Source organism: Cupriavidus sp. 8B (genome assembly GCF_054589115.1).
The window spans coordinates 145,362-195,990 of record NZ_BAAILO010000317.1 but is presented as its reverse complement, the minus strand read 5'-3'; the positions used below and the strand labels follow the sequence as shown (position 1 = coordinate 195,990).

General features: G+C 65.8%; 41 protein-coding genes and 2 pseudogenes. 21 read left to right on the top strand and 22 right to left on the bottom strand.

The window, feature by feature from the left end; genetic code table 11:
• The coding region (locus tag ACYP5B_RS32050) for a hypothetical protein (RefSeq protein ID WP_459572322.1) at nucleotides 1-199 on the top strand (199 nt) is incomplete at its 5' end.
• A 312-nt stretch (nucleotides 200-511) separates the two neighbouring features.
• On the opposite strand, the gene ACYP5B_RS32045 is transcribed toward ACYP5B_RS32050, so the two are convergent.
• From ACYP5B_RS32045 to ACYP5B_RS32030, 4 genes and pseudogenes are all read right to left on the bottom strand, one after another.
• On the bottom strand, nucleotides 512-637 hold the full coding sequence (locus tag ACYP5B_RS32045; RefSeq protein ID WP_400093388.1) for a hypothetical protein: 126 nt from the start codon (nucleotides 635-637) through the stop codon (nucleotides 512-514).
• A gap of 141 nt (nucleotides 638-778) precedes the next feature.
• The gene (locus ACYP5B_RS32040; RefSeq protein ID WP_400093390.1) at nucleotides 779-1,495 is read right to left on the bottom strand and encodes a GntR family transcriptional regulator; all 717 of its coding nucleotides are present in this window, start codon (nucleotides 1,493-1,495) and stop codon (nucleotides 779-781) included.
• 303 nt (nucleotides 1,496-1,798) lie between these two features.
• Nucleotides 1,799-2,773: a 2-dehydropantoate 2-reductase gene (locus ACYP5B_RS32035; RefSeq protein ID WP_400093392.1), complete on the bottom strand. Its 975-nt coding sequence runs from the start codon at nucleotides 2,771-2,773 to the stop codon at nucleotides 1,799-1,801.
• A gap of 436 nt (nucleotides 2,774-3,209) precedes the next feature.
• Nucleotides 3,210-3,380: pseudogene (locus tag ACYP5B_RS32030) on the bottom strand (DDE-type integrase/transposase/recombinase); the annotation flags it as partial.
• Nucleotides 3,381-3,850: 470 nt separating this feature from the next.
• On the opposite strand from ACYP5B_RS32030, the gene ACYP5B_RS32025 reads away from it, so the two are divergent.
• The 3 genes from ACYP5B_RS32025 (at nucleotide 3,851) to ACYP5B_RS32015 (ending at nucleotide 9,445) form a co-directional block, all read left to right on the top strand.
• Entirely contained in the window at nucleotides 3,851-7,276 is a 3,426-nt protein-coding gene (locus tag ACYP5B_RS32025; RefSeq protein ID WP_459572321.1) for an adenylate/guanylate cyclase domain-containing protein, read from the top strand.
• A gap of 533 nt (nucleotides 7,277-7,809) precedes the next feature.
• Nucleotides 7,810-8,121, top strand: a complete 312-nt coding sequence (locus ACYP5B_RS32020; RefSeq protein ID WP_318236126.1) for a helix-turn-helix domain-containing protein — start codon at nucleotides 7,810-7,812, stop codon at nucleotides 8,119-8,121.
• A complete protein-coding gene (locus ACYP5B_RS32015) occupies nucleotides 8,030-9,445 on the top strand; it encodes a type II toxin-antitoxin system HipA family toxin (protein ID WP_459572320.1) in 1,416 nt (471 codons plus the stop codon). The genes ACYP5B_RS32020 and ACYP5B_RS32015 overlap by 92 nt, the downstream gene beginning before the upstream one ends.
• A 264-nt stretch (nucleotides 9,446-9,709) precedes the next feature.
• On the opposite strand, the gene ACYP5B_RS32010 is transcribed toward ACYP5B_RS32015, so the two are convergent.
• Nucleotides 9,710-10,363 carry a glutathione S-transferase family protein gene (locus tag ACYP5B_RS32010; protein WP_459572319.1) on the bottom strand — a complete coding sequence of 218 codons (654 nt, stop codon included), beginning with the start codon at nucleotides 10,361-10,363 and terminating at the stop codon, nucleotides 9,710-9,712.
• Nucleotides 10,364-10,460: 97 nt separating this feature from the next.
• Here ACYP5B_RS32010 and phaZ point away from each other — a divergent pair, with 97 nt between their 5' ends.
• Nucleotides 10,461-11,723, top strand: coding sequence for a polyhydroxyalkanoate depolymerase (gene phaZ, locus ACYP5B_RS32005; protein WP_459572318.1), 1,263 nt, complete (start codon nucleotides 10,461-10,463; stop codon nucleotides 11,721-11,723).
• 193 nt (nucleotides 11,724-11,916) lie between these two features.
• Here phaZ and ACYP5B_RS32000 read toward each other — a convergent pair whose 3' ends face one another.
• Complete coding sequence (locus tag ACYP5B_RS32000; RefSeq protein WP_459572328.1) at nucleotides 11,917-12,483, bottom strand: phasin family protein; 567 nt, start codon at nucleotides 12,481-12,483, stop codon at nucleotides 11,917-11,919.
• Between the two features lie 319 nt (nucleotides 12,484-12,802).
• Between ACYP5B_RS32000 and ACYP5B_RS31995 the strand changes: the two genes are divergently transcribed.
• Entirely contained in the window at nucleotides 12,803-13,483 is a 681-nt protein-coding gene (locus ACYP5B_RS31995; RefSeq protein WP_459572317.1) for a DUF1294 domain-containing protein, read from the top strand.
• A gap of 94 nt (nucleotides 13,484-13,577) precedes the next feature.
• Here ACYP5B_RS31995 and rpoD read toward each other — a convergent pair whose 3' ends face one another.
• Nucleotides 13,578-15,539, bottom strand: coding sequence for an RNA polymerase sigma factor RpoD (rpoD, locus tag ACYP5B_RS31990; protein ID WP_318236123.1), 1,962 nt, complete (start codon nucleotides 15,537-15,539; stop codon nucleotides 13,578-13,580).
• A 766-nt stretch (nucleotides 15,540-16,305) separates the two neighbouring features.
• On the opposite strand from rpoD, the gene ACYP5B_RS31985 reads away from it, so the two are divergent.
• A complete protein-coding gene (locus ACYP5B_RS31985; protein WP_459572316.1) occupies nucleotides 16,306-17,091 on the top strand; it encodes a TatD family hydrolase in 786 nt (261 codons plus the stop codon).
• 188 nt (nucleotides 17,092-17,279) lie between these two features.
• The gene (gene speG, locus ACYP5B_RS31980; protein ID WP_459572314.1) at nucleotides 17,280-17,822 is read left to right on the top strand and encodes a spermidine N1-acetyltransferase; all 543 of its coding nucleotides are present in this window, start codon (nucleotides 17,280-17,282) and stop codon (nucleotides 17,820-17,822) included.
• 24 nt (nucleotides 17,823-17,846) lie between these two features.
• Here speG and ACYP5B_RS31975 read toward each other — a convergent pair whose 3' ends face one another.
• From ACYP5B_RS31975 to ACYP5B_RS31965, 3 genes are all read right to left on the bottom strand, one after another.
• On the bottom strand, nucleotides 17,847-19,697 hold the full coding sequence (locus ACYP5B_RS31975) for a flavin monoamine oxidase family protein (protein WP_459572313.1): 1,851 nt from the start codon (nucleotides 19,695-19,697) through the stop codon (nucleotides 17,847-17,849).
• Between the two features lie 37 nt (nucleotides 19,698-19,734).
• The gene (locus ACYP5B_RS31970; RefSeq protein WP_459572312.1) at nucleotides 19,735-21,039 is read right to left on the bottom strand and encodes a c-type cytochrome; all 1,305 of its coding nucleotides are present in this window, start codon (nucleotides 21,037-21,039) and stop codon (nucleotides 19,735-19,737) included.
• 137 nt (nucleotides 21,040-21,176) lie between these two features.
• Nucleotides 21,177-21,362: a DUF2970 domain-containing protein gene (locus ACYP5B_RS31965; RefSeq protein WP_150990214.1), complete on the bottom strand. Its 186-nt coding sequence runs from the start codon at nucleotides 21,360-21,362 to the stop codon at nucleotides 21,177-21,179.
• Between the two features lie 186 nt (nucleotides 21,363-21,548).
• Between ACYP5B_RS31965 and ACYP5B_RS31960 the strand changes: the two genes are divergently transcribed.
• The gene (locus ACYP5B_RS31960; protein ID WP_459572311.1) at nucleotides 21,549-22,964 is read left to right on the top strand and encodes an aminotransferase-like domain-containing protein; all 1,416 of its coding nucleotides are present in this window, start codon (nucleotides 21,549-21,551) and stop codon (nucleotides 22,962-22,964) included.
• Between the two features lie 6 nt (nucleotides 22,965-22,970).
• On the opposite strand, the gene ACYP5B_RS31955 is transcribed toward ACYP5B_RS31960, so the two are convergent.
• On the bottom strand, nucleotides 22,971-24,482 hold the full coding sequence (locus ACYP5B_RS31955; protein ID WP_459572327.1) for a glycine betaine ABC transporter substrate-binding protein: 1,512 nt from the start codon (nucleotides 24,480-24,482) through the stop codon (nucleotides 22,971-22,973).
• Between the two features lie 252 nt (nucleotides 24,483-24,734).
• Here ACYP5B_RS31955 and ACYP5B_RS31950 point away from each other — a divergent pair, with 252 nt between their 5' ends.
• The 9 genes and pseudogenes from ACYP5B_RS31950 to ACYP5B_RS31910 form a co-directional block, all read left to right on the top strand.
• Nucleotides 24,735-25,781: a LysR family transcriptional regulator gene (locus tag ACYP5B_RS31950; protein WP_459572310.1), complete on the top strand. Its 1,047-nt coding sequence runs from the start codon at nucleotides 24,735-24,737 to the stop codon at nucleotides 25,779-25,781.
• On the top strand, nucleotides 25,778-27,274 hold the full coding sequence (locus tag ACYP5B_RS31945; RefSeq protein WP_459572309.1) for an NAD(P)-binding domain-containing protein: 1,497 nt from the start codon (nucleotides 25,778-25,780) through the stop codon (nucleotides 27,272-27,274). Before ACYP5B_RS31950 ends, ACYP5B_RS31945 begins: the two co-directional genes overlap by 4 nt.
• Nucleotides 27,271-28,257 carry an ABC transporter permease gene (locus tag ACYP5B_RS31940; protein WP_318236116.1) on the top strand — a complete coding sequence of 329 codons (987 nt, stop codon included), beginning with the start codon at nucleotides 27,271-27,273 and terminating at the stop codon, nucleotides 28,255-28,257. Before ACYP5B_RS31945 ends, ACYP5B_RS31940 begins: the two co-directional genes overlap by 4 nt.
• On the top strand, nucleotides 28,254-29,186 hold the full coding sequence (locus tag ACYP5B_RS31935) for an ABC transporter permease (RefSeq protein ID WP_318236115.1): 933 nt from the start codon (nucleotides 28,254-28,256) through the stop codon (nucleotides 29,184-29,186). Before ACYP5B_RS31940 ends, ACYP5B_RS31935 begins: the two co-directional genes overlap by 4 nt.
• Nucleotides 29,183-30,193 (top strand): ABC transporter ATP-binding protein, encoded by a 1,011-nt coding sequence (locus ACYP5B_RS31930; protein WP_400093415.1) that lies wholly within the window; start codon nucleotides 29,183-29,185, stop codon nucleotides 30,191-30,193. The genes ACYP5B_RS31935 and ACYP5B_RS31930 overlap by 4 nt, the downstream gene beginning before the upstream one ends.
• Entirely contained in the window at nucleotides 30,190-31,227 is a 1,038-nt protein-coding gene (locus ACYP5B_RS31925; protein WP_459572308.1) for an ABC transporter ATP-binding protein, read from the top strand. The genes ACYP5B_RS31930 and ACYP5B_RS31925 overlap by 4 nt, the downstream gene beginning before the upstream one ends.
• 49 nt (nucleotides 31,228-31,276) lie before the next feature.
• Entirely contained in the window at nucleotides 31,277-32,851 is a 1,575-nt protein-coding gene (locus ACYP5B_RS31920) for an ABC transporter substrate-binding protein (protein ID WP_459572307.1), read from the top strand.
• A gap of 12 nt (nucleotides 32,852-32,863) precedes the next feature.
• Complete coding sequence (locus ACYP5B_RS31915; protein ID WP_459572306.1) at nucleotides 32,864-34,162, top strand: acyl-CoA thioester hydrolase/BAAT C-terminal domain-containing protein; 1,299 nt, start codon at nucleotides 32,864-32,866, stop codon at nucleotides 34,160-34,162.
• 116 nt (nucleotides 34,163-34,278) lie between these two features.
• Nucleotides 34,279-35,327, top strand: a pseudogene (locus ACYP5B_RS31910) (CMD domain-containing protein); the annotation flags it as partial.
• Between the two features lie 186 nt (nucleotides 35,328-35,513).
• Here the strand turns inward: ACYP5B_RS31910 and ACYP5B_RS31905 are convergent.
• The gene (locus ACYP5B_RS31905; protein ID WP_400103695.1) at nucleotides 35,514-35,888 is read right to left on the bottom strand and encodes a cupin domain-containing protein; all 375 of its coding nucleotides are present in this window, start codon (nucleotides 35,886-35,888) and stop codon (nucleotides 35,514-35,516) included.
• 34 nt (nucleotides 35,889-35,922) lie between these two features.
• Nucleotides 35,923-39,540 (bottom strand): FtsK/SpoIIIE family DNA translocase, encoded by a 3,618-nt coding sequence (locus ACYP5B_RS31900; protein WP_459572305.1) that lies wholly within the window; start codon nucleotides 39,538-39,540, stop codon nucleotides 35,923-35,925.
• 275 nt (nucleotides 39,541-39,815) lie between these two features.
• Here ACYP5B_RS31900 and ACYP5B_RS31895 point away from each other — a divergent pair, with 275 nt between their 5' ends.
• Nucleotides 39,816-41,033 carry an EAL domain-containing response regulator gene (locus tag ACYP5B_RS31895; protein WP_400092969.1) on the top strand — a complete coding sequence of 406 codons (1,218 nt, stop codon included), beginning with the start codon at nucleotides 39,816-39,818 and terminating at the stop codon, nucleotides 41,031-41,033.
• 30 nt (nucleotides 41,034-41,063) lie between these two features.
• Here ACYP5B_RS31895 and ACYP5B_RS31890 read toward each other — a convergent pair whose 3' ends face one another.
• A complete protein-coding gene (locus ACYP5B_RS31890) occupies nucleotides 41,064-41,477 on the bottom strand; it encodes a DoxX family protein (RefSeq protein ID WP_459572304.1) in 414 nt (137 codons plus the stop codon).
• Between the two features lie 143 nt (nucleotides 41,478-41,620).
• A complete protein-coding gene (locus tag ACYP5B_RS31885) occupies nucleotides 41,621-42,577 on the bottom strand; it encodes a LysR family transcriptional regulator (RefSeq protein WP_400092973.1) in 957 nt (318 codons plus the stop codon).
• Nucleotides 42,578-42,727: 150 nt separating this feature from the next.
• Between ACYP5B_RS31885 and ACYP5B_RS31880 the strand changes: the two genes are divergently transcribed.
• The gene (locus ACYP5B_RS31880; protein WP_318235376.1) at nucleotides 42,728-43,330 is read left to right on the top strand and encodes an FMN-dependent NADH-azoreductase; all 603 of its coding nucleotides are present in this window, start codon (nucleotides 42,728-42,730) and stop codon (nucleotides 43,328-43,330) included.
• 334 nt (nucleotides 43,331-43,664) lie between these two features.
• Nucleotides 43,665-44,954, top strand: a complete 1,290-nt coding sequence (gene egtB, locus ACYP5B_RS31875; RefSeq protein WP_318235377.1) for an ergothioneine biosynthesis protein EgtB — start codon at nucleotides 43,665-43,667, stop codon at nucleotides 44,952-44,954.
• A 77-nt stretch (nucleotides 44,955-45,031) separates the two neighbouring features.
• On the opposite strand, the gene ACYP5B_RS31870 is transcribed toward egtB, so the two are convergent.
• From ACYP5B_RS31870 to mltG, 7 genes are all read right to left on the bottom strand, one after another.
• On the bottom strand, nucleotides 45,032-45,721 hold the full coding sequence (locus tag ACYP5B_RS31870) for an ankyrin repeat domain-containing protein (protein ID WP_459572303.1): 690 nt from the start codon (nucleotides 45,719-45,721) through the stop codon (nucleotides 45,032-45,034).
• Nucleotide 45,722: 1 nt separating this feature from the next.
• Complete coding sequence (locus ACYP5B_RS31865) at nucleotides 45,723-46,517, bottom strand: TatD family hydrolase (RefSeq protein ID WP_459572302.1); 795 nt, start codon at nucleotides 46,515-46,517, stop codon at nucleotides 45,723-45,725.
• Between the two features lie 108 nt (nucleotides 46,518-46,625).
• Nucleotides 46,626-47,147, bottom strand: a complete 522-nt coding sequence (locus ACYP5B_RS31860; RefSeq protein ID WP_318235380.1) for a GNAT family N-acetyltransferase — start codon at nucleotides 47,145-47,147, stop codon at nucleotides 46,626-46,628.
• Nucleotides 47,148-47,232: 85 nt separating this feature from the next.
• A complete protein-coding gene (locus ACYP5B_RS31855; protein WP_267603067.1) occupies nucleotides 47,233-47,670 on the bottom strand; it encodes a PilZ domain-containing protein in 438 nt (145 codons plus the stop codon).
• Nucleotides 47,671-47,734: 64 nt separating this feature from the next.
• On the bottom strand, nucleotides 47,735-48,742 hold the full coding sequence (locus tag ACYP5B_RS31850; RefSeq protein WP_459572301.1) for a DNA polymerase III subunit delta': 1,008 nt from the start codon (nucleotides 48,740-48,742) through the stop codon (nucleotides 47,735-47,737).
• A gap of 117 nt (nucleotides 48,743-48,859) precedes the next feature.
• On the bottom strand, nucleotides 48,860-49,474 hold the full coding sequence (gene tmk, locus ACYP5B_RS31845) for a dTMP kinase (protein ID WP_400092979.1): 615 nt from the start codon (nucleotides 49,472-49,474) through the stop codon (nucleotides 48,860-48,862).
• A gap of 8 nt (nucleotides 49,475-49,482) precedes the next feature.
• Complete coding sequence (mltG, locus tag ACYP5B_RS31840) at nucleotides 49,483-50,478, bottom strand: endolytic transglycosylase MltG (RefSeq protein WP_400092980.1); 996 nt, start codon at nucleotides 50,476-50,478, stop codon at nucleotides 49,483-49,485.
• Nucleotides 50,479-50,629: the final 151 nt, after the last annotated feature.

Below are 50,629 nucleotides of genomic sequence, written 5' to 3'. Positions count from 1 at the left end.
CATCGCGCGTCTTCTGCTTGAGAGTGTCTTCGGCCGTGGTGGTCTCGGGCCGCGTGGATACGACTGCAGACATGTTTTGGTCTCCTCGTTGACTTTTGCGACTGGGGTGAACCAGCGTTACTGGTATCTCGATGCCCTTTCGCCCTTTGTTCGCCTACTGGCAATTGCTGCCGGTCTCGTGGCTTCGATCATCTGCTGACCGCCTTGTTGACATACAGTATGTGATATATCAAAAGGCCACAAGAAAAATTTGCATCTTTGATCTAAAAATTGACGATGCGGTGCAGCAGATAGCTGTTTTGTGCCGTGAACTGAGCGAAATCACTGAATTTGACCGATTCATTCCAGTTCCGCACAAGATTTCAGGTAACCAAATAAGCGTTTTTAAAATCACTTTATCCGCTTTATATATATTACATACAACATTTCACAAATTGTCCGGGTTATCCGGTTTCGCGGCTCGGCTGCGCCCGGCAGCACCAAAAGCGAGGAGACTGTGAACATTCACGGATCAGGACAAGGGGACCTGCGGACCTGCACCTGCACCTGCATCGGCGGCGATCCGGTCAGTGGCACGAATTTCATCGATCGCCTGAAGGTGTTCCAGGCCGACCACGGCACCGAGGGGCATCTTCATGCTCGGCAAGATCGGCGACTCGGCCGAGGAAGATGCGGCCCGGTCCCTGAACGACGCCCGCGCGAGCGGCAAGAAAGCCATCGCTAAGTAAGCAGAAGCGGCGGACAGGTCTGCCGCTTCTGCTTCAGCCCGCCCAGCTCATTACAGGAAATCGGCGTGCTTCTCGACGTATTCCGCCAGGTTGAGCGAGTGCTGCCGTACCAGTTTCTCGGCCAGCTCGGTATCGCGCTTTTCCAGCGCCTCGATGATGCGCAGGTGGTCCATGATCGAGCGCACTCCGCGTTCGCTCTGCGAGAGGGTCATCTTCCGGATCGCGCGCACGTGGATGAAGATGTTCTTGATCGCGTCCATGATGGCTTGGGACTTCGACAACTGCACGATCGCCTGATGGAAGACTATATTGGCGTCCGAGTATTCCTCGATATGCTCGGCCGGGGTGGCATCGCGGAAACGGTCGAACATATGCCGAAGCCAGGCGATCTCGTCGTCGGTGGCGCGCAGCGTGGCCAGGCGGGCCGCCATGCTCTCGAGCGCCGCCCACACCTGGATCATCTCGATGATTTCGCGCTTGGTCTTGCGCACAATGTAGATGCCGCGCCGCGGCACGGTACGCAGGAAGCCCGCCTGCTCCAGCAGCGTCATGGCTTCTCGAATCGGCGTGCGGCTCACGCCCAGTGCCTCGCTGAGGACCCGTTCGTCGAGCCGGATCTCCTCGTGTGACTGGTAGATGTCGGCGTCGGCAATGGCCTGCCGCAGCATCGCGTAGGCCCGGTCACGCAAGCTAGCCCCGGCATTGATGGGCTGCAGCGACAGGGTCAGGGCAGCGGGTTGAACCTCGATTTGGCTTTGCGCAGACATGAATGAACTTGTTTCGGACCGGGGCCGTGGCAATCGGAATGGCTGCCCCCGACGAGCCCGCACAACTTACCCAAGAACAACGCCTCATCAGCGCAAAGCACAGCGCAATCCGCCTTTGTCATGAATCACGAAGTCGGGGCATGGGCGAGTCTCAACATGGGAATATCACAACGACTGCAATGTCGGCCCGACGACGCGGCCCGCCGTGCCGCCGGGGTGATGCCGCGGCAGCCACTGCGCCGCATGAGTCACTCACTCGCGGCCGGCACAACGGCATCCGGCAGCTCGCTTGGCTCCCGCTTGCTAGGCCGCCTGCGCCATCCGCTCGCGCTGCTTGATCAGGGCAAGCACCGCGTCGATCATCGGCGTGCGCTGCCCGACCAGATGGCCCATTTCCTGCACCACCGTCAGGAGCGGATCGATCTCCATGGCCCGCCCCCCTTCCAGGTCCTGCAGCATCGAGGTCTTGTGTGCCCCTACAGCCCCTGCGCCATCGATACGCCGCTCCACGTCGACACGGAAGTGCACGCCAAAGCGTTCTGCAATCTGCTTGGCTTCCAGCATCATCTCGCGCGAAAGCGCTCGCGTGCCGGGGTCCGAGGTAATCACATCCAGGGTCGCATGGGTGAGCGCGCTGATCGGGTTGAAGCACAGATTGCCCCAAAGCTTGAGCCAGATCTCGTCGCGGATACTGTCTCGGATGGGTGCATCGAGGTCGGCGGCCACCATCATCTCGCTCAGGCGCCGCACCCGCTCGGACTTCGAGCCGTCCGGCTCCCCGAGCGGGAATTTCTTGCCGTAGACGTGGCGGATGACGCCGGGCGCGACGATTTCCGCAGCCGGATAGAGCACGCAGCCGATCGCCCGCTCCGGCCCCAGGCCCCGCCACTGGCGGCCACCCGGGTCAACGCTTTGCAGCGTGGTGCTGGCGTACTGGCCCCCGTGTTGATAGAAGTACCAGTAGGGAATGCCGTTGACGCCAGTTACCACCGCCGTATCCGGCCCCAGCAGAGGCTGCATCAGATCCACCACCCCCGGCACCGAATGTGCCTTCAGCGTGATGAAGACGTAATCCTGTGGCCCCAGTTCGCCTGGATCGCTGGTGCAGTTGACCTTCGCCACTCGCTGCTCACCGTCGATCTGCAGCGTGACACCGTTGGCCTGCATGGCCGCCAGGTGTGGACCCCGCGCCACGAAGCTCACCTCGGCCCCCGCGCGCGCCAGTTGTGCGCCGATATACCCGCCGATGGCGCCGGCACCATAGATGCACACTTTCATATTGCTGTCTCCCGCTGGTTCGTATTGATATATCACATACTATATTTCATCACGGGAGGCCACAACCACAATCTGAGGCGGCCGTCGTGCCATCGGCACCTCATGCGGGGCAAGGGCACGGTGAATGTACCAACGGCAGCTACAGGAGAGGGCCGTCGAGCTTGCTGTATGAATCTTGCTGTGTCGCCGGCGTGGCGCGTCGCCGCCTCGAGAGCATATTCAGTCCCTCGGCCTGGGCCGCGACTTGGTGTGGCATCCCGGTGTCGGCACAGAACCACCGCTCGGCGCCCATCTGTCACCCCGCGGCATGGCTACAGCCACCAAGGCATTTATTTTGGCGACAGCAATGTGGTGCATTACGCTGGACTCGCCGGATCGTCGCAATGCTGTTTGGCGAACCAAAAATAATGCCTGGCGCGGAGGGCTCTGCTGCAAATTACGGGCTCGTGCGAAGAACGGCGTTGAATTGACCTTTGCGAATGCGATGCATCAACTCGATGCCGGAGATCGTAACGGCTGCATTCCTGAAGCGTTTGCAACCGAGCATCGCATTGACCCTGGACTTGATGTTGCGATGATCCTGCTCGATCAAGTTGTTCAAGCACTTCGATGATCGCAACATCGTGTCCTCGGGCAGCAACGTCACGCGCGATGAGACGCCGCTTAACCGTCCAGTGTCATGGTTTTCGGAGCGCGCCCTTGACTCTTGATCGCCTTCGCGACGAAGGCCTTTTTCAAGACTATCTTTCGATCCACCTGATCGGCCTGTATCGAAGATAAAGCGGCCAGGTCATGCCCCGAGGACGCATTCAGATGGCCATGGTCACAAGCAGCAAGGCGAGATTGAAATTCTGAATGATCGCACGCTGTTCATCCTTGTCGAATCGGGCCGGCAGGGAGAACGAGAGCACTATTCTGTGTGTGCGCTGGTACTGTCGCCATAAGCAGTGGTACCGCGATGTGGTCAAAATGATGGCCGAGCTCGGACCGGGGTGCACGGCAAGCCGCCGATCTTGATGCGGAAATCGATAAGGCGTCTAATTGCTCAGAAGCAGGCCGAGGAAGTCGAGAGGCTATATGCGCTGTGCAAATTGCGGGTTCGAGAGTGCCATGAGAGCCAGATTCTGCGAGGCGTGCGGGACCAAGCTTGCACGGATCTGCCCGAATTGTGGCTACGAACTGAGTCCCACCGCCAAGTTCTGCAGCGAATGCGGCTCGCCCCTGAACGAGTCATCCCAAACGTCGTCCGCCCTCCCCCATCCCGCCGTTCCCGCGCCCATTCACTACACCCCTGCCTACTTGGCCGAGCGCATCCTGGCCGAGCAGGCGGCCCTGGAAGCCAGGGGCGCAACGGCCGGCGAGCGCAAGACCATCACGGCCCTGTTCGCCGACATGGCCGGCTCCACGGCGTTGATCCACGACCTGGACCCGGAAGAGGCCCGCCGCCTGATCGACCCCGTCATCGCCCTGATGATGGAGGCCGTGCACCACTATGAGGGCTACGTGGCCAAGTCCCTGGGCGACGGGATACTGGCCTTGTTCGGTGCCCCCATTGCCCACGAGGACCATCCCCAGCGGGCGTTGTATGCGGCGTTACGCATGCAGGACGCGATGCGCCGCCACGGTGGCCGGATCCGTCTGGAGCAAGGCATACCGCTTCAGATCCGGGTAGGAATCCACACCGGAGAGGTGGTGGTGCGCTCGATCCGCAAGGACGACCTGCGCACGGACTACGACCCGGTGGGGCACACGATCCACATCGCCTCCCGGATGGAATCGATGGCCACGCCCGGCTCCGTCCTCATGAGCGAATCCACCCATAAGCTGGCCGAGGGGTATTTCGAGTTCAAGGCCCTGGGGGCCACCCAGGTCAAGGGAATTCCCGCGCCGCTCGCCGTCTATGAGCTCCTCGGCCTCGGGGCGTCGCGCACGCGCTTGCAAGTGGCAGAGCGCCGCGGCTTGGCACGGTTTGTGGGCCGGGAGGCCGAACTAGAGCAATTGCGCGGGGCGTTGGAACAAGCCAAGGCGGGGCACGGGCAAATCGTCGGGGTGGTGGGCGACGCCGGGGTCGGGAAGTCGCGGCTCTTCCATGAGTTCAAGGCGCACTCACAGCGAGGCTGTCTGGTGCTGGAGACCTTCTCGGTTTCGCACGGCAAAGCCTTTGCCTATTTGCCGTTGATCGAGCTCTTGAAGAACTATTTTCAGATCACCGCCCAGGACGATGAGCGAGGGTGCCGCGAGAAAATCACCGGCCAGGTGCTGACCCTGGAGCGCAGTCTGGAAGACTTGTTGCCCTACCTGCTCTATCTGCTGGGGATCAGCGCGCCGAGTTCGGCATTGCCGCACATGGACCCCCAGATCCGGCGCCAACGCACTTTCGAGGCAATCAAGCGACTGCTGGTGCGCGAGAGCCTCAAGCAGCCCGTCGAACTCCTGTTCGAGGACCTGCAATGGCTCGACAGCGAGACCGAGGCTTTCCTCGCGTTTCTCATCGACCGCGTGGCGAGCGGGCGGATTCTCCTCCTCGTGAACTACCGGCCCGAGTATCAGCCTGGCTGGGGCCACCGAAACGACTACACCCAACTGCGGCTGGATCCCTTGGGCCAGGTCGAAGCCCAAGGATTACTCACTGCTCTGCTGGGCAATGATCCCGTACTCATGTCCCTCAAACTGCTCATCCTCAAGAAGACGGAGGGCAACCCCTTTTTCATGGAGGAGGTGGTTCAAACCCTGGCCGAGGAGAAAGCACTGCTCGGCGAGCCCGGACATTACCGGATCGAGAAGACCCCGCCTGCGCTGCATATCCCGACCACCGTACACGGCGTACTTGCCGCCCGCATGGATCGGCTCCCCATCGCGCAGAAGGAGCTGCTGCAGAGCCTTGCCGTGATCGGCAAGGAGTTTCCTTTGGGCCTGATCCAGCAGGTCGTCGCGCAGCCTGAGGACGACCTGCGCCGTCTTCTGTCCGGCCTGCAGGCCGCAGAGTTTATTTACGAGCGGCCAGCATTCCCGGAGGTGGAATATACATTCAAGCATGCCCTCACCCAAGAAGTCGCCGGCAACTCCCTGCTCACGGAACAACGCAGCGTGCTGCATGAACGCACGGCGCAGGCCATCGAGGCGCTCTTCCACACTCGGCTGAAGGACCACTGCGGCGAGCTGGCACACCACTACAGCCTCAGCGGCAACATCCCGAAAGCGGTGGAGTACCTGCGCTGTGCGGGGCAACAGGCCCTCCAGCGCTCCGCCAATCTCGAAGCGATCCGGCACCTCGGCGCGGCCCTGGAGCTGCTCAAGCACCTGCCCGACACACCAGAACGCGCTCGCCAGGAACTCACATTGCAGCTTACCCTCGGTCCGGCCTGGATGGCCGCCAGAGGTTATGCCGCCCCGGAGGTGGAGGTGACCTATACCCGCGCGCTGGCATTGTGCGAGCGGGTTGGGGAGACGCCGCAGCGCTTCTCAGTGCTGTTGGGACTGCGGATGTTTTATCAATTGCGTGCGCAGTACGAAACGGCACATGAGCTGGGTGAGCGGCTGCTCAGCTTGGCTCAGGACGCGCAAGACCCGGAGTTCCTCGTGGAGGCTCATAATTTATTGGGGACGACGTTGTTCTTTCTGGGCGAGTTCAGAGTCGCTCGTGCCCACCTGGAGCAGGTGCTGGCCCTCTATGATCCGGAGCAGCATCACGCCCATGCTTATCTGTATGGGCTGGACCCGGGCATACGTGGGCTTACGTTTTTGGCCTGGATCCTGTGGTATCTGGGCTATTCGGATCAGGCCCGCAAGCGAAGCCAGGAGGCGCTTACCCTGGCCCAGGAGGTGTCTCACCCCCATAGCCTGGCGCACGCCCTGGTGTTTGCCGCCGAGCTCCATCAGCTTCGACGGGAGGCGCAACTAACCCAAGCATGCGCCGAGGCCGTCATCACGCTCTCGACCGAGCAAGGGTTTCCGTTCTGGTTGGCTTGGGGAACCATCCTTCGGGGCTGGGCGCTGGCCGAGCAGGGAAGCAGCGAGGAGGGAATCGCCCAGATACGCCAAGGCCTGACCGCCTACGAGGCCACGGGGGCTGAGCGGGCACGGTCGTATTTTCTGGCGCTGCTGGCCGAATCCTATGGGAACGCGGGGCAAGCCAAGGCGGGACTGATCGTGCTGGCCGAGGCGCTGGCGATGGTGGACAAAACAGGAGAACGTTGCTACGAAGCGGAGTTGCATCGGCTCAAGGGAGAACTGCTGCTCCATCCGTCGAGCGTCCAGACCCACGCATCCACGGGCCACGAAGACGCTGAAGCGTGTTTTCACAAGGCGATCGCGGTAGCCCGCCACCAAGGCGCCAAGTCGCTGGAGCTGCGCGCGGCGCTGAGCCTGGCTCGGCGATGGCAACGACAGGGCAAGACGGAGACAGCCCGACAGAGGCTGGCCGATATCTATGGCGCCTTCACGGAAGGCTTCGACACCGCTGACTTGCAACAGGCCCAGGCGCTGATCGAGGAGCTAACGTAAGCGAAGGGAGACGCCCGGGCCCATCTTCGAGTGCGGTTGTCGAGGATCGTTAATTCTGCGAATGGCGACCACTAATTCTGCGAACGTGGCGTGACGTAGGCAACCAGCCGAAGAACGGGTACTTCCGCAATGTCCGTGGTGCGACGAACAGTTGCCCGAGAAACAATGAGCGTTTGGTGGCGCGGTCAGGACAATGCGCGCCAAGGCCGAAGGATTCACTGCTTCGCGACCCAGTAAATCGTAGCCCGCCATCGGGTGGGCTTTTCGACAGGATTTGAATCAGCCGGCGAAGCGCCGGTTCAGGCTTCTGCCCGCTGTTCCTTGAACAGAACAACCGCGCAGAAACTCAGCTGACCCACGCCATACCGTCATTATGGCATCGTTACGCCTTCCTTTCCGGTAGTTATGTTATATAAAAGCACAATACGCCTGCTATAGCGGGTATATCAACGTCTATATTGACATACCGACATAGATACCGGAGCATACGGTATATCCGCCTTTCCGGACGTACTTGCCGAGTAACCTACGTTATGCCTGCTATCCGAAGCACATCGACAGGTGATGAAATCGCTGCTGAAATCGGTGCGCGACTGCGCTCCAAGCGCCTAGAACGCAACTTCACGATCGAAGACCTGGCGAAGCGCGCCGGGATCGGCCGGACCGCTCTAGGCGATCTGGAGGCCGGACGGGATGTCCGCGTATCCACGCTGGTGAAGGTAATGCGAGCGCTGAGCATGATCGGCAGCCTAGATGCGGCCTTCCCGGATACCTTGCCATCAAGCGAAGCGCTGTCTGCGCGAGGCGAAGTCCGCAAGCGCGCCTATAAACCCAAGGAGCGATAGTTTGGTGACGCAAAGGAAGTCGCGCTCGCCGCAGCGTGCCCGTCCGGCACAAGGCGTTCTCGCGAGCGCCCATGTCCTCATGCACGGCCAGACCGTCGGTGCCGTCACTGAGTTCGATAACGGCCGGATTGGCTTCAACTATGACCCGGAGTACCTGGGCACCGGGGGACCGAGCATTTCCCCTGAGTTCCTGCCATCCCAGTCAGGCACGTTCGAGTTTCCCGAACTGCGGCGGGTCGACGCGTTTCTGGGTCTGCCCGGCGCCCTGGCGGACGCGCTGCCGGACACCTTCGGCAACCTGATCATCAAGAAGTATTTCGAGGACCGAGGCGAGCCTGACAAGGCGATGAGCCCCGTGCAGCGCCTGCTCTATATCGGCGACCGCGCAATGGGGGCGCTCGAGTTCCGGCCAAGGATCGACCGGCGGGCGACGGCTGGTGAGAGCGAAGCCCTTGAGGTTGGCACGCTCGTGGAGGCCGCGCGCAAGCTCGTGGCCGGGGAACAGGATGGCGCGATCCAGGAACTGATGCGGATTGGTGCAAGCGCCGGCGGCGCGCGGGCCAAGGCGCTGATTCTTTGGAACCGTCGGGATAAGCAGATCCGTTCCGCGTTCGTCAAACCGCGTAAGGGCGAGGAAAGCTGGCTGATCAAGTTCGGCGGCGTCGAGTCGGCCAACCCGAATGACCATCACGCCCAGCCTTTCAATCGAGTTGAGTACACCTACGCTCTCCTGACGAAGGAACTCGACATCGACATGGCGCCGGTCGACTTCATCGAAGAGGACAACGGCCGCTTCCACTTCCTGACCAAGCGATTCGATCGCAGCGAAGGCGGTGGCCGAGTGCATATGCACAGCCTGGCCGGTCTCACGCACATCGACTACAACATCCCGCGCGCCTACAGCTACGACCAGTACTTCCGCTGGATCCGGGCCTTCCAGATGCCCCATACAGCGATCGAGGAAGCCTACCGCCGAATGATCTTCAACGTAGTGGGACGCAACCAGGACGACCATGTAAAGAACTTCGCTTTCCTGATGTCACCCACCGGCGAATGGAGCCTGTCACCCGCCTATGACCTGACGTTCTCCGCAGGCGCTGGTTACACGCTGCAGCACCAGATGACCATCGGCGGCAAGGCGGACAATTTCACCGTGGACGACCTGGTCGACTTCGGCAAGAAATTCGATGTGGCCAATCCCAAGGCCGTGATCGAGCGCACCGTCGATGTCTTCAGCGGCTGGGCGGCGCTGGGCCAACACTGGAAAGTAGCACCGAAGGAGATTGAGGCGCGCGCCGGGCGCCTGCGCCTGTTTAAACTCTGAGCGCTTGACTTCTTCTCCCGCCTGAAGAGGCCGGAGATTCCTACTGCACAACCCGATGTGATGGCTAGTCGCATCAGTGGGTTCCTGCGCCGACGCCCCAACGGCAGGCGAAGTATCTCGACAGGCAAACTGGGCGTGCCCCGCCCTTAAAACATTGATCGCGCCGACCACGTCGGCGTGTCCCTCGACGCAGCACTCCACGCACATGCTGCGCTCGTGTGCTGCGATTCTCGGCCTTCTTTGCCTGGCAGGTATCCTGGCCGCTCAGAACTCCATATCCAGCTCGTCGATCTCTTCGGGCTCCCGCCCTGCCGCCTCCATCCATTCCAGCATCTCCGGCAACGCCATGATCGTGCGGCAATAGCCTTCCGATACCACATCGAGCTTGACCTCATAGGTGCGAAACCGGGTGACAACTGGCGCATACATGGCATCGGCCATGGTGCGCGCTCCGAACAGATAGGGCCCGCCATAAGCCGACAGGCATTCGCGCCAGATGGCGGTGATCCGATCGATATCGCTCTGGGCGCGCGACCAGACCTTGAAACCGGAGCGGTGGACGCGCAGGTTCATCGGCAAGGCTGCGCGCATGGCGCTGAATCCCGAATGCATTTCGCCGCAAATCGCCCGGCAGTGGGCTCGGGCAATGCGGTCCTCGGGCAAAAGCCGAGCCTCCGGCCGCACTTCGTTCAGATACTCGGCAATGGCCAGGGTATCCCAGATCGTGACACCCTCGTGTTCCAGTCGCGGCACAAGGGTCGAGGGCGACAGCAGCAAGAGTTCCGCGCGGCTGGCCGCGTCCGTCACCGGCACCAGGATCTCCTCAAATCCCAGCCCACTGAATTTCGCCAGCAGCCAGCCGCGCAGCGACCACGCGCCATAGTTCCTGCTGTTGATGGTCAGGGTTGTCCTTGACATGGCGAACTCTGAGATATAAAGGAGTGACTTAGTAATATCGACGCAACGTCATGCGTATCGCAGCGTGGCTGCCGATGTGCGTTTTGTGAGTCACCCCATGATTTACCAGGCGTACCAGATGCTGGCCGACCTGATAGCTCCACTGCAGGCGGCGACCGACGATGCAGCCGCGTCCTGCGCTGCGTCGCCAATGCTTGCGTCCGGGCCGGCATTCGCGCGGGAGTGGTGCGCGCTCCTGGAATGGAGTTCGCTAGTGCGCCTGCGCCACGAGCGCCCCCCTTTTGACATCCCCGCGGTCCGAGGTAACGGTGCCAGCGGTGCCAGGGTTGCGGTGAGCGAAGAGGTGGTGCTCGCCACGCCGTTTTGCTCCCTTTTGCATTTTAGGCGGGACACTACGCCCGGACAACCACGTGTGCTGCTGATCGCGCCTCTGGCGGGCCATTTCGCCAGTTTGCTGCGCGCCACGACGGCCACAATGCTGGCAGACCATGATGTCTATCTCACCGACTGGCATAACGCGCGCGACATTCCGTTGTCCTGCGGGTCCTTCGGCTTTGACGACTTCGTCGCCCAATTGATCAGCTTGCTCGGCTGGCTCGGCCCAGGAACGCACGTAGTGGCGGTCTGCCAGCCGGCGGTGGCCACCCTGGCCGCCGTCGCGCTGATGGCCGAAGACCGCGATCCTGCGCTACCGCGCAGCATGACGCTGATGGCCGGGCCGATCGACACGCGCATCAATCCGACCCGCATCAATGCACTGGCGGTACGCACCCCGCTCGCGTGGTTCGAGGCCAACCTGATCGACACCGTGCCGGCACGCTTCGAGGGAGCGATGCGGCGCGTCTACCCCGGCTTCGTGCAGGTGTGCGCCTTCCTGTCCATGAACCTGGATCGGCATATTGCCTCGCTGATCCAGGCTTACCAGTACAAGCTGGATGGCGAGACGGCCAAGGCCGAGGCGATCCGGGCCTTCTACACCGACTATTTTTCGACGATGGACCTGCCGGCCGAGTTTTATCTCGAGACCGTGAGCCGGGTGTTCCAGCAGCATGCCCTGCCGCGAGGCTGTTTGACGGTCGCTGGGCGGCGCGTGGACCTGCGCGCCATCCGCCACACGGCGCTGCTGACGGTCGAGGGGGAAAACGACGATATCTGCGCGGTTGGGCAGACCGAGGCGGCGCAGGAGTTGTGCAGCGCGTTACGGCCCAACCTGAAATCCCACTATGTCCAGACCGGCGTCGGGCACTACGGCGTGTTCGCCGGCCGGCGCTGGGCGACGCAGATCTATCCACTGCTGCGCAAGCTCATCCACGAAACGGAACAGCGCTGCGTGGAGGCCGCCCAGCCGGTGCACGGCTGATGGCAACGCGCGCGAGAGGCCCGCCCTTCCCGTCCCACATCAGAGCAGCGCCAGCCCATGCATGCCACTTGCCTGCAATTCCCCGCCGGGCCGACCGTCCAATACGCGTTCGAGGCTGGGCAAGGAAAGCAGGCGCCACCTCCCCCGCATCGCACGGGCGCAGATCAGCCGCTGCGGGTGGCTTGCTTCGCGGTCAAGCCTTGGCGGTGCGCGACGCGTGCTCGACGGCCTGTTTAGCCGTTTTGGATGCCGTGTGGCTCGCAGTGCTGAAGTTCTGCTCTGCGGCCTCGACCGCTTGCTTCGCGGTTTGGTACATCGACTCGCACAATTTATTGGTTGCGGCGATCACCGAGGTGAGGGTGCCCACTGCGCCTTCCGAGCCGGCCGGGGCGCTGCTGGCGAGATCATCGACCAACTCCTGCATGCGGCGCGTGTACGCTTCGAACTGCGCCTCGCTCACCTTGGTGAACTCGGCCTGGGTGGCCGCCCCGATCTCGCACAGGCGTTGGCTGTAGGAGAGCACCTTCTCGCCGACGGGCTTCATCAGGCCGGCCTGCAGCGCGAGCCACTCCTGCGGGCCCTTGGCGGACAATGCCATCTGCAAGTTCTCCTGCGCCTCTACGATCGTCGACTTCATGACTTGCAGATTCAGCTCAACCAGTCTCTCGAAGCTATCGAAGGCCTTGTTCACCAGGCCGAACATCACAGCGACGTTGGCCTGTTGTGTGGCGGTGAATTGTTCGGGGGAAGATGGGTTCATCATGCACTCCTGAAATTGGCCGGGTGCGCGGCACCTGCCGTCGGACGGCCATGCTTGTGCGATTGCCAAGGGTCCAGATCAGCGTGAACGAGTGACGTGAGATCCCGGACGTTCTCGACAAGGAGGGGGAATTGCCAGTTCATGGCGGACCCGATCCATTCAATATCGCCCCACCCGTATTTGCAAGGCTAGGCATGCGTTTTTTTGAGCGCTTTCGCGCCTGATACCTGCAGCCGCATACGCAGCCACCTACATACTGAGGACGATGCGTGGCACCAGGGCACGCAGGAGCGCCACCGGCTGGGCTGGAGCACAAAGCATGGGCGATGACCTGCGCATCGAAGCGTGGCGCTGGAAGGCTGGCGTTAGAAGGGTGGCGTTAAAATGTGCGCCGCCGAGAGACCTACAAACAAAAATGAAAAAAGCGGGCCGCGTCAAATCCTGGCATGCCGACAAGGGCTATGGGTTCATCGACATCCATGCCGACTTGAAAGACATCTTCTTTCACATCACCGCGCTGCACAGCCGTGCCGTCCAGCCCAAGCCTGGCGACCGCGTGACGTTTGAATTGGGCAAGGGCAAGGACGGCCGCATGCAAGCTACCAGCGTCTCGATACTGGGCGCGCCGAAGGGGCAGAGCCAGGCGAGCCGGGCGACCCTGTTGCCTGCCTTCATGGCGGCAGTGGCGTTGATGGCGATTGCGGGGGGCGCCCTTTGGGGATACCTGCCACGATATGCCGGCCTCGTCAGCCTTGTGATGAGTGCCGTTGCGTTCCTTGCCTACGCGTTCGACAAGAACAGCGCCAAACGCGATGCATGGCGCACGCCCGAGGCCAGGCTGCACTTCCTGTCGCTGTGCGGCGGCTGGCCGGGCGCGCTTGCCGCGCAGCGCCTGCTTCGCCACAAGAATCGGAAGCAGCCGTTCCAGCTGGTTTTCTGGGGCACCGTTGTCTTGAACCTTGGCGCCCTCGTCATGTGGAAGACGTATTTGCCTGGCTGAAACAACGAAGGGGGTTACGGCTTTTTACTTCGCCGTAACCCCCTTTGCGTTCTCTTCGCCTGGCGCGGCCTGCGCGCCAGGACCAGAACCCTGCTTAGCCTTCCTTCAGGAACGCCTTCAGATGGTCCGCGCGGCTGGGATGCCGCATCTTCTTCATCGCCTTGCTTTCGATCTGGCGAATCCGTTCGCGGGTCACATCGAACTGCTTGCCGACTTCTTCCAGCGTGTAGTCGGTAGACATGTCGATGCCAAAACGCATGCGCAGTACCTTGGCTTCGCGCGGCGTCAGGTCGTCGAGCATCTCGCGCACGGTGGCGCGCAGGCTCGCGTGCAACGCGGCTTCGGCGGGAGACGCGGTGTCGGAGTCGGCAATCATGTCGCCCAGGCTCGTGTCGCCATCTTCGCCAACCGGCGTCTCCATCGAAACCGGTTCCTTCGCGATCTTCATGATCGAACGGACCTTCTCTTCCGGCATTTCCATGCGCTCGGCCAGGGCCGCGGGATCCGCTGCCTTGCCGGTGCGCTGCATGATTTCGCGCGAGATCCGGTTGAGCTTGTTGATCGTCTCGATCATGTGCACCGGCACCCGGATCGTCCGGGCCTGGTCGGCGATCGCGCGCGTCACGGCCTGGCGAACCCACCAGGTTGCATAGGTGGAGAATTTCCAGCCACGACGGTACTCGAACTTGTCGACTGCCTTCATCAAGCCGATGTTGCCTTCCTGGATCAGGTCCAGGAACTGCATGCCGCGATTCACGTACTTCTTGGCGATCGAGATCACCAGGCGCAGGTTGGCTTGCGTCATCTCGTGCTTGGCCTGGCGCATCTGCCGCTCGGCCGCCAGCATCTGGCGATTCACCAGCTTCAGCTCCGACAGCGGCAGCACCACGCGGGCGTGGATGTCGATCAGCTTTTGCTGATGCGCTTCGAGGTCCGGCAGGCTACGGGAGACGGAGTCGCTGTACGAACGCGACTCGCCGGCGATCCCGCGGCCCCAGGCGAGATTGGTCTCGTTGCCGGGGAAGCGTTCGATGAACTCCTCACGGGGCATGCCGCAACGCTCGACCATCAGCTGCAGGATCTGGCGCTCGACCACGCGCACTTCTTCCACCACCGTCTGCACATCGGCGCACAGGCGCTCGATGGTCTTTGCGGTAAAGCGGATCGACTTGAGTTCTTCCCGAACCGCGAGCTGTGCCATGAGGAAGCCTTCCGACTCCACGCCGTGCGCGGTGTAGGCCTTGCGCATGGCTTCGAAATGATTGGCGACACGAGCAAAGCGGGTCAGGCAATCGTCACGCAGCTTGGCCAGGCTGGCGGTTTCGTTGGCTTGCGCAGCCGCACCTTCGTCGACGGGCTCGTCCGAGGCGCTTTCATCCTCGGCGACGACTTCGTCGCGGCTGGTGTCGTCTTCGGCTTCGGCGACTTCGCCCTCGCCTTCGATCAGGCCGTCGACGAGTTCATCGATACGCGTTTCGTCGCGGGCGACACGCTCCGACAGCTCAAGAATCGTCGCAATGGTGGACGGGCAGGCAGCGATGGCGTGCACCATGCGGTTCAGGCCATCCTCGATGCGCTTGGCGATCTCGACTTCCTGCTTGCGGGTCAGCAGCGTTGCCGAGCTCATTTCCCGCATGTACATCCGCACCGGATCGGTGGTGCGGCCGAATTCCGAGTCGACCGTCGAGAGCGCGACTTCCGCCTCTTCATCGGCCTGGTCGTCCGAGGCGGCGACCGCGCTGTCGCGCAGCAGCAGCGCTTCGGCATCCGGCGTCTGCTCGTAGATTGTCACGCCCATTTCGGCGAACGTGCTGACGATGCTTTCCATCGCCGCGGTGTCCGTGAAATTGCCCTGCAAATGGTCGCTGATGTCCGCGTGCGTCAGGTAGCCTCGCTCCCTGCCCAGCTGGATCAGTGCGCGCAGTTGCTGGCTGCGCTCCGTTGCTTCGGTTGCGGGATCAGCTTGAGTCGTGGACGCCGCACCCCTGCCGACAGGCTTTTTGCCGGTCAATGCTGTCTTTGTTTCTGCCACCGTCCGTTGTGCGCCACTCGCCATTAACTGCTGCTCCCTTGCTGAATTACTTCTTAACTGTTGCTGTTGCCCGTACGAGGGTACACCCAACGCACCTCTGGCTGTGACCCATCACAGGATGGGTACCTGTCGAGAGATGCATGGCTGACGCCACCACTACCGGGTTCTCCCAGTATGGTGGTCTGCGCTCGTTTAGGCCAAAGGGCGATATTCTACCTTCGTTGGTGCGACGCAGCACGTGCTAAAAGTTTTTTACCGCATCGCCGAGGTCCTTCAGCCCCTCTTAAATTTGCGTTGCCAGGCCACTCCATGCTAGGCAATAGCCCCATCTTTACGCACAAAACGGGCAAATTACCCGTAAAATGTGACGCAAAGGGCAGATATGGCCCCATCGAGATTTATGGCCGAAAGCACCGTCAGGATTTACATACACATTTGTTTTTTTCTTGCCAGCCAGGCTACCAGGCCCGGAAAGGCCGACTTCTTCTCTTGGCGGGGCGGATGCCGATTTCCCTGCCCGGATGCCCAGGTCCGCTTGCCGGCCAGCGGCAACCACGGGATATCCGCCTGGTACTCGGGGTAGGCCGTCACCGTGACAATGTTGCACACCGGCGCCAGCCGCACTTCCCACTTCCTCTAGGGAGATATAGACCACTGCGAAGTTTTTCAAGTGCGCGTCTGCATTGCGCAACGCATAGTTCACCAGCAACAGCGCAAACAACCGCCTCGCAGTCCTGGTTAGACTGCACGCCTGTGTATCGCCAGCCACCCCACTCCCTTAGCCAGAGACATGCACCTGATCGACATTGGCGTGAACTTCCACTCCTCCCAGATCGCCCCGCACACCGACGCGATCCTTGAGAGGGCCACCGCAGCGGGCGTGGTCGGCATCCTCGCCACCGGCACCTCGCTGGAATCGAGCCGGAAGGCTCGCGACCTGGCCAGCCGGCATCCCCATCTCCTCTTTGCCACGGCCGGCGTCCACCCGCACGGCGCCAAGGATTGGTCGCCAACCGTCCTGCAGTCCCTCCAGCCCCTTTGGGAGAGCCCTGGCGTGGTGGCAATCGGGGAATGCGGGCTCGACTACAACCGCAACTTCTCGACGCCCGCCGACCAGCGCCATGCCTTCGAGGCACAGCTTGAGGCCGCGGCGCGCTGGAAGAAGCCGCTGTTCCTTCATTGCCGGGACGCCTTCGACGATTTCTACGCCATGGTGGCACCCGCCGTGCGCGCGGGCGCCCACGGCGTGGTGCACTGCTTCACTGGCGCAGCCGATGAAGCCGCCGCCTTCGTAGCGCTAGGCCTGGACATCGGCATCACCGGCTGGGTCACGGATCTCAAGCGCGGCCAGGCGCTGCGAGAAGCCGTGCAGGCCATCCCGCTCGAGCGGCTGCACCTGGAGACGGATGCCCCCTATCTCGGTCCTAAGAACCACAAGAACCGGCGGCCCTACAACGAGCCCGCCAATCTCCCCTGGATCGCACAGGCGGTCGCCGAATTGAAGGGACTGACCACGCGCGAAGTGGCGGAGCAGTGCACCCGCAACAGCCGCCGCCTGTTTGGCATTGCGGCATGAGGCGCCCTGCCTCAAACAGGTAACCCTCGCGCTTTGTGCCCGAACGTGTCCGCATCACACCGGAACCCGGCCATGGTCGGGCGGGTCCAAAAGACCTTCGCCCGGCCAACCCGATCCCTGTTTCTCTGACGATCCATGCTGGACCGGGCCACCACGTGAATCGAAAAACAATCAAGAAAGGCCCACCCATGGTGACCGAAACCGGCCCAAACCTGCTCCTGCGCTCGCTGGAGCGCAGCCACCTGCATTTCGTCCACAGCCTGAACAACGACGCCAAGATCATGCGTTACTGGTTCGAGGAACCGTACGAAACCTTCACCGAGCTGTCGCAGCTATATGACCGCCACGTGCACGACCAGCGCGAGCGCCGCTTTATCTGCGAAAACCTGGACGGCGAGGCCGTCGGCCTGGTCGAGCTGATGGAGCTGAACCATATCCACCGGCGCGGCGAGTTCCAGATCATCGTGGCGCCCGCCAGCCAGGGCCGCGGCTATGCCAGCACTGCCACGCGGCTTGCCATGGACTACGCCTTCATGGTGCTGAACCTGCACAAGCTGTTCCTGATCGTGGACGTGCAGAACGAGAAGGCGATCCACATCTACGAGAAATGCGGCTTCCAGCGCGAGGGCGAACTGCGGGAAGAATTCTTCAGCTATGGCGCGTATCACAACGCGCTGCGCATGTGCGCCTTCCAGCGAGACTACCTCGTGTCGCGACAACGGCAGCGCTGAACGGCCGCTCACGCGCACACCCGATCAGCCAGCCAGCTCGCCCACCGCCCTCCACGCCTGATCAATGGCGGACGTCAACGACGGGCTGCCGGCGCTGTCGCTATTGGCGATCACCACGTTGCCCGCGCGGGCGCGCGAGCGCTCCAGCACGGCCTGCGCCGCCGCTTCTTCCTCGAACAAGCTGTTGGGCATGTAGCTGTAGCCGTGCGCCCAGCGGTTGACCGTGATGCCACGGATGACGTCCTTGGCGGCAAAGCCGCCTGGCGCCAGCATGCGATCGAGCTGGCTGCGCACGCCCTTCTCCAGCTCGCTGAACGGCGTTCCCAGCAAGAAGGCGCGCCCCGCGCGAAAGCGCTCGCGCGCCTGCATGCCGCTGTCCGGCACGGTGGGCACATAGAGCATATGCAGCACCACCGGATCGGCCGGACGCGCGCCGGCCGGCTTCTCCAGCCACAGGTCGGTGTAGGCCATGGCGGGCGCGTGGATGCGGCTGGTCTTGAGCGCCTCGAAGGCACGCCAGTTGTCCAGCGCCACCTTGGTGTAGACCACGGGCGCCTTCACGTCGGATCGCAACGCTTGCTTTTGCGCATCCGGCAGGCCGGGCATGATGAACGGGATCATCATGTTGTAGCCGGCCAGCACCACGTGCGCGGCTTCGACCCTGTGCAGGTTGCCCTTCCAGCCGTAGGTCACGCGCGTGATGCGCTGGTCCGGTTCGACGGCGATGGCCGTGCTGTTCAGCCGCACCTTCACCTTTGCATCCTCGCTATCGAGCCGGCTGTAGTCGAAGCTGGCCGCGCCGATCGCGTCGGGGCTGGCTATGCTTGCCACGCCCGGGATCAGGTTCTGCACCAGCAGCCGCGCCAGCGTGGCGTTGCCATCGGCAAACCAGAGCTTGGACGCGGGCGACTTGCCAAGGCGCTGGTTGAGGCTGGGCGCTGGCATGCTCTTGCCGGCCGGCAAGCCGATGGCCAAGGCGTCGAACACGGACACGCCGTCGGCGTCGAGCGCATAGGCATCGTTGCTGCGGCTGCGGAACAAGCGCTGGCCGTCCAGTCCCAGGCCGGCCTTCTCGCGCAGGAAGGCCGCGTAGCTGGTGCGCTTCAGGTAGGCCAGCCGCTCGCCGTCGCTCGTGCCGGCCAGGTAATCCGTGCCGCCATCGGCCAGCCGCGCCAGCGCGGCGCGGTCCTGCTGCGGCAGCGGTGTCTGGTCGAGGAAGGCCTTGAAGGCGGCGGCATCCGCAGGCTGCGCGCCCATGCCTGCGCCCATGCCATTGCGGGCATCGATCAGGCCCGCAAACGGATCGCCGGCAAGCAGCTGGTCACGGCCAAAATGCTCCTGGTCGAAGAACACCGAGCGGCCCATGCCCAGCTCGCGGTACGGGTCGCGCTCGGCGGCCTGATGGCGCTTCGCGTCCACACCGAGGCCGGCCAGCAGCGTGGCCACCGCGCGGCTGTCCAGCGCGGTCGATGGCATCTCGGCGCTGCCGCCGTATGTCACCAGTTTCTGCCCGCGCACAGTGAACTCGTTGCGCTTGGCGTGCCCGCCGAAATCGTCGTGGTTGTCCAGGATCAGGATGCGCTTGCCGGCGCCAAAGCGGCGCTGGTAGAACCACGCGGCCGCCAGCCCGCTGAGCCCGCCACCCACCACCACCAGGTCGAAGACTTCGCGCGCCATCACGGCGGGATATTTGGCGCCCTCGCGGGCCAGGCTGTGCGCGAGCGTGTAGGTGCCCGCATGGTTGCCGCGCAGCCCGGTCAGCGCCGGCGGGTAGCCGGCGCCGCGTTCGGCGGCCTGCAATAGCTGGGAAGGCGCCAGCCCCGCGGCGATGGTGAGTGCGGCGCCGTTGAGGAAATCTCTGCGCGTGATGGTCATGGCAATAGGATTCGCTTGATTTGGGTAGCGCGCGGGCTCAACGGGATGCGGCGGCGTCCCGCTGGCGGCCGAGCGCGGCGCGGCGGGCAGCGACAGTCGATTCCTTGACCGGGCTGGCCTGGTTGCCCCAGCCGGTACGGATAAAGGTCAGCACGTTCGCCAGTTCCTGGTTGTCCAGCGTCCAGCCATAGCCGGGCATGTGGTAATCGGTGGCCGCAGTGCCCACGTGCGCGGTCACGGCGCCGTCGAGCAGCAGGTTGGCCAGCGAGGACGGATCGGGATCCACCACGGTAGGATTGCCCGCCAGCGGCGGGAAAACGCGGGCAAAGCCCTTGCCGTTGGCGCCATGGCAGGGCATGCAGAACTCGGCGTACTGGCGCGCGCCGGTGGCGTCGAAACGGCCCTGCGCGAGCGTGTCGGCGGTGCTGTCGTCATAGACATATGGCGTTTCGTCGCTGCGCGCGCCGGGCACGGACTTGAGGTACACGGCAACGGCCTCCAGGTCCGGGCGTGTCATGAACTGCGTGGACGACGCAATCACCTCGGACATCGGTCCAAAGGAGGTTGCGTGCGCGTTGCGGCCGGTTTGCAGGTATTCGGCAATGTCCTCGCGCGACCAGTTGCCCAGCCCGGTGCGCGGATCGCCGCGCAGGTTGGTGGAGGCCCAGCCCTCCACGCTGGCGCCGGCCAGGAAGTGCCGGCTGCGCTCATCCAGCCCCTTCTCGGCCATCAGCGTGCCGCGCGGCGTATGGCAGGCGCCGCAGTGGGCCACCGCCTGGACCAGGTAAGCGCCGCGATTCCACTCGACGCTCTGGCCCGCGTCGGTGCGAACCGGGCCGGACTCCAGGAACAGCCAGTTCCAGACGCGCAGCAGCCAGCGCATGCCGAACGGCCAGCGCATTTCGGGCTCGGCGGCGTGTTGCCGCACGGCCTTCACTTCGGTGCGCAGGTAGGCGTACAGCGCCTGCACGTCCGGCTCGGCGAGTTTGGCGTAGGACGGGTAAGGCATGGCGGGATATAGCCGTTTGCCATGCCTGGCCACGCCCTCGCGCAGCGCGCGGTCGAATTCCTCGAACGAGTAAGCGCCAATGCCGCTGTCCACGTCCGGCGTGATGTTGGTCGAATAGACGGTGCCGACGCCGGTCTTCATTGGCAAGCCGCCGGCAAAGGGCGCGCCGCCGGCGCTGGTGTGGCAGGCCGCGCAGTTGGCAACCTTGGCCAGGTAGCGGCCGCGCTCGATCTGCACGGCGCCGGGGGCGTCGGCCGCCGCCGCGAAGCATGGCGCCAGCAATAGGACAGCAAAGGCAACGGAAGCGGAAAACCGCCTTATGGCAAAGCGCATGGGGCTGATTATCGTTTTAAGCGCCGCGCTGGCGTTCAGTGCGGCGAACGTGCACAGCCCGCACGCGGCGGGCTGTACTTCGTGGTTGCGGGCCTGGATGGCCCCGTGGGCACGGGATGGATTGACAGGCTCGCGTTTCAGGCGTGCGTCACCGCCCAATGGGCCAGCGACACGAGCAGCAGCACCAGCCCCGCTGCCAGCGCCACGCCGGTCAGGATCAACGGCACCGGCCGCACGGCCTGCAGGTCGCGCATATGTTCCTGGCCCTTGCGCAGGCCAAAAAATCCCCACAACACCGTCAGCACCAATCTCAAGGGGTTCATTTCGCTCTTCCTTACATGCTTGCCAACCGCCGCGTGACCTTGCGGCGCTTTGGCTTTTGGTAGTTACGGGGGATTATGGCGTCGGCTGACAAGGAATAACAGAATCAGATCTGCGATAATTTTGCGTATCAGTTTGAGCGCCTGATACTGCGCCCATCCTTTTCCACGGCAACGCCTCCTGCCCCCATGAAGCGCTACGAAGAACTGGCGGAAACGCTGGCCAAGGACATTCGCAACGGCAACCTGCCGCCCGGCACCAAGATGCCGTCGATCCGCAAGACCGTGACACAGTTCGGCGTGAGCCCGGCCACCGCGTTCCAGGCGTACTACCGGCTGGAGGAGCGCGGGCTGGTGCGGGCACGCGAGCGTTCCGGCTACTACGTGACCGGCCAGGTCGGCCGGCCACTGCCACAACCGGCCGTGCGGCCCTCGCACCAGGTCTCGACCGATGTCGATATTTCCAAGCTGGTCTTCTCGGTGCTGGACGCCGCGCGCGATCCGCAGCTCATCCAGCTTGGCTCGGCCTTCCCTTCGCCCGAGTTGTTCCCCTGGGAGCGGCTGGGCAAATCCCTGGCCCGGGCCGGACGCGAGCTCGATCCCTGGTATTCGGTCAACGACATGCCCGCCGGCCACCTGGCCCTGCGCCAGCAGATCGGCCTGCGCTACCTCGGCGCGGGTGCGCCGCAGCCCACCGACGAGATCATCGTCACCAACGGTGCGCTGGAAGCGCTCAACCTGTGCCTGATGGCGGTGACCCAGCCCGGCGACGTGGTGGCGATCGAATCGCCCGGCTTCTATGCCGCGCTGCAGGCGCTGGAGCGGCTGCGCCTGCGCGCGGTGGAGATCCCGGTGGACCCGCGCGAAGGCATCGACCTGGACGCACTGGATGCCGCGCTCCAGCGCCATCCGATCAAGGCCTGCTGGTTCATGACGCAATTCCAGAATCCGCTGGGCGCGAGCATGTCCGAGGCCAGGAAGCAGGCGCTGGTGGCCTTGCTGGCACGCCACCGCGTGCCACTGATCGAGGATGACGTCTATGGCGAGCTGTATTTCGGCAATCGCTGCCCCCTGCCCGCCAAGGCCTTCGACCAGGAAGGGCTGGTCATGCATTGCAGCTCGTTTTCCAAGACGCTGGCGCCGGGCTTCCGGGTGGGCTGGGTAGCGCCCGGGCGGTATGGCGAGGCGATCAAGCGCCTGCGGCTGATGACCACGCTGTCGGCGGGCGTGCCCACGCAGGTGGCGCTGGCCGAGTACCTGCAGAACGGCGGCTATGACAAGCACCTGCGGCGCCTGCGCCATCTGCTGGAGATGCAGCAGGGCCAGCTGATCGCGGCGATCGGCCGGCATTTCCCGGAGAACGTGCGGGTCTCGCAGCCCGCCGGCGGGTACTTCCTGTGGGTGGAGTTTGCCGCCGGATTCGATGCGCTGGCGCTGCATCGCGCGGCGCTGGAACATGGCATCGGCATTGCGCCGGGCCCGATCTTTTCAGCGCGCCAAGGCTATCGCAACTGCATCCGGCTGAACTATGGCCACCTGTGGAGCGATGCGGTGGAAGCCGCCGTGGCCAAGCTGGGCGAGCTGGCGAAGGCACAATTTCAATAAGGCGCGTCAGGTTATCGTCCCGCCCCGGGCATGCCTGCCCAGATACCATTCCCCCAGCTCGAACCCGGCCTGCACCAGCAGCGCAAGCACGGCGGCCGGGATGGCGCCCGCCATCAGCAGCACATGGTCGTTCAGCGCCAGCCCGGTGGCGATGCGCTCGCCATAGCCGCCAGCGCCGACAAAGGCGGCAATGGTGGCGGTGCCCACGCTGATGATGGCGGCCGTCTTGATGCCGGCCAGCAGCACCGGCATCGACAGCGGGAGCTCCACATAGCGCAGCACCTGGCCGGGCGTGAAGCCCAGGGCGCGCGCCGCCTCGCGCATGCCGGCTGGCACCTGCTGCAGGCCGGTCAGCGTGTTGCGCACGATCGGCAGCAGCGCATAGAGGAACAGCGCCACCATCGCCGGCCAGACGCCGATGCGCCCCAGCAGCGGGATCAGCATCGCCAGCAGGGCCAGCGACGGCACGGTCTGCAGCACGCTCACCGCGGCCATCAGCGCCTGCCCTAGCCGCTGCCGGCGCGCGGCGACGATGCCCAGCGGCACGCCCAGCAAGGTGGCCGCGCCAACCGCTCCCAGCACCAGGGCCAGGTGGCGCCAGGTCAGCCGCAAGGTATCGCGGCCAAACAAGGTGCCGGCTAGGCCGGCGCGCCCGCCGGCCGTTGCGTCCGTCGCACCGGCATTGCCATGCGCCAGGAAAGACCGCGCCACGGCGGCAAAGGATTGCCCATCCAGTTCCGCCGCGGCATTCATGGCGATCATGTCCGCCGCGCTCACCTTGCCGGCCAGCCCCGTCAATGCCTGCCAGGCGGCCGGGAAGCGCTGCGGCAGGTCCAGGCGGTAGAGCACCACGGCGTCATAGCGGGGGAAGTAATGGCGGTCATCCGTCAGCACGCGCAGCCCGTATTTGCGGATCTTCGCGTCGGTGGAATAGATGTCGATGGCGTCGACCTGCCCGTTGGCCAGGGCTTCGTAGGCCACGCCGTGGTCCAGCCCGAGCGGCCGCTGGCGCAAGCCGTAGCGCTGCGCCAGCCCGGGCCAGCCATCCGCCCGGCCCAGGAATTCATGCGACAGCCCGAGACGCAGCTGCGGCCGCGCGGCCAGGTCGCCCAGCGTCGCCAGCCCGAGTTGCTGCGCCTTGTGCGCCTCCACGGCGAGCGCATAGGTGTTCTCGAAGCCAAGCGGAATCCCTGCCGCCAGGCCCAGCGGCGCCAGCGCCTGGTTGATCTGCGCCAGGCTGGCGCCGGCGGGCAGCTTGAGGATTTCGCTGGAAACGGTGCCGGTGTAGTCGGGATACAGGTCGATGCTGCCGGCCTTGAGCGCCTCGAACACGATCGCTGTGTTGCCAAGGCCCGGCGTGTGCTGTGCGCTGCCCTGGGCGGCAGCGGCCTGGGTGAGGATTTCCCCGAGGATGTAGGACTCGGTGAAGCGCTTGGAGCCGACCCGCAGGGTATCGGCGCGGGCCGTGCCGGCCGCGGCCAGCAGCGACAGGCAGGCCAGCGCCCAGCACAGGAGCATGGCCAGCCAAGGCTCGGTACGGCGCGGGCTTCCGGGTTGCAAGGTCAAATGAAGCGCTCTCCTGGGCATGGTGCGTGGCACGCGGACTGCCGGGCCGGTTCATCACATGATACGTGCATGGCCTCGACAGCGACGCCGGCGCGCACCCACTTTGTGCCGCATGAGCACATATGAAAATAGTATTTGCAATCCGAATGCTAGCGGGGCGAGAATCCACAAAACACATACATAGCATCAGCAACTCGGGCCCCCATGGAAATCCGGCAACTGGAAGCCTTCGCGGCAGTCATGACCAGCGGCAGCGTGACCGCCGCCGGGCGCCTGCTGGGGCGCTCCCAGCCGGCCATCACGCGCCTGATCCAGGAGCTGGAAAGCGAGATCGGCTTTGCGCTGTTCGCCCGTAGCGGGCCGCGCGTGAGCCCTACCGAGCGTGGCTTCCTGCTGTATGAGGAGGTGGAGCACGCGCTGGTCGGCCTGCAGCAGATCCGCGCCCGCGCCGCCGAAATCGCCCGCGAGGAAAACCGCTCGCTGCAGATCGCGGCCACGCCGGCCCTGGCGGCCGGGTTGTTGCCCCTGGCCCTGACCGGCCACCAGCCGGACCATGCGACGGCTGCAACGGCCGGGAAGGCAGGCTCCCCCGGCCACGCCAGCCACATCCATATCAATAGCGCTTCCCCCGAAAAAGTCGTGCATTCGGTGCTCACCGGCGCGGCCGAGATCGGGCTGACCAGCCTGCCGCTGGAGCATCGCGGCGTGACCGTGCACTGGATCGGGCAGGCTGCCTGCGTGGCCGCGGTACGCGCCGACGATCCGCTGGCGGCGCTGGCCACCATTCCGCTGGCCGCCTGCAGCGGCCGGCGCATCGTCACCATGCAGAACCCCTACCGGCTGCGCCGCCGCCTGGACGAGGCGTTTGCCCGCGCCGGGGTGGAGCCGGCCGCGCTAATCGACACCAACTCCTCGCTCAATGCGCTCACGGCCGTGCGCGCCGGGCTGGGCATTGCCGTGCTGGAGCCGGTGACCGCGCGCGGCGTGCCACTGGCCGATATCGTGGTGCGCCCCATCGATGCCGACATTCCCTTTTACTTTGGCGTGATCACCCCGCAGGCCAGGCCCGCCAGCGCGGCGGTGCTGGCGCTGATCGACACGCTGGCCGACGCGGCCCGCGCGCTGCTGCCGGACTTTACCCAGCGCGGCCCGGAACAGCACGGCGTGCTGCTGCAAGCGCTGTATGGCGACGCCGCCGCCACCGAGCCGGCCGCCGGCACGCCCTACGACACGGAACAAACCGACCTATGAAATCGCCCGCTGACACCTTCCCGGCAGCCGCCGCCAACGCCGCCGGCCTTGCCGCCCTGGAAGCGCGCCTGCGCCAGGACCTGTCCTGGCTGGAACTGCCCGCCAAGAGCTGGACCGTGGCGCGCACGCACGACGGCGAGCCGGTGCTGGACGTGGCCGTGATCGGCGGCGGCATGGCCGGCATGGCCGCGGCGGCCACGCTCAAGCACCTGGGCATCAACGCGCGCATCTTCGATCGCTCGCCGGAAGGCTTCGAAGGCCCTTGGGCCACCACCGCGCGCATGGAAACGCTGCGCTCGCCCAAGCAGCTCACCGGCCCCGCGCTGGGCCTGCCCGCCCTGACCTTCCGCGCCTGGTTCGAGGCGCAGTTCGGCGCCAACGCCTGGGAAGCGCTGGACAAGATCCCGCGCCTGCAATGGATGGATTACCTGCGCTGGTATCGCCGGGTGCTGGACCTGGACGTGCGCAACGAACACGGGGTCGAGCGTGTGGTGCCCCGCCCCGATGGCCTGGTGGTGCTGGAAATCCGCTCGCCCGCCGGCGCGCAGACCGTGCTGGCGCGCCGCGTGGTGCTGGCCACCGGCCGCGACGGACTGGGCGGCGCGCACGTGCCGCCCTTCGCGCAGGACCTGCCGCGCTCGCGCTGGGCGCATTCGAGCGATGTGTTCGACTACAGCACCTTGCGCGGCAAGCGCGTAGGCGTGATCGGCGCGGGCGCGTCCGCCATGGACAGCGCCGCCACCGCGCTGGAAGCGGGCGCGGCCAGCGTCGACCTGTTGATACGGCGCGCCGACATCCCCCGCGTCAACAAGGGCAAGGGCGCGGGCAACCCCGGCCTCACGCATGGCCATCCCGGCCTGCCGGATGACTGGAAATGGCGCATCCGCCATTACATCAACGCCCAGCAGGTGCCGCCGCCGCGCGGCAGCACGCTGCGGGTCTCCCAGCACGAGAACGCGCGCTTCAACCTGGCCTGCCCGATCGAGCGCATCGAGCAAGCCGGTGACGCGCTGCTGGTGCAGACGCCCAAGGGCGCGTTCGAGCTGGATTTCCTGATCTTTTCCACGGGCTTTCGCATTGCGCTGGAAACGCGCGAGGAGTTCGGCGCCTTCGCCCGCCATATCCGCTACTGGCGCGACCGCTACTCCCCGGCTGCGGGGCAGGAAGACCAGGAGCTGTCGGACTCGCCGGACCTTGGCCCAGCCTTCGAATTCCTCGAGAAGACGACGCACGCGTGCCCGGGCCTGTCGCGCATCCACTGCTTCTGCTACCCGGCGGCGCTGACGCACGGCACCGTATCGGGCGATATCCCGGCCATCAGCGACGGCGCCAGGCGCCTCGGTCAAGGCATCGCCGCCCTGCTCTACCAGGAGGACGTGGCGCTGCACTACGCCAATATGGAAGCCTTCGCCGAGCCCGAAGTATTCGGCGATGAGTGGGTTCCCGCCGGGCCGCCCCCGGCGCTGCCCAGCGACGCGGCGAACGCATCATGAGCCGCTGGCCGATCCGATGGCTGGCCAAGCGGCTGGCGCAATCGCTGCTGGTAGTGCTGGCGATGACGGTGATCGTGTTCGCCGGCCTGCACGCGATCGGCAATCCGGTCGATATCCTGATCGGCCAGGACGTGGACCAGGTCGAGCGCGCGCGCATCATCGCCAGGCTGGGGCTGGACCAGCCGCTCTGGCGCCAGTATCTCGCCTTCCTGCAAGGTGCCCTGCACGGCAACCTGGGCAACAGCTTTGTCTATAACGTGCCCGCCATCCAGCTCATCCTGCAGCGGCTGCCGGCCACGCTGGAACTCGCCGTGGCGGCGCTGCTGCTGGCGGTGCTGGTGGGCGTGCCCTGCGGTCTCTTTGCCGGGCTGTACCCGGAGCATCCGGTCTCGCGTGTGCTGATGACCGGCAGCATCGTCGGCTTCTCGCTGCCCACCTTCTGGGTCGGGCTGATGCTGATCATGGCCTTCAGCGTGCGGCTCGGCTGGCTGCCCTCGGGCGGGCGCGGCGCCACTGCCGAGTGGCTGGGCGTGCCGTGGTCGTGGCTGACCGCCGACGGCCTGCGCCACCTGATCCTGCCGGCCATCAACCTGTCGCTGTTCAAGGTCTCGCTGGTGCTGCGGCTGACCCGCGCCGGCGTGCGCGAGGTGCTGCCGCAGGACTGGGTCAAGTTCGCGCGCGCCAAGGGCCTGTCGCCGATCCGGGTGGTGCTGGGCCATGTGCTGCGCAACACGATGATTCCGCTGGTCACCGTGCTGGGCCTGGAGTTCGGCTCGACCATCGCGTTTGCGGTGGTGACCGAGAGCATCTTCGCCTGGCCCGGCGCCGGCAAGCTGATCCTCGACAGCATCAACGCGCTGGACCGCCCGGTGATCGTTTCCTACCTGATCGTGGTGGTGTGCCTGTTCGTCACGCTGAACCTGATAGTGGACATTCTCTACAAGCTGCTCGACCCGCGCGTGCGGCTGGAGGCCGCCACATGAGCGCCATCGACAACACCGCTGCCGCCGCTGCGGCGGCGCCCCAGGCGCTGCGCCGCGAATCGCCGTGGCGCCGCATGGCGGCGGATTTCTTCGCCTCGCGCACCGCCGTGTTCGGCCTGGTGCTGCTGGTGATCCTGGTGCTGGCCGCGGTCTTCGCGCCGCTGGTCACGCCGCAGAATCCATACGACCTGCTCCAGCTCGACGTCATGGACGCGCGCCTTGCGCCCGGCACGCCGAGCGGCACCGGCACCTACAGCTACTGGCTCGGCACCGACGGCCAGGGGCGCGACATTTTCTCCGGCATCCTCTACGGCCTGCGCATCAGCCTGAGCGTGGGCGTGGGCTCGGCGCTGATCGCTGGCGTCATCGGTACCCTGCTCGGCCTGCTGGCCGCTTATGCCGGCGGGCGCGTGGACAGCGTGATCATGCGCACCGTGGACCTGCTGCTGTCGTTCCCATCGATCCTGGTCGCGATGATGATCCTGGCCTTCCTCGGCAAGGGCGTGACCAATGTGGTGCTGACGCTGGTGATCCTGGAGTGGGCTTACTATGCGCGCGCCGCGCGTGGCCAGGCGCTGGTGGAAAGCCGGCGGGAATACGTGGAAGCCGCGCGCGGCCAGGGCATTTCCAACTGGCGCATCGTGGTGGGCCATATCCTGCCGAACTGCCTGCCGCCGCTGATCGTCATTGCCTCGCTGCAGGTGGCGCGCGCCATCACGCTGGAGGCTACCCTGTCCTTCCTCGGCCTGGGCGTGCCGGTGACCGAGCCCTCCCTAGGCCTGCTGATTGCCAACGGCTACCAGTTCATGCTGTCCGACGAATACTGGATCAGCTTCTTCCCCGGCATCGCGCTGCTGGTCACGGTGGTGGCCATCAACCTGGTGGGCGACCGCCTGCGCGACGTGCTCAACCCGAGGTTGCAGAAATGACCACGCCGGACATCAACAACGCCGCGCCGACGCTGGAAGTCCGCCATCTGCGCACGCACTTCGAAACCCGCGCGGGCGTGCTGCCGGCAGTGGACGACGTCTCCTTCACCGTGCCGCGCGGCCGCATCCTCGGGCTGGTGGGCGAATCCGGCTCCGGCAAATCGGTCACGGGCTTTTCCATCATGGGCCTGGTCGACGCGCCGGGACGCATCGTCGGCGGCGAGATCCTGTTCCAGGGCCGGGAGCTGACCAGCATGCGGCCAGCGGAGCTGCGCCAGCTGCAGGGCAACCGCATCGCGATGATCTTCCAGGATCCGATGATGACGCTCAATCCGGTGATGCGGGTGGACGCGCAGATGATCGAGGCCGTGCGCGCGCACAGCCCCGCCAGCCACAAGCAGGCCCGCGAACTGGCACGCGACACGCTGGGCATGATGGGCATCCCCAGCCCGGAGGAACGCCTGCGCGCCTACCCGCACCAGCTCTCCGGCGGCATGCGCCAGCGCGTGGCGATTGCCATCGCCATGCTGCACCGGCCCGACCTGATCATTGCCGACGAGCCGACCACCGCGCTGGATGTCACCATCCAGGCGCAGATCCTGTCCGAAGTGCAGAAGCTGGCGCGCCAGCATGGCACCGCGCTGATCTGGATCACGCACGACCTGTCCGTCGTAGCCGGCCTGGCCGATGAAGTCGCCGTGATGTATGCCGGCCGCATCGTGGAGCAGGGCCCGGTCGACGCCGTGCTGGACCATCCGCTGCACCCCTACACCGCCGGCCTGATCGGCAGCCTGCCGAGCCTGAACAAGCGCGGCCAGCGGCTGCGCCAGATTCCCGGCATGACGCCCAACCTGCTGACGATGCCGCCGGGCTGCGCCTTTGCGGCACGCTGCCCGCGCGTGTCCAGTGCCTGCGGGCAGGCGCCCGTCATCACCTCGCCGCAAGCCATGCGCCAGGTACGCTGTTTCCATCCGGGCCAGCCGGCCGTTGCCGCGGAGTTCGCATGAAGCCGACTGAACACGCTGCCGGCGAGGCGCCACAATTGCCCGCCCTGATCGACGCTCATGGTCTCGCCAAGCGCTTTGGCGAGCAGCATCCCGGCCGTTTTGGCCGCGCACTGCAGCGCATGGGCTGGTCGGAGCCCGCGCCCGTCACTCACGCGGTGGACGGCGTGGACCTGCAGATCCGCCGGGGCGAAGTGGTTGGCCTGGTCGGCGAATCCGGTTGCGGCAAATCCACGCTTGGCCGCATGGTGGCCGGCCTGCTGCAGCCGTCTGCTGGGCAGATCCGTGTGGATGGCCAAAGCATCGAGGGCCTGGATGCGAGCGAGCGCCGCGCACTGCGGCTGAAGATCCAGATGGTGTTCCAGGATCCGTACGCCAGCCTGAATCCCCGCTTGCGCGTGGATCGCATCGTCGGCGAAGGCGCGCGGCTGCACGGGCTGGTGGACGCGGCCCGCTTCGACGATTACGTTAGCGCGCAGCTGGAGCGCGCCGGGCTGGATCCGGTGCTGCGCCAGCGCTACCCGCACCAGTTCAGCGGGGGGCAGCGCCAGCGCATCGGCATTGCCAGGGCGCTCGCCGTGCAGCCGGAATTGCTGGTGTGCGACGAGGCGGTGGCTGCTCTGGACGTGTCGATCCAGGCGCAGGTGCTCAACCTGTTCATGGACCTGCGCGAGCAGCTTGGCCTGACCTATCTCTTTATCAGCCACGATCTTGGCGTGGTGGAGCATGTATCGGACCGCGTGGTCATCATGTACCTGGGCCGCGTGGTGGAGAGCGCGCCGACGCAAGACATCTTCCGGCAGGCCAACCACCCGTACACGCAAGCGCTGCTGGCGGAAATCCCGCGCCTGGACTCGCGCCACAAGACCTTCACCGCCATCAAGGGCGAGATTCCCAGCCCACTGGCGCCGCCGCCGGGCTGCCACTTCCATCCGCGCTGCCCGCATGCCATGGCGCGCTGCCGGACCGAGGTGCCGCGCCTGCGCGGCATCGCCGTGAACCATCTCAGCGCCTGCCACCTGAACGAGGTTGGCTAATGCGCGCCACGCTTCTCAAATACTCTCATCGCCCCGAGGAAACCTGCCCATGAAACGCCTGCTGTCCCTCTCGATCAGCGCCACCGTTGCCGCCATGCTCTGCGCCGGCGCGGCCTGCGCGCAGTCCTTGTCGATCGCCTTTGCCGATCCGCTTTCGTCGCTGGACCCGCAGCTCAATAACCACGCCGGCGACCGTTCGGTGGACCTGCATTTCTGGGACCTGCTGATCGAGAACAAGGACAACAAGCTGCAACCGGGGCTGGCCCTGTCGTGGAAGGCGCTGGACGACAAGACCTGGGAATTCAAGCTGCGCCGCGATGTGAAGTGGCAGGATGGCAAGCCCTTCGGCGCGGAGGACGTCATCTTCTCCTACCAGCGCGCGCGCAATGTGCCGGGCAGCGTGGCGTCGTACGCGGGCTACCTGCGCACCATCGAGTCGATGAACGCCAAGGACCCGTACACCCTGGTCATCAAGACCAATATCCCGAACCCGGACCTGCCGCTGAACCTGGCATCGATCCATATCGTCAGCAAGCATGTGGGCGAGAAGGCCAGCACCGAGGACTACAACAGCGGCCGTGCCGTGGTCGGCACCGGCCCGTACAAGTTCATCTCCTACACGCCAGGCGACCGCGTGATGATGGCGCGCAATGACGGCTACTGGGACGGCAAGCCGGCCTGGCAGCAGGTCAACTACCGCTATATCAACAACGGCCCGGCCCGCACCGCCGCGCTGCTGTCCGGCGACGTCGATGTGATCGACAAGGTGTCGGTCTCCGACCTGGCCAAGCTCGAGCAATCGCCCAACGTCAGCGTGTTTCCCTACGCCGGCCTGCGCGTGATGCTGCTGCAGCCGAGCTTCAAGCCCGGCCCAAATCCGTACATCACCGATAACGCCGGCAAGCCGCTCGACAAGAACCCGCTGCTGGACGTGCGCGTGCGCCGCGCGCTGTCGCTGGCCATCAACCGCCAGGCGGTGGTGGGCCGCATCCTGCAGAACACCGCCAGCGTGGCCAACCAGTGGATGCCCAAGAGCACTTTCGGCTACAACCCGGAGGTCAAGGACATTCCCTACGATCCGGAGCAGGCCAAGAAGCTGCTGGCCGAGGCCGGGTTCAAGGATGGCTTCAAGCTGACCATCCACGCGCCGAACGACCGCTATCCGCAAGGCCCCGAGACCGCGCAGGCGGTAGCCCAGTTCTGGACCCGCATCGGCGTCAAGACCCAGGTGGAAGTGGTGCCCTGGTCGGTCTACGCCGGCCGCGCCAACAAGAACGAATACGCGGTCAGCATGCTGGCCTGGGGTAACGGCACCGGCGAGGCCAGCTATGCGCTGGTCAACGTGCTGGCCACCGTGGATGCCAAGAAGGGCCTGGGCGCCTCCAACTGGGGCCACTACAGCAACCCGGCCGTGGACAAGACGCTGGACGAATCCACCGCCGAGTTCGACGTGCCCAAGCGCGAAGCCATCCTGCGCCGCTCGGTCAAGCTGGTGTCGGACGATGTAGGCGTGCTGCCGCTCTACCACTACCAGAACATCTGGGCCGCCAGGAAGGGCCTGAAGGTTGCGCCGATGACCAGCGACCGCACTGCGGCGATGATGGTCACGCGCGACGGCAAGTAAGGCGGAGCGAACATGGCACAGCTTCACATCACGCCGGCCGACGACCTGATCGACGTCGCGCGGCGGATTTCCGTATCGGGCCTGCGCCCCGGCGAAACCATCGCCATCGCCACGCGCACGCTGCGCGGCCGGGATATCCCCTGGGCCAGCGAAGCCGTGTTCGTGGCAAACGCCGCCGGCACCGTGGACCTGGAGCGCGACGCGCCGCTGTCGGGCAGCTACGCCGGCGTGAGCGCCATGGGCCTGCTGTGGTCGCAGCGCCCGGTCGACAGCGACAGCCGCGAGCAATTCCATGCCGACGCCACCCGGCCGCTCGTGACCGAGGTCACGGTGCGGGCAGGCGGCGGCGAAACAAACGGCGAACTGGTGCAGCGCCTGGCGGCTGCCGGTGTGACCCGCCGGGAAGTACGCGAGGACGGCCTGGTCGGCACGCTTTACTTGCCCGCGGGCCCCGGCCCGCATCCGGCGGTGATGGTGCTCAACGGCTCGGGCGGCGGCATCAACGAACCGCGCGCCGCGCTCTATGCCTCGCGCGGGTACGCCGCGCTGGCATTGGCGTACTTCAAGGCGCCGGGGCTATCGGACTACATCTCCAATACGCCTCTGGAATACTTCGAGCGAGGCCTGCACTGGATCCGCGAACACGTCCGGCCGGCGCACGATTTCATCGCGCTGTCGGGCCAGTCGCGCGGCGGCGAGCTTGTGCTGCTGCTGGGTGCGACCTTCCCCGAACTGGTCTCGGCGGTGATCGGCTACGTGCCCGGCGCGGTGGTGCACAGCGCGCAGAACGCCGCCGCCCCCGCCATCGGCCGCGAAGGCCCGGCCTGGCTGCACCACGGCAAGCCGCTGCCGCATGTGTGGGAGAACAACCGTACGGCAAGCTGGGCGCCCTTTGACGAAGGCCCGGCGCCGCACCGGCATGAACGCGCCATCCTGACCGCGCTGCAAGACCCCGACGCGGTGGCGCGCGCCCGCATCCGGGTCGAGGATATCCGCGGGCCGGTGATGCTGCTGTCGGGCACCGACGACGGCTCCTGGCCTTCCAGCCTGTATTCGCGCATGGTGGCGGACAAGCTGGCCGAGGCCGGGCATCCGCATGCGGTCAGGCACCTGGATTTCGAGGAGGCGGGCCATGCCATCCTCTTCCCCTACGTGCCGACCACGCAGATGGTCTATGCGCATCCGGCGTCCAGGCGCATCAGCACCACGGGCGGCACACCGGCGGCGAATGCCGTGGCGGACGAGCAATCGTGGATCGGCGTGCGCGAGTTCCTGGCGCGTGCGGTCGCCAGCCATGCCGGCCAGGCCTGAACGACCGAACAACAAAATCACTGAGTCAAGACCGAGAACCCATCATGACCCAAGCCAACCCAGCCACCGCCGACGTGGTGGACCACGCAGCCGGCCTCGCCGCCGGCTCGGCCACCCATGCACTGCGCCATCAGCGCGAGAAAGTCGCCGCCTCCACGCAAGGCAGCTATGACGCGCTGTTCGATCCCGCCCTGCCCGGCCTGCCGCTGACCGAGCGCCTGCTGGTGGCGCTCTATGCCGCGCGCCTGACACCCGCGCCGGAACTGGTTGCGCATTACAGCGCGCGCCTGGCGCAGGCCGGCGCCGATGCCGCCCTGGTCGCCGTGGCCGGGCAAGGCGATCCGGAATCGCTGGCCGATCCGCGCCTGCGCGCCATCCTCGCCTTCACCCGCACCCTGATCGAGAACCCGGTCGCCGGCGACGAAGCCGCCCTCAAGGCCCTGCCCGCCGCCGGCCTGGCCACGCCTGACGTGGTGACGCTGGCCCAGCTGATTGCATTCCTGTCCTACCAGGTGCGCCTGGTAGCCGGCCTGAAGGCCCTGAAAACCCTGCAATCCCAGGAGGCCGCGGCATGAGCGCACCCATCAAGGCAAACGGCTTCACCAACGAAGTACTTGACTGGAAGGCCTGGCTGGACGTGGTACAGGTGGACCAGGCCACGCCCGAGCAGGTCGCGGTGCTGGAAGAAAGCCATCCCAAAGCCAAGGTATCGGACTACTACCTGTTCCTGGTGCACCAGCCCGAGATCCTGCGCCAGCGCTCCACGGCCTTCAACGCCATCATGTACGCCCCCGGCGGCATGGCGCGCGCCGAGCGGGAGCTGGCCAGCACGGTGGTGTCGCGCATCAACGGCTGCGTGTACTGCGCGTCGGTGCATGCCCAGCGCTTCGAGCAACTGGCCAAGCGCAACGATGTGATCACCCAGGTCTTCGAGGACCCGCATACGGCGGGCACCACCGCGCGCGAGCAGGCGATCTCGAAGTTCTCGATCGCGCTGACCGAGCGGCCGGATGCGGTCAACGCCGACACCTTGCGCGCGCTGCGCGAGGTGGGCGTGAGCGACGCAGAGATCCTCGACCTGATTCACTCGATCGCGATCTTTGCGTGGGCGAACCGGTTGATGCTGAACCTGGGGGAGCCGGTGTTTCCGGTTGACGGGGGCTGAGGTGGTGGTAAACGCTGCCGGCTTCGGCTCGCGCCCGCCCTCTCCCCCAACCCCTCTCCCGCACGCGGGAGAGGGGAGCTAAGCCTGCGAGAGATTGAGGCTATACGCTTGCGGATCGCTCGGTTTGCTCCCCTCTCCCACGCAGTGGGAGAGGGGCCGGGGGAGAGGGCCGGCGCTCGCTTGACGCTAGCCTTCAATCTGGCTTGGAGCACTGCAATGCACCGCCAGCCAGACGGTCGGCTGTTGCGCATCGGTCCACGCCACGCGATGCCGGCAATGCGCCGGCAGATGCAGATAGTCGCCGCACGCAAGCTTGCGCGGCTCGGCCTCGCCCTCGATATGCAGGCCGGCGCTGCCGCTCACCAGCAGCACCCATTCGTCCTGCGCGCTGTCGTACCAGAAGCCCTTTGGGCTGGCCTGGCCGTTCGAGACGATGCGCTCGATCTTCAGGCCGGGCCGCTCCAGCAAGGCGTCGAAGCGCTCGGCAGTCCGGTCCACCGGCACCTGCGCCAGCAGGTTCCCCTGCGGCACAGGCGGCGGGTTGCCCTTGGCATCCATCATCGTCTCCGGTTGAGCGGCACGCCTGCCGTCAACGTCATTCGCCCGGGCCCGGCGCGAGCACGTCGCGCGCACCATTGCGGCCCATCGGCGAAACCAGTCCCGCCACTTCCATCTGCTCGATCAGGCGCGCGGCACGGTTGTAGCCGATGCGCAACTGGCGCTGCACGGCGGAAATCGACGCCCGGCGGCTGGTGAGCACGAAGGAGGCGGCTTCGTCGTACAACGGGTCGGCCTCCGCATCGCCACCGCCTTCGCCGAACAGGTCCGACGCTGCGGCCTCGCCAGGATCGCCCGCGAGGATGGCCTCGTCGTAGTCGGGCTCGCCGAACTGCTTCCAGTGCTCCACCACGCGGTGCACTTCGTCATCGGCCACAAAGGCGCCGTGAACGCGTTGCGGATAGCCGGTGCCCGGCGGCAGGAACAGCATGTCGCCCTGCCCCAGCAGGCTCTCGGCGCCCATCTGGTCAAGGATGGTGCGCGAGTCGATCTTGGACGAGACCTGGAATGCCACCCGGGTGGGGATATTGGCCTTGATCAGGCCGGTGATCACGTCCACCGACGGGCGCTGCGTGGCCAGGATCAGGTGGATGCCGGCGGCGCGGGCCTTCTGCGCCAGACGCGCGATCAGCTCTTCGATCTTCTTGCCGGCCACCATCATCAGGTCGGCCAGCTCGTCGATCACCACCACGATGAACGGCAGCGTGCGCAGCGGCTCGGGCGCATCGGGCGTGAGCGAGAACGGATTGGGCACGTGCTCGCCCGCGGCCTCGGCGGCGCGGATCTTCTGGTTGAAGCCGGCCAGGTTGCGCACGCCCAGCGCCGACATCAGGCGGTAGCGCTTTTCCATTTCGCCCACGCACCAGTTCAGCGCGTGCGCGGCCTGCTTCATGTCGGTCACCACCGGCGAGAGCAGGTGCGGGATACCTTCGTAGACCGATAGCTCCAGCATCTTGGGGTCGATCATGATCAGGCGCACATCGTCCGGCGTGGCCTTGTACAGCAAGGACAGGATCATGGCGTTGACCGCGACCGACTTGCCCGAGCCGGTGGTGCCGGCCACCAGCAAGTGCGGCGCGCGCGCAAGATCGGTCACCACCGGGTTGCCGGTGATGTCCTTGCCCATCGCCAGCACCAGATGCGAGTTATGCGCGAGGAACGACGAGGCGGCCACGATCTCGGACAGGCGGATCATCTGGCGCCGCGCGTTCGGCAGCTCCAGCCCCATGCAGGTCTTGCCGGGAATGGTCTCGACCACGCGGATGGAGGTCACGCCCAGCGCCCGCGCCAGGTCCTTCATCAGGCCCACCACCTGCGCGCCGCGCACGCCCATGGCGGGATCCACCTCGAAACGCGTGATGACCGGGCCGGCCGAGGCGCCGACCACCGACACCGGCACCTTGAACTCCGCCAGGCGCTGCGCGATCAGGTTGCCGGTTTCCTGCAACTGCTCCTCGGTCACCTGCTGGATGTCGGCCGTGGCGGTTTCCAGCAAACCTAGGTCCGGCAAGCGGTAGTCCGAAATACGGGAAGGCGGCGGCGTGACGGCAATGACTTGCGACGCCGGCACTGCGCTCGCTGCGGGTGCCGCGGATACCGCGGCGGCTACCGGCGCATCGAGCGCCACCACCTTGCCGACCACGGCCGGCAGAACGATGCGCGGCTTGGGCGCCGGCGGCGCGGCTGGCAATGTTTCGGGCAACGGGGCCGGCGCTTCTTCTACCGCGGGCTCGGGATTGGGAGCGCTGTCCTCGCTGCGGTGCTCGACCAGCAGATTGGCATCGAGAACGCCTTCGGCGATCTCTTCCGTGGTGTCTTCGGGTTCGGCCGCAGGCTCGATGTAGGAGTCGGAGTCGGCTTCGGCATCCGGAATGAATACGATGTTGGGAGCGGCGTCGGCCTCCGGAGCCGCTTGTGCTGCTACTTCAGGCTCGACTTTGGCTTCGACTTTGGCGTCCGCGGCCGGCTCGGCGGCGCCTTCCGGCTCCTGAGCGATTGCCGGTTCGTCCGCCTGGGGCGCAAGGGCAGCACCTGGCAATGCAACCGCCTCGGACTCGGCCGGGACAGCCGCCCCGGTATCCACGGCGGACGCCTCGTCAACAACTTCACCATTGGCTTCGGCTGTCACTTCCACCGGGCTTTCGATCGATGCCTCGGCCACGACCGGCGCTGCCTCCCCGCTTACCGCATCGGTGACCACATCGGTGACCACATCGGTGGCTGCCTCGGCGACAGCAACGGCGGCTTCCGGCTCAGGCTGCGCATCGGCCGCCGGAGCAGCCGGAGCAGCCGGAGCAGCCGGAGCAGCAGGCCGCGTCGACTTCCAGGCGCCGGCCAGTGCGGTCAGTTCCGCCATCAGCGCCTCGGCTTCCAGGCGGAGTTCGTCCAACGTCACGGAGGGCGTCGCGCCTTCCCCGGCGGATTCCGCGCGCGGCTGCGCAACCTGCGGGGCGTCAGCGGGTGCGGTGGCGGGTGCGGCGGGAATGGCAACATCCTCGGGGGATAGCACCGCCACAGCCTGCGGCTCGGCGGGCGCCACTGCGGGGGCTGCCTCGGCCTCCAGCACCTCGGTTTCCTGCGCCTGGCTGGCCGGCTCTTCCGCCGCCGGCCGCGCCTGCAGGGCGGCAACCTGTTCGCCTTGCTGCTTGCGCGCTACGTCATCCTGCGCAACCGGCATGACAGCCGGCGGCACCGCGGCAGCCGTCGTCACGCTCTTTGCCGCAGCGGGCTGGGCGGGTCGCGCGTTGGCTTGCGGCAGTGTCGTGATGGCCGAGCGTGCGCTCATCTGCGGCTGGCGCACGGGGCCGCTGACCACGGTCGCGCGTGCAGCCGCTGCCGGGGCAGGACTGGCGGCGCGCGCCTGCACTGCCCCCGCGGCACTGGCCGCCGCAGCCGACGCCGCGGCGGATGCCGTGCGGGCGGTTGCCGGACTGGTGGCTTGCGGCTGGCTGGGGGTGCGCAGCGGCGCCGGCCTGACGGGCGCCTTGGCTGCAGGCGGCGGAGATACGGGCGCGGGGTACTCAGGCTTGGCGGCGCCCGGCGGCCCGGCCTGCTGCAGCCAGATCTCGCCCGGCTGCGGCGGCGAATTGCGGGTGCGCGCCGGCGGCTGCCAGACCGGCTGACGCCGCGCCGATACGGCTTCGATGCCCTTGTGGCGGGGCACGTAATCGGTCGAGCCCGGCACGGCGGTATGCGTGGCGCCGAGGTGGGTGGTCTCCCAGCTGTCCGGCTCGCGCGCGGTGCGGGCGGGCGTGCGCAGGGGCGCCATGTCGGCCTCGTCCGGCTCAGGCAAGCTGGGCTTGCGCAGGAACAGGCTGCGCCAGGTTTCGCCAAACACCATTGGCGCGGCCAGGGCCAGCACGCCCAGCATCAGCAGCAGGCTGGCGCTCCAGCCAAACATGCCGGAAACCAGGGTGCCCAGCGCGCGCCCGGCGCTGCCGCCCGACGTGCTGCCCGCCATGCCGCCCTCGCCCGCCGCGCCTGTCAGCGCTTCGAGCGAGGCGCTTGCACACAGCACGATCAACGTGCCCAGCCATACCCGCAGCGTGCCGCGTCCACTGAAGAACCGGCGCTCGCCGGCGAGCAGGCGCGCCACCTGGCGCCACACCAGCGGCACAAGCCACAAGGTCGAAAATCCGAACCAGCCAAAACCCATTATCGAAACGCCATCATCAAATACCTCGGGCGACGATTGTAGCGGGTCTGGGCGCGGCGTTTCCGCCCAAGATGGCACGCGCAACGGAATATCGCCTGTTTTCCAGCACCAGGCGCCCTTCCCCGCCACGCGAACCACGCGCGCTGGCGTCGGCATCCGCCCGTACGATGGCGTGCCCGCGGCGCGGCATGTGCGCTAATATGGACGAAGCCTGCCTCGAATCCACTCGGCCGTTCTCATCGGCCGATTTCCATCGCCCCAATCCCGAGCCAACCATGCAGACGCGCTACGCCGGACTGTCCGCCCTGGTGGTCGATGACCACCCGTTCCAGTTGCTGGCGGCGGAACAGTTGCTGACCCAGCTGGGCGTGAGCGACGTGCATTGCGCCGCCGACGGCCGCATCGCGCTGGACCTGCTGGCCGCGCGCAAGGTCGACCTCGTGCTCTGCGATATCGAGATGCCGGGGCTCAACGGGCCCGGCATGATGGACGAGCTGACCCGGCGCAAGGACCACGCCTTCGCCGGCGCCCAGCCCCTGTGGGTATGGGTGTCCGCGCTGCAGGACGACATCATCGATTCCCACGTGAGCCTGGCCGATTCAGTTGGGCTCGCCCATGTGCGCGCGGTGCGCAAGCCGATCTCGGCGGTGGTGCTGGAAGAAATCCTGCAGGATGCGCTGGAGCGCGACCTCACCGCCGAAGCCCCGGCTGCCGCGCCAAGCCAGCCGGACGACCGCGACCTGCTGGCAGCGATGCAGACGCCCGGCGCCATTTTCATCATGCTGCAACCGCAGTTCAGGATCAGCACCGGCGCACTGGCCGGCGCGGAAGCGCTTTGCCGCTGGCGCCATCCGACCATGGGGCTGATCCGGCCCGACCTCTTCATCCCGAGGCTCGAGGCGCTGGGCGAGGCCGATGCCATCTTCCAGCTGGCGGGCCAGCAATGCCTTTCGGTGCAGCGCCAGTTGCTGGCGCGCGGCGTGCGCATCCCGCTGAGCATCAATGCTTCCGCGCAGACGCTGTGCCGGCCCGGCGTGCTCGACGCCTTCGACGCCATGGTGGAAGCCAGCGGCATGCCGCGCCAGTTGCTGAATATCGAATTGACCGAGGGCTACCCGGTAAACGACACCCGTGCCCTATCGATTGCGCTGAACCGCCTGCGCCTGCTTGGCTACGGCGTGGCCATCGACGATTTCGGGATCGGCATCGCCACCCTCAAGCTGCTGGCGGACCTGCCCTTCACCCAGATCAAGCTCGACCGCTCGTTCGTGGTGGCGGTGCCGGGCAACAGCCAGCGCGCGGCGATCTGCCGCAACGTCATCAACCTCGCGCGCGACCTCAAGCTGGAATGCGTGGCCGAGGGCATTGAAACCCCCGCGCAGCGCGACGCGCTGCAAGCCCTGGGCTGCGACCTTGGCCAGGGTTACCTGTGGTCCCCCGCCCTGCCGCCCGACATGTTCGTGGCCGAAACGCTGGGCCGCTGGACGCCCTGAGGGCGCCCCGCAGCGCTGCGGGCAGCTACGCTAGTTCCACTTGCCGCTGATGCCGCCTACGCTCAGGCGCCCCGCGCCCAGCAGCGCGACCGCGATGGCGCCGCCCAGGAACATCGCTTGCAGCTCCAGCGCCCAGCCACCGGTGTCCGCCAGCATGGCTAGCTGCTTCATATGCACCAGGCCCACCGCCACCAGCATATTGACGACCACGATCAGCGCGGCGACCCGGGCCCACAAGCCGAGGATCAGCAGGACCGGCGCCACCACCTCGCCGATGTAGACACCATAGGCCAGCGCCGGAGGCAGTCCGGCCTGCGTCACCACCTGCGTCACGAACCCCGGCCCGGCGATGAGCTTGGAGATCCCGTGCAGCAGGACCAGCACGCCAAGCACGATCCGCAATACCGCCTTGCCCAGGTCCTGCGATGGCTGAGAACCACTCATGGTCGTCACTCCTTGTCCGGATCAGAAAACGAAAGCGCGAATGTGCCGCCTGGAGCCGAAGCGCCTCTGGCTCCACGCGCGACATGCATATTTACCTTAGTGCGCCGCGCCGTGAAGGTAAAGGCACAAGTTGCGCGCACGTCTCAGATCTGGCCGATGGGCCGGTGCATGCCCGGCTGGCGCAGCGGCTGCATGCCCGCCTTCCAAGCCGTTTCGGGCAGGATGTCGGCAAGGAAATCCAGGAAGCGCCGCAGCGCCGGCGGCATGCCCTTGCGCGAGGGAAAGACCGCGTGCAGCGTCCCGACCGGCATGATCCACTGCGGCAGCAGCACCTCCAGCTCCCCGGTCTCGATGGCATCGCGGCAGAACATGCGCGGCAGCATCGCCACGCCCACGCCCGCGATGGCCGCCGCGCGCAGCAAGGCGAATTCGTCGGTGACCAGGCGCGGGTCGTAGGGCACGTAGATCGATTGCCCGGTATTGCAGGTCAGCGTCCAGACATGCTTGCCGTCGTGCGGCTTCTGGTTGACGCCGGGCATGCCGTCCAGCGCCTCGGGCGTGCGCGGGCGGCCGATGCTGTCCAGCAACGCCGGGCTGGCTACCAGCATGAGCGGGCTCTCGCCGTAGGTGCGCACCACCAGCGACGAGTCGTCCATCACCTCGCGCACCCGCAGCGCCAGGTCGAAGCCTTCGGCGATCACGTCCACGCGGCGGTTGGTGGCTTCCAGTTCGATGCGCACACCGGGGTTGGCCTGCATGAAATGCCCGATGGCGGGCGCCAGCAGGTTCTGGGCAATCGCCACGGGACAACTCACGCGCAGGGTGCCTCCGGGTTGGTCACGAGCCTGCTCGATCACTTCACGCGCCGCTTCCGCCTCCGCCAGCATGGCGCGGCAGCGCTCGTAGTAGGCCTCGCCGATGGGCGTCACGCGCACCTGCCGGGTGGTCCGGCGCAACAATTGCACCCCCAGGTCGCGCTCCAGCTGGGCAATGCGCCGGCTTAGCCGTGACTTCGGCACGCCACTGGCACGGCTCGCGGCCGAGAAACTGCCGTGCTGGACCACCTGGGCAAACAGCGAAAGGTCGTTCAGGTCTTGCATGGGTCATCCTTGGGGAAAGGAGCGCGCCAGGGTAGCAGCTCGGCTTGCGTTCTGCCCCTGGAACAATAAGTTCTATTTTGCCCCACTACCGGCATCAATGGCAGACCGCTATCTTTCATTCATCCAACCCGAACCCCAGTGGAGATGAACATGAAGATCTTGCAAATCGACTCGAGCGTACTTGGCGGCCATTCCGCTTCCCGTAGCCTGACCGCCAAGGTGGTTGCCGACCTGCGCGCCAAGCACCCTGAAGCCACCCTGACCGTGCGCGACCTGGACCAGGACGCACCGGCGCACCTGTCCGGCGCGCTGCTGCCCGTGCTGGGCGGCCCGAAGGACGGCCTCAACGCCGTGCAGGAGAGCGAGCTGCAACGCACCGAAGCCTTCCTCAAGGAATTCCTCGAAGCCGATGTGCTGGTCGTCGGTGTGCCGCAATACAACTTCGGCATCCCCAGCCAGCTCAAGTCCTGGATCGACCGCATCGCCCAGGCTGGCCGCACCTTCAAGTACACCGAGACCGGCCCGGTCGGCCTGGCCGGCGGCAAGCGCGTGATCGTGGTTTCGTCGCGCGGCGGCGTGCGCCAGGACGCCAACGCCCTGGACCTGCATGAACAGACCGTGGACGTGGTGTTCCGCTTCCTGGGCATGACCGACATCACGTACGTGCGCGCCCACGGCCTGGCAATGGGCCCCGAAGCCCGCGAAGCCAGCCTGGTCGCCGCCAACGGCGCCGTGGCAGCCCTGGCAGCCTGATCGCGGCGCGGCGGCCTCGCGCCGCACCGCCGAAGCGCAAAACGTCCGCCCGCAGTCATGCCGGCGGGCGTTTTGCGCTTGAGCCCGCGTGTCTTGCAGCGCCGCGCCCTGCTACGGATTCTTGTAGGCGCGAGCCTGCTATGCCCACCGCGCGATCGGGTCTATGATGGTTCCGAACGCCTTAGCGGTTTCGGTGCATGTCCATCCAGGGGGAAGCCCGCGCGGCCTTGTTGTGCAGGCCTGGGTCGGAACCTGTCCGCAATCCACACGCCACGGCCAGCCGCAGCCCAAAGCGGCATCCGCGGCAGATGCATAGTCCGATCCGGGAGCCCGCATGTCCTCTGCCCTGCTGCCTGCCAGCGCCGTACATCCGCCGCACGAGCCAGCCCTGCTGTCCAAGTACCGCCACGTACGCGCGGCCACCGAGGCCATGGTCGCCGACATCACCGACGCCGACGCCACGGTGCAGTCCATGGACGACGCCAGCCCCGCCAAATGGCATCTGGCGCATACCACCTGGTTCTTCGAGGAGTTCGTGCTGACGGCGCGTATCCCGGACTACGAGCCGCTGGATCCGCAGTATCGCTACCTGTTCAACTCCTACTACGAATCCGTCGGCGCCCGCCACCCGCGGCCACGCCGCGGCCTGCTGTCGCGGCCGTCGCTCGACGAGATCCTGGCTTACCGCGAGGCCGTCGACGAAACCATGCTGGGGCTGCTGACCAGCGCGCAGACCGATGCCGAGGCGGCGCTGATCGAGCTTGGCCTGAACCACGAGCAACAGCACCAGGAGCTGCTGCTGACCGACATCCTGCATCTGTTCGCACAAAACCCGCTGAAGCCGGCCTTCGCGCCGGAGCTGCTGGCGCCCGTGATCGCCGATCCGCGCCCGGCTGCGGAATGGATCCGCTTTGCCGGCGGCGTGGTCGCCATCGGCCATGACCGCGACGGCTTTGCCTTCGATTGCGAAGGCCCGCGCCACAACGTGCTGCTGCAGCCGTACCAGCTGTGCTCGCACCCGGTCAGCAACCACCAGTGGTTCGAATTTATCGAGGATGGCGCCTACCGTACCGCCGGGCTATGGCTGTCGGATGGATGGCGCTGGGTGTGCGAACAGGGCATCGAGGCGCCGCTGTACTGGGAGGAGCGCGAAGGCACCTGGTGGCAAATGAGCCTGCGCGGCATGCAGCCGGTGGATCCGGACAGCCCGGTCACGCATATCAGCTTCTATGAGGCCGATGCCTTTGCCCGCTGGGCCGAGCGCCGCCTGCCCACCGAGGCGGAATGGGAGCACGCCGTGCGCAACCTGCCGGCTACCGGGAATTTTGTCGAGGGACGCGTGCTTCGGCCCCTGCCCGATCGCCAGAATACGTCCGGCGTGTTGCGGCAGATGTTTGGCGACGTGTGGGAATGGACTGCCAGCCCCTTCCAGCCCTACCCGGGCTTCCGGCCTAGCGCCGGCGCCGTGGGGGAATACAACGGCAAGTTCATGTGCAGCCAGATGGTGCTGCGCGGCGGTTCCTGCGTCACGCCGGAATCGCATATCCGCGCCAGCTACCGCAATTTCTTCTACCCACACCAGCGCTGGCAGTTCACCGGCGTGCGTCTGGCCGACGACGCTTGAAAGCCTGAACGCGTGGGCGCTTGGGCAAGAACCAAGCAAAAACGCGCCGGGTTTTAGCCCGGCGCGTTCTCTTTATCTCAGTTCCAGCCCTTTTGCGGAGGCTGCGAGCTTAACGGCGTCTGCGGATACAGCTTCTGCCAGCGCGACCTCAGTCCGTCCGCGATCTCCTTCTGGTGATAGCGCTCGGCAAAGTCGATCACGGTCATGCCCTGCTGGTTCTTCAGCCGCATGTCGGCGCCTTCTTCAAGCAGCAGCTTGACCGTCTCGATATGCCCGCCGCGCGCCGCCATCATCAGCGGCGTGCTGCCGTTGGGGCTTTCCGCGTCGATATAGGCAGCATGGTCGACCAGGAACTTGACGATCTCATTGTTGCCGTTGGTCGCCGCGTAATGCAGCGGCGTCCAGCCGGTCTTGTTGATCTCGACCTCCATCTGGTCGACCATCAGCTTGACCAGGCCCAGCTCGTTCTGCAGGCTGGCCATCATCAGCGGTGTCTCGCCGGCCGCATTGGCCTTGTCGAAATCGATGTCCTTCGCGCGGATCAGCGCCTCCGCCACCTTCAGCGACTTCTCGCGCAACGCCACCACCAGCATGGGATTGCCCTTGGCATCCACCAGGTTGGGATTGACCCCGCGCGCCAGCATCTTCTGGGCGGCCTTGACGTCATCGAACTCCACCGCATGGCGCATATCGTCGACAGGCGTGGCCCAGGCCATGGTGCCTGCCAGCATGGCGGCGACAGCGGCGAGGTGTCGGACAGATTTCATGTTAAGCATGAGATTTCCTATCTATATGCTTGAAAAGACGGAAGAAATTATCCGATGTACGTTCCGCCAGTTCCTCAACCGGGATGCCGCGCAGGTTGGCGATGAACTCGCCCACGTGGCGCACCCAGGCCGGCTGGTTGGTCTTGCCGCGGTATGGCACGGGCGCCAGGTACGGCGAATCGGTCTCGATCAACATGCGGTCCAGCGGAATCTTGCGCGCGGTTTCCTGCAACTCCACCGCGTTCTTGAAGGTGACGATGCCGGAGAACGAGATGTGGAAACCCTGATCCAGCGATTGCCGGGCGACCTCCCAGTTCTCGGTGAAACAATGCATCACCCCGCCGGCTTCGCCCGCGCTTTCCTCGCGCATCACGCGCAGGGTGTCTTCGGCAGACGAACGGGTATGGATGATCAGGGGCTTGCCAGTCTGCCGCGCGGCGCGGATATGGGTGCGGAAACGCTCCCGCTGCCACTCCATGTCGGCGATGCTGCGGCCTTCGAGACGGTAATAGTCGAGCCCGGTCTCGCCGGTGCCGACCACCCGCGGATGCGCCGACAGCGCCAGCAGGCGCTCCAGCGTGGGCTCCTCGCCCTCCTCGTAGTCGGGATGCACGCCGACGGTGGCATACAGGTGCGGATGCTGCTCGGCGAGTGCCAGCACGCGCGGGAAGTCTTCCAGCGTGACCGAGATGCACAGGGCATGCGTCACCTGGTTGGCGCGCATGTTCTCCAGCAATTCGGGCAGGCGCTCGGCCAGTTCGGGGAAATCTAGATGGCAGTGGGAATCGACAAACATGGGGGCGGTTTCCGGAGAGAGACGCCGCCGCGGGGGGGCGCCACCCGCCATTGTATATGGTCGTGCCAGCGCGCCAGCCGCATGGCCGCGCCTGGCTCGCGTGCGGTCCTACTCAGCCGGCTTCGTCAGATGCCGGCCAAGGATGATCAGGTCGCGCTCGACCCCATCGAGCACGGCCACGCGCGGCAGGTTGCCCCAGCGCTCGAAGCCGAGCGAGGCGAACAGGGCCAGGCTGGGCGCGTTATGGCCAAAGACGAAGCCCAGCAACGTATTGACCCCGATCTGCGGCGCATGCGCGATGGCCTGCTGCAGCAGGTAGCGCCCCAGGCCCTGCCCGCGGCGGGTGGCGTCCAGGTAGATCGAGACTTCGGCGGTGGCGCCGTAGGCCGGGCGTCCGTAGAAGTCGGAAAAACTGAGCCACCCGGCCATGCGCCCTTCACCGTCCTCGGCCACCCACAAGGGACGTCGCTCCGGCTGATGCTCGTCGAACCAGGCCTGGCGCGATTCCACCGCCACGGGCTCGGTGTCCGCCGTGACCATGCGCGAAGCGACGGTGCTGTTGTAGATGGCGACGATGTTGGCCAGGTCGCGCTGCAGCGCGGGACGGACGGTAAAGGCGGTATCACGCATTGTTGAATTTCTTCTAGGACAGACTAAACAAGTCTTGGTAAAAAACCAGCTACATCAATGACTTAAAACACAGAGCCAAGGTCAGCTATAACGTCTGGCTGGGCCGACCGGACTCAATGGTCTTGCCCAGGATCTCTTCCACCGCGCGGCGCAGGTTGCGGCCGTTGTCGTCATCCGGCAGGTGAATCCCGATGCCGGGCGTCTTGTTGGGCGTGCCAACCGGGGTAATCCATGCCACCTGGCCGGCGATCTGGTACTTCTGCGGCCGGTCCAGCAGCGAGAGCACCAGGAAGACCTGCTCGCCCAGCCGAAAGGGCCGGTTGCTCGGGACAAAGATCCCGCCGCGATGCAGGAAAGGCATGTAGGCCGCGTAGAGGCCCGCCTGGTCCTTGATCGACAACGAAAGCACGTTGGGCCGGGAAGCTGCGCCCGGGACCGTCGGTGCCCCGATGCCGCCGGCGGCGGCCAAGCCTGCGGCCCCGGGAACGCTGGCGCCCCGTGCCCCTGTCACGTCTGTGTTCATCACTGACCCCTTGTTACTGACTTTTGGCCTTCAGGCCATATTGGACTTGTTCAACGAATTCGACTTACTGAAACAACTGCCGGTATTCCAGAAACACGGACTCCATCACCAGGCGAGCCGCCAGCGGATGGTTCTCGCTGCGGCGGTGGCCCACCAGCCGCGTAGAGAACGCCTGCAACCGGTGTGCATCCGTAGCCTGTGCGCAACGCACCAGGGCAGCCTGCTCGCGCGGAAAATAACGCGGCCCTGGGGTTGCGGCCAAGCGGGCCGACAGCAGATCGTACGTCCAGCGCTGCAGGATGCCAAGCACCGACGGTACCGGCAGCTTCTGCACCTGCTCGGCCGCCGCCAGCGCATCGAAGCCGGCGCCCGCGCCAAGCTGGCTCACCAGCCAGCGCTGCATCGGCTGCTCCTCGGCCTCGGCGGCATGCAGCGCGGTCAGCGGCGAGCCGCCGGCCAGCGCCAGCTGCGCCTCGGCATCCCCCACGCCCTGGCTGCTCAGCCAGCGCATGGCAGCGTCGGCCGTAGGCCGTTGTACGGAAAACTGGCGGCAGCGCGACAGGATGGTGGGCAGCACGCGGTCCAGCCGGTCGGTCACCAGCAGGAACACGGTGGACGGCGGCGGCTCCTCCAGCGTCTTGAGCAAGGCGTTGGCGCCTTCATGCTGCAAGGCGTCGAGCGGATAGACCACCACCAGGCGCCGCCCGGCGCGGTGCGTGCCGATGCCGACCGTTTCGATCAGGGCCCGCACCTGCTCCATGCGGATAACCTTGCTGGGCGCTTTCTTCTTGCCGCTTTCATCCGTCTCCGCGTCGCCCGCCGCCTCCATGGCCTCCGGGCGCACCACGCTGAAGTCCGGATGGTTGCCCTGGCTGAACCAGTGGCAAGCGGAGCATGTGCCACAAGGCTGGCCATCGGGGCGCGGCGTCTCGCACAGCAGCCCCTGGGCAAAATGCAGCGCCAGGTCGCGCTTGCCGATGCCTTGCTGGCCGTGAATGAGCAAGGCATGCGGGAGCCGCTCGCGCAGCGCGTTCAGCCGTTGCCAGTCTTCTTTCTGCCAGGGATAAAGCATGCGGATCAGTGAGTTAGGGTTGAAACTTGGTGTGACTACGCAGGTAGCGCGAGCGACAGGTGACGGCGGGTTCGGCCAGCCCCACCATGATCACGATTCTCGAATAATGCTGCCAATTCAAAGTGTTGCAAGGATTTTCTCAAGCTCTACCTGAATCTCGGGAATGCTCCTGGTGGCGTCGATGACCCGGAAACGCTGCGGGGACTCCGCCGCGCGGCGCAGGTACTCCTGCCGCGTGCGCTCGAAGAAGGCGCGCGATTCGGCCTCGAACTTGTCGGGCTCGCGGGCGCCGGCCAGGCGCGCGCTGGCGGTTTCCAGCGGCACGTCGAACAGCAGCGTGAGATCGGGCTGCAGGCCATCCTGCACCCAGGTTTCCAGCACTTCGAGCCGTGCGCGCGGCAGGCCCCGGCCACCGCCCTGGTAGGCAAAGGTGGCATCGGTGAAGCGGTCGGAAACCACCCAGTCGCCGCGCGTCAGAGCGGGTTCGATGACCTCGGCAATATGTTCGCGGCGGGCGGCGAACATCAGCAAGGCCTCTGTTTCAAGGTGCATCTTGCGATGCAGCAGCAACTGCCGCAGATCCTCGCCAAGCGGGGTGCCGCCGGGCTCGCGGGTGGTGACCACGGGTGCGATGCCCGCCAGGCGGGCGCGCAGGCGCTCCGCCACCCATTCCACGTGGGTGCTCTTGCCGGCACCGTCGATGCCTTCGAATGTGATGAATTTTCCGCGCATGGGGAGACTTATTTACCGCGCTGGTATTTATCTACCGCGCGATTGTGTTCGGGAAGCGAGTTGGAGAAATGGCTGCTGCCGTCGCCGCGCGCCACGAAATACAGTGCGTCGGACGGGGCCGGCGCGGTGGCGGCGGCCAGCGAGGCCAGCCCGGGCAATGCGATCGGGGTGGGCGGCAGGCCGTTGCGTGTGTAGGTATTGTAAGGGGTGTCGGCCTGCAGGTCGCGCTTGCGGATATTGCCCTCGAACGCTTCACCCATGCCGTAGATCACCGTGGGATCGGTCTGCAGCATCATGCCCTTCTTGAGCCGGTTGACGAACACGGCGGCAATCAGCGCTCGCTCGGCCTGCTGGCCGGTTTCCTTCTCCACGATCGAGGCCATGATCAGCGCATCATAAGGCGACTTGTACGGCAGGTCGGGCGCCCTGGCGTTCCAGGCGTCCGTCAGCCGGCGCTGCATGGCGCGATAGGCATGCTTGTACAGTTCGAGATCGCTGCTGCCACGGGCGAACAGGTAGGTGTCGGGGAAGAACAGGCCCTCCGGCCCCGGCTCGGGCGCGCCGATGGCCTTCATCAATTCCGCGTCCGACAGGCTGCGGCTATCGTGCTTGAGCGCCGGGTGCGCATCCACGGCGGCGCGCATCTTGCGGAATTCCCAGCCTTCGATGACGGTCAGCACATAGTGGTTGACCTCGCCCCGGGCGATCTTGCCGATCACCGACAGCGGCGTAGCGCTATTGTCGAACTCGTAGCCGCCAGCCTTGAGGTCGGCGCCGTGGCCGGTAAGCCGCACCAGCAGCGCAAACAGGCGAGGGTCCATCTGCACACCGCCGCGCTGGATCTGGCGGCCAACGCTGGCCACGCTGGAGTTGGGCTTGATCACCACCTCGATGGGCGAGGCAGTCAGCGTGAGTGGACGATTGGCCCACCAGGCAAAGGCGCCGGCGGCGGCAATCGTAAAAATCACGGCGACCAGCACCAGCCGCAGGAAAAGACGTTTCATGTAAAAGAGAGAGTAGCGGCGCACAATGCACCGCGGCAAAGCCGGGCTCACCCAGTGTTGACCAGGGGCATCCCGGCTGAAATGGCGACAGCCTCATATAATACCGGGAGCCTTGCACCTTTAGCCGCTTGTAGCTCCTTGCACTTTCCAT

Bases quoted from the DNA above. Each gene is read 5' to 3' on its own strand.
- ACYP5B_RS31995 (WP_459572317.1), top strand. From the start codon at position 12,803: ATGGGCGATGACCTGCGCATCGAAGCGTGGCGCTGGAAGGCTGGCGTT.
- speG (WP_459572314.1), top strand. From the start codon at position 17,280: ATGGTGACCGAAACCGGCCCAAACCTGCTCCTGCGCTCGCTGGAGCGC.
- ACYP5B_RS31900 (WP_459572305.1), bottom strand. From the start codon at position 39,540: ATGGGTTTTGGCTGGTTCGGATTTTCGACCTTGTGGCTTGTGCCGCTG.
- ACYP5B_RS31945 (WP_459572309.1), top strand. From the start codon at position 25,778: ATGAAATCGCCCGCTGACACCTTCCCGGCAGCCGCCGCCAACGCCGCC.
- ACYP5B_RS31890 (WP_459572304.1), bottom strand. From the start codon at position 41,477: ATGAGTGGTTCTCAGCCATCGCAGGACCTGGGCAAGGCGGTATTGCGG.
- ACYP5B_RS31895 (WP_400092969.1), top strand. From the start codon at position 39,816: ATGCAGACGCGCTACGCCGGACTGTCCGCCCTGGTGGTCGATGACCAC.
- ACYP5B_RS31905 (WP_400103695.1), bottom strand. From the start codon at position 35,888: ATGATGGATGCCAAGGGCAACCCGCCGCCTGTGCCGCAGGGGAACCTG.
- ACYP5B_RS31925 (WP_459572308.1), top strand. From the start codon at position 30,190: ATGAAGCCGACTGAACACGCTGCCGGCGAGGCGCCACAATTGCCCGCC.
- ACYP5B_RS31920 (WP_459572307.1), top strand. From the start codon at position 31,277: ATGAAACGCCTGCTGTCCCTCTCGATCAGCGCCACCGTTGCCGCCATG.
- ACYP5B_RS32045 (WP_400093388.1), bottom strand. From the start codon at position 637: ATGAAGATGCCCCTCGGTGCCGTGGTCGGCCTGGAACACCTTCAGGCG.
- rpoD (WP_318236123.1), bottom strand. From the start codon at position 15,539: ATGGCGAGTGGCGCACAACGGACGGTGGCAGAAACAAAGACAGCATTG.
- ACYP5B_RS31965 (WP_150990214.1), bottom strand. From the start codon at position 21,362: ATGAACCCCTTGAGATTGGTGCTGACGGTGTTGTGGGGATTTTTTGGC.
- ACYP5B_RS31855 (WP_267603067.1), bottom strand. From the start codon at position 47,670: ATGAACACAGACGTGACAGGGGCACGGGGCGCCAGCGTTCCCGGGGCC.
- ACYP5B_RS31935 (WP_318236115.1), top strand. From the start codon at position 28,254: ATGAGCGCCATCGACAACACCGCTGCCGCCGCTGCGGCGGCGCCCCAG.
- egtB (WP_318235377.1), top strand. From the start codon at position 43,665: ATGTCCTCTGCCCTGCTGCCTGCCAGCGCCGTACATCCGCCGCACGAG.
- ACYP5B_RS31970 (WP_459572312.1), bottom strand. From the start codon at position 21,039: ATGCGCTTTGCCATAAGGCGGTTTTCCGCTTCCGTTGCCTTTGCTGTC.
- ACYP5B_RS31870 (WP_459572303.1), bottom strand. From the start codon at position 45,721: ATGAAATCTGTCCGACACCTCGCCGCTGTCGCCGCCATGCTGGCAGGC.
- ACYP5B_RS31955 (WP_459572327.1), bottom strand. From the start codon at position 24,482: ATGCTCCTGTGCTGGGCGCTGGCCTGCCTGTCGCTGCTGGCCGCGGCC.
- ACYP5B_RS32000 (WP_459572328.1), bottom strand. From the start codon at position 12,483: ATGAACCCATCTTCCCCCGAACAATTCACCGCCACACAACAGGCCAAC.
- ACYP5B_RS31930 (WP_400093415.1), top strand. From the start codon at position 29,183: ATGACCACGCCGGACATCAACAACGCCGCGCCGACGCTGGAAGTCCGC.
- ACYP5B_RS32015 (WP_459572320.1), top strand. From the start codon at position 8,030: ATGCGGCCTTCCCGGATACCTTGCCATCAAGCGAAGCGCTGTCTGCGC.
- ACYP5B_RS32035 (WP_400093392.1), bottom strand. From the start codon at position 2,773: ATGAAAGTGTGCATCTATGGTGCCGGCGCCATCGGCGGGTATATCGGC.
- ACYP5B_RS32025 (WP_459572321.1), top strand. From the start codon at position 3,851: ATGCGCTGTGCAAATTGCGGGTTCGAGAGTGCCATGAGAGCCAGATTC.
- phaZ (WP_459572318.1), top strand. From the start codon at position 10,461: ATGATTTACCAGGCGTACCAGATGCTGGCCGACCTGATAGCTCCACTG.
- ACYP5B_RS32040 (WP_400093390.1), bottom strand. From the start codon at position 1,495: ATGTCTGCGCAAAGCCAAATCGAGGTTCAACCCGCTGCCCTGACCCTG.
- ACYP5B_RS31880 (WP_318235376.1), top strand. From the start codon at position 42,728: ATGAAGATCTTGCAAATCGACTCGAGCGTACTTGGCGGCCATTCCGCT.
- ACYP5B_RS32020 (WP_318236126.1), top strand. From the start codon at position 7,810: ATGCCTGCTATCCGAAGCACATCGACAGGTGATGAAATCGCTGCTGAA.
- ACYP5B_RS31865 (WP_459572302.1), bottom strand. From the start codon at position 46,517: ATGTTTGTCGATTCCCACTGCCATCTAGATTTCCCCGAACTGGCCGAG.
- ACYP5B_RS31985 (WP_459572316.1), top strand. From the start codon at position 16,306: ATGCACCTGATCGACATTGGCGTGAACTTCCACTCCTCCCAGATCGCC.
- tmk (WP_400092979.1), bottom strand. From the start codon at position 49,474: ATGCGCGGAAAATTCATCACATTCGAAGGCATCGACGGTGCCGGCAAG.
- ACYP5B_RS31915 (WP_459572306.1), top strand. From the start codon at position 32,864: ATGGCACAGCTTCACATCACGCCGGCCGACGACCTGATCGACGTCGCG.
- ACYP5B_RS31850 (WP_459572301.1), bottom strand. From the start codon at position 48,742: ATGCTTTATCCCTGGCAGAAAGAAGACTGGCAACGGCTGAACGCGCTG.
- ACYP5B_RS31960 (WP_459572311.1), top strand. From the start codon at position 21,549: ATGAAGCGCTACGAAGAACTGGCGGAAACGCTGGCCAAGGACATTCGC.
- ACYP5B_RS31860 (WP_318235380.1), bottom strand. From the start codon at position 47,147: ATGCGTGATACCGCCTTTACCGTCCGTCCCGCGCTGCAGCGCGACCTG.
- ACYP5B_RS32010 (WP_459572319.1), bottom strand. From the start codon at position 10,363: ATGTCAAGGACAACCCTGACCATCAACAGCAGGAACTATGGCGCGTGG.
- ACYP5B_RS31940 (WP_318236116.1), top strand. From the start codon at position 27,271: ATGAGCCGCTGGCCGATCCGATGGCTGGCCAAGCGGCTGGCGCAATCG.
- ACYP5B_RS31975 (WP_459572313.1), bottom strand. From the start codon at position 19,697: ATGACCATCACGCGCAGAGATTTCCTCAACGGCGCCGCACTCACCATC.
- mltG (WP_400092980.1), bottom strand. From the start codon at position 50,478: ATGAAACGTCTTTTCCTGCGGCTGGTGCTGGTCGCCGTGATTTTTACG.
- ACYP5B_RS31885 (WP_400092973.1), bottom strand. From the start codon at position 42,577: ATGCAAGACCTGAACGACCTTTCGCTGTTTGCCCAGGTGGTCCAGCAC.
- ACYP5B_RS31950 (WP_459572310.1), top strand. From the start codon at position 24,735: ATGGAAATCCGGCAACTGGAAGCCTTCGCGGCAGTCATGACCAGCGGC.